The organism is Brevundimonas sp., from assembly GCF_044336875.1.
Lineage (GTDB): Bacteria > Pseudomonadota > Alphaproteobacteria > Caulobacterales > Caulobacteraceae > Brevundimonas.
The window spans coordinates 276700-331435 of record NZ_JBIIOP010000001.1 but is presented as its reverse complement, the minus strand read 5'-3'; the positions used below and the strand labels follow the sequence as shown (position 1 = coordinate 331435).

Annotated in this window: 53 protein-coding genes, 1 tRNA gene and 1 riboswitch (1 of these 55 cut by a window edge); of the genes, 30 read left to right on the top strand and 24 right to left on the bottom strand. The window is 68.2% G+C overall.

Features of this window, described 5'->3' with window-relative positions; all coding sequences use genetic code 11:
- A protein-coding gene (gene gltB / locus ACIQ1T_RS01625; protein WP_395942743.1) for a glutamate synthase large subunit crosses the window boundary here: on the bottom strand, positions 1–3624 show its 5' portion. The gene continues 888 nt to the left of window position 1, outside the view; the window shows 3624 of its 4512 coding nt (coding positions 1–3624); its start codon is at positions 3622–3624; its stop codon lies off the left edge, out of view.
- A complete protein-coding gene (locus ACIQ1T_RS01620) occupies positions 3621–5048 on the bottom strand; it encodes an NAD(P)-dependent oxidoreductase (RefSeq protein WP_395942742.1) in 1428 nt (475 codons plus the stop codon). Before ACIQ1T_RS01620 ends, gltB begins: the two co-directional genes overlap by 4 nt.
- 228 nt (positions 5049–5276) lie before the next feature.
- Here ACIQ1T_RS01620 and ACIQ1T_RS01615 point away from each other — a divergent pair, with 228 nt between their 5' ends.
- On the top strand, positions 5277–7700 hold the full coding sequence (locus ACIQ1T_RS01615) for a membrane-bound PQQ-dependent dehydrogenase, glucose/quinate/shikimate family (protein WP_395942741.1): 2424 nt from the start codon (positions 5277–5279) through the stop codon (positions 7698–7700).
- Between the two features lie 186 nt (positions 7701–7886).
- Here ACIQ1T_RS01615 and ACIQ1T_RS01610 read toward each other — a convergent pair whose 3' ends face one another.
- Both ACIQ1T_RS01610 and proB read right to left on the bottom strand, forming a co-directional pair.
- On the bottom strand, positions 7887–9149 hold the full coding sequence (locus ACIQ1T_RS01610) for a glutamate-5-semialdehyde dehydrogenase (RefSeq protein ID WP_395942740.1): 1263 nt from the start codon (positions 9147–9149) through the stop codon (positions 7887–7889).
- On the bottom strand, positions 9146–10303 hold the full coding sequence (gene proB / locus ACIQ1T_RS01605; protein WP_395942739.1) for a glutamate 5-kinase: 1158 nt from the start codon (positions 10301–10303) through the stop codon (positions 9146–9148). Before proB ends, ACIQ1T_RS01610 begins: the two co-directional genes overlap by 4 nt.
- Before the next feature lie 64 nt (positions 10304–10367).
- Between proB and ACIQ1T_RS01600 the strand changes: the two genes are divergently transcribed.
- The 4 genes from ACIQ1T_RS01600 (at position 10368) to ACIQ1T_RS01585 (ending at position 15812) form a co-directional block, all read left to right on the top strand.
- Complete coding sequence (locus tag ACIQ1T_RS01600; protein WP_395942738.1) at positions 10368–11150, top strand: ZIP family metal transporter; 783 nt, start codon at positions 10368–10370, stop codon at positions 11148–11150.
- A 221-nt stretch (positions 11151–11371) separates the two neighbouring features.
- Complete coding sequence (gene bglX, locus ACIQ1T_RS01595) at positions 11372–13609, top strand: beta-glucosidase BglX (protein ID WP_395942737.1); 2238 nt, start codon at positions 11372–11374, stop codon at positions 13607–13609.
- A 93-nt stretch (positions 13610–13702) separates the two neighbouring features.
- Complete coding sequence (gene carA / locus ACIQ1T_RS01590) at positions 13703–14863, top strand: glutamine-hydrolyzing carbamoyl-phosphate synthase small subunit (RefSeq protein ID WP_395942736.1); 1161 nt, start codon at positions 13703–13705, stop codon at positions 14861–14863.
- A 4-nt stretch (positions 14864–14867) separates the two neighbouring features.
- On the top strand, positions 14868–15812 hold the full coding sequence (locus tag ACIQ1T_RS01585; RefSeq protein WP_395942735.1) for a hypothetical protein: 945 nt from the start codon (positions 14868–14870) through the stop codon (positions 15810–15812).
- Positions 15813–15821: 9 nt separating this feature from the next.
- Here ACIQ1T_RS01585 and ACIQ1T_RS01580 read toward each other — a convergent pair whose 3' ends face one another.
- The 4 genes from ACIQ1T_RS01580 to ACIQ1T_RS01565 all read right to left on the bottom strand — a co-directional run bounded on the left by ACIQ1T_RS01580 (position 15822) and on the right by ACIQ1T_RS01565 (position 18666).
- On the bottom strand, positions 15822–16088 hold the full coding sequence (locus ACIQ1T_RS01580) for a hypothetical protein (RefSeq protein WP_395942734.1): 267 nt from the start codon (positions 16086–16088) through the stop codon (positions 15822–15824).
- Positions 16089–16320: 232 nt separating this feature from the next.
- Positions 16321–16395, bottom strand: a tRNA-Glu gene (locus ACIQ1T_RS01575).
- A 49-nt stretch (positions 16396–16444) separates the two neighbouring features.
- Complete coding sequence (metB, locus tag ACIQ1T_RS01570) at positions 16445–17626, bottom strand: cystathionine gamma-synthase (RefSeq protein WP_395942733.1); 1182 nt, start codon at positions 17624–17626, stop codon at positions 16445–16447.
- Positions 17623–18666: a homoserine O-succinyltransferase gene (locus ACIQ1T_RS01565; RefSeq protein WP_395942732.1), complete on the bottom strand. Its 1044-nt coding sequence runs from the start codon at positions 18664–18666 to the stop codon at positions 17623–17625. Before ACIQ1T_RS01565 ends, metB begins: the two co-directional genes overlap by 4 nt.
- 79 nt (positions 18667–18745) lie before the next feature.
- Positions 18746–18862: riboswitch (SAM riboswitch) on the bottom strand.
- Between the two features lie 189 nt (positions 18863–19051).
- Here ACIQ1T_RS01565 and ACIQ1T_RS01560 point away from each other — a divergent pair.
- The 5 genes from ACIQ1T_RS01560 (at position 19052) to ACIQ1T_RS01540 (ending at position 23442) form a co-directional block, all read left to right on the top strand.
- Complete coding sequence (locus tag ACIQ1T_RS01560; protein WP_395942731.1) at positions 19052–19195, top strand: hypothetical protein; 144 nt, start codon at positions 19052–19054, stop codon at positions 19193–19195.
- 102 nt (positions 19196–19297) lie between these two features.
- Positions 19298–21037 carry a homoserine dehydrogenase gene (locus tag ACIQ1T_RS01555; protein ID WP_395942730.1) on the top strand — a complete coding sequence of 580 codons (1740 nt, stop codon included), beginning with the start codon at positions 19298–19300 and terminating at the stop codon, positions 21035–21037.
- A gap of 3 nt (positions 21038–21040) precedes the next feature.
- On the top strand, positions 21041–22012 hold the full coding sequence (thrB, locus tag ACIQ1T_RS01550; protein WP_395942729.1) for a homoserine kinase: 972 nt from the start codon (positions 21041–21043) through the stop codon (positions 22010–22012).
- Positions 22013–22686: 674 nt separating this feature from the next.
- Entirely contained in the window at positions 22687–22908 is a 222-nt protein-coding gene (locus ACIQ1T_RS01545) for a hypothetical protein (protein ID WP_395942728.1), read from the top strand.
- A gap of 216 nt (positions 22909–23124) precedes the next feature.
- The gene (locus ACIQ1T_RS01540) at positions 23125–23442 is read left to right on the top strand and encodes a CsbD family protein (protein WP_395942727.1); all 318 of its coding nucleotides are present in this window, start codon (positions 23125–23127) and stop codon (positions 23440–23442) included.
- A gap of 191 nt (positions 23443–23633) precedes the next feature.
- Here the strand turns inward: ACIQ1T_RS01540 and thrC are convergent, their stop codons facing one another.
- Both thrC and ACIQ1T_RS01530 read right to left on the bottom strand, forming a co-directional pair.
- Positions 23634–25016: a threonine synthase gene (gene thrC, locus ACIQ1T_RS01535; RefSeq protein WP_395942726.1), complete on the bottom strand. Its 1383-nt coding sequence runs from the start codon at positions 25014–25016 to the stop codon at positions 23634–23636.
- A 136-nt stretch (positions 25017–25152) separates the two neighbouring features.
- Positions 25153–25344, bottom strand: coding sequence for a hypothetical protein (locus ACIQ1T_RS01530; protein ID WP_395942725.1), 192 nt, complete (start codon positions 25342–25344; stop codon positions 25153–25155).
- 12 nt (positions 25345–25356) lie between these two features.
- On the opposite strand from ACIQ1T_RS01530, the gene ACIQ1T_RS01525 reads away from it, so the two are divergent.
- On the top strand, positions 25357–26304 hold the full coding sequence (locus ACIQ1T_RS01525) for an aspartyl protease family protein (protein ID WP_395942724.1): 948 nt from the start codon (positions 25357–25359) through the stop codon (positions 26302–26304).
- On the opposite strand, the gene ACIQ1T_RS01520 is transcribed toward ACIQ1T_RS01525, so the two are convergent.
- Positions 26288–27289 carry a bile acid:sodium symporter family protein gene (locus tag ACIQ1T_RS01520; RefSeq protein ID WP_395942723.1) on the bottom strand — a complete coding sequence of 334 codons (1002 nt, stop codon included), beginning with the start codon at positions 27287–27289 and terminating at the stop codon, positions 26288–26290. The two genes, ACIQ1T_RS01525 and ACIQ1T_RS01520, sit on opposite strands and share 17 nt — an antisense overlap.
- Positions 27290–27397: 108 nt before the next feature.
- On the opposite strand from ACIQ1T_RS01520, the gene ACIQ1T_RS01515 reads away from it, so the two are divergent.
- Positions 27398–28186, top strand: coding sequence for a TSUP family transporter (locus ACIQ1T_RS01515; RefSeq protein ID WP_395942722.1), 789 nt, complete (start codon positions 27398–27400; stop codon positions 28184–28186).
- Here ACIQ1T_RS01515 and ACIQ1T_RS01510 read toward each other — a convergent pair.
- The 5 genes from ACIQ1T_RS01510 to ACIQ1T_RS01490 all read right to left on the bottom strand — a co-directional run bounded on the left by ACIQ1T_RS01510 (position 28183) and on the right by ACIQ1T_RS01490 (position 32425).
- Positions 28183–28647, bottom strand: coding sequence for a hypothetical protein (locus ACIQ1T_RS01510; protein WP_395942721.1), 465 nt, complete (start codon positions 28645–28647; stop codon positions 28183–28185). The genes ACIQ1T_RS01515 and ACIQ1T_RS01510 overlap by 4 nt on opposite strands.
- Entirely contained in the window at positions 28644–30281 is a 1638-nt protein-coding gene (gene pgm / locus ACIQ1T_RS01505; RefSeq protein WP_395942720.1) for a phosphoglucomutase (alpha-D-glucose-1,6-bisphosphate-dependent), read from the bottom strand. Before pgm ends, ACIQ1T_RS01510 begins: the two co-directional genes overlap by 4 nt.
- 117 nt (positions 30282–30398) lie before the next feature.
- Positions 30399–31250 (bottom strand): neutral zinc metallopeptidase, encoded by an 852-nt coding sequence (locus ACIQ1T_RS01500; RefSeq protein ID WP_395942719.1) that lies wholly within the window; start codon positions 31248–31250, stop codon positions 30399–30401.
- Positions 31251–31314: 64 nt separating this feature from the next.
- Positions 31315–31710 (bottom strand): hypothetical protein, encoded by a 396-nt coding sequence (locus tag ACIQ1T_RS01495; RefSeq protein ID WP_395942718.1) that lies wholly within the window; start codon positions 31708–31710, stop codon positions 31315–31317.
- Positions 31711–31774: 64 nt separating this feature from the next.
- Positions 31775–32425, bottom strand: a complete 651-nt coding sequence (locus ACIQ1T_RS01490) for a class I SAM-dependent methyltransferase (RefSeq protein ID WP_395942717.1) — start codon at positions 32423–32425, stop codon at positions 31775–31777.
- Between the two features lie 285 nt (positions 32426–32710).
- Here ACIQ1T_RS01490 and ACIQ1T_RS01485 point away from each other — a divergent pair, with 285 nt between their 5' ends.
- A complete protein-coding gene (locus ACIQ1T_RS01485) occupies positions 32711–34102 on the top strand; it encodes a methyl-accepting chemotaxis protein (protein WP_395942716.1) in 1392 nt (463 codons plus the stop codon).
- A 56-nt stretch (positions 34103–34158) separates the two neighbouring features.
- Here ACIQ1T_RS01485 and ACIQ1T_RS01480 read toward each other — a convergent pair whose 3' ends face one another.
- Positions 34159–35163: a fatty acid desaturase family protein gene (locus ACIQ1T_RS01480; protein ID WP_395942715.1), complete on the bottom strand. Its 1005-nt coding sequence runs from the start codon at positions 35161–35163 to the stop codon at positions 34159–34161.
- Between the two features lie 128 nt (positions 35164–35291).
- Here ACIQ1T_RS01480 and ACIQ1T_RS01475 point away from each other — a divergent pair, with 128 nt between their 5' ends.
- Genes ACIQ1T_RS01475 through ACIQ1T_RS01465 form a run of 3 tightly spaced genes read left to right on the top strand, consistent with a single transcriptional unit; the run spans position 35292 to position 36877 of the window.
- The gene (locus tag ACIQ1T_RS01475) at positions 35292–35699 is read left to right on the top strand and encodes a hypothetical protein (RefSeq protein ID WP_395942714.1); all 408 of its coding nucleotides are present in this window, start codon (positions 35292–35294) and stop codon (positions 35697–35699) included.
- Positions 35696–35896: a helix-turn-helix transcriptional regulator gene (locus ACIQ1T_RS01470; protein ID WP_395942713.1), complete on the top strand. Its 201-nt coding sequence runs from the start codon at positions 35696–35698 to the stop codon at positions 35894–35896. The genes ACIQ1T_RS01475 and ACIQ1T_RS01470 overlap by 4 nt, the downstream gene beginning before the upstream one ends.
- 36 nt (positions 35897–35932) lie before the next feature.
- Positions 35933–36877: an alpha/beta fold hydrolase gene (locus ACIQ1T_RS01465; RefSeq protein ID WP_395942712.1), complete on the top strand. Its 945-nt coding sequence runs from the start codon at positions 35933–35935 to the stop codon at positions 36875–36877.
- A 26-nt stretch (positions 36878–36903) separates the two neighbouring features.
- On the opposite strand, the gene ACIQ1T_RS01460 is transcribed toward ACIQ1T_RS01465, so the two are convergent.
- From ACIQ1T_RS01460 to ACIQ1T_RS01440, 5 genes are all read right to left on the bottom strand, one after another.
- Positions 36904–37749: a DUF3298 domain-containing protein gene (locus ACIQ1T_RS01460; protein ID WP_395942711.1), complete on the bottom strand. Its 846-nt coding sequence runs from the start codon at positions 37747–37749 to the stop codon at positions 36904–36906.
- Positions 37750–37760: 11 nt separating this feature from the next.
- The gene (gene ubiA, locus ACIQ1T_RS01455; protein WP_395942710.1) at positions 37761–38699 is read right to left on the bottom strand and encodes a 4-hydroxybenzoate octaprenyltransferase; all 939 of its coding nucleotides are present in this window, start codon (positions 38697–38699) and stop codon (positions 37761–37763) included.
- Positions 38700–38980: 281 nt separating this feature from the next.
- Positions 38981–39763: a GIN domain-containing protein gene (locus ACIQ1T_RS01450; RefSeq protein ID WP_395942709.1), complete on the bottom strand. Its 783-nt coding sequence runs from the start codon at positions 39761–39763 to the stop codon at positions 38981–38983.
- The gene (locus ACIQ1T_RS01445) at positions 39760–40344 is read right to left on the bottom strand and encodes a DUF1700 domain-containing protein (RefSeq protein ID WP_395942708.1); all 585 of its coding nucleotides are present in this window, start codon (positions 40342–40344) and stop codon (positions 39760–39762) included. The genes ACIQ1T_RS01450 and ACIQ1T_RS01445 overlap by 4 nt, the downstream gene beginning before the upstream one ends.
- Positions 40341–40712 (bottom strand): PadR family transcriptional regulator, encoded by a 372-nt coding sequence (locus tag ACIQ1T_RS01440; protein ID WP_395942707.1) that lies wholly within the window; start codon positions 40710–40712, stop codon positions 40341–40343. The genes ACIQ1T_RS01445 and ACIQ1T_RS01440 overlap by 4 nt, the downstream gene beginning before the upstream one ends.
- Positions 40713–40983: 271 nt before the next feature.
- Between ACIQ1T_RS01440 and coxB the strand changes: the two genes are divergently transcribed.
- The 8 genes from coxB to ACIQ1T_RS01400 all read left to right on the top strand — a co-directional run bounded on the left by coxB (position 40984) and on the right by ACIQ1T_RS01400 (position 48028).
- Positions 40984–41988: a cytochrome c oxidase subunit II gene (gene coxB, locus ACIQ1T_RS01435; RefSeq protein WP_395942706.1), complete on the top strand. Its 1005-nt coding sequence runs from the start codon at positions 40984–40986 to the stop codon at positions 41986–41988.
- 15 nt (positions 41989–42003) lie between these two features.
- Entirely contained in the window at positions 42004–43683 is a 1680-nt protein-coding gene (gene ctaD / locus ACIQ1T_RS01430) for a cytochrome c oxidase subunit I (RefSeq protein ID WP_395942705.1), read from the top strand.
- A gap of 39 nt (positions 43684–43722) precedes the next feature.
- A complete protein-coding gene (locus ACIQ1T_RS01425; protein WP_395942704.1) occupies positions 43723–44829 on the top strand; it encodes a GSCFA domain-containing protein in 1107 nt (368 codons plus the stop codon).
- A 20-nt stretch (positions 44830–44849) separates the two neighbouring features.
- Positions 44850–45737 carry a WcbI family polysaccharide biosynthesis putative acetyltransferase gene (locus ACIQ1T_RS01420; protein ID WP_395942703.1) on the top strand — a complete coding sequence of 296 codons (888 nt, stop codon included), beginning with the start codon at positions 44850–44852 and terminating at the stop codon, positions 45735–45737.
- A 178-nt stretch (positions 45738–45915) separates the two neighbouring features.
- Positions 45916–46884 carry a heme o synthase gene (gene cyoE / locus ACIQ1T_RS01415; protein WP_395942702.1) on the top strand — a complete coding sequence of 323 codons (969 nt, stop codon included), beginning with the start codon at positions 45916–45918 and terminating at the stop codon, positions 46882–46884.
- Between the two features lie 6 nt (positions 46885–46890).
- Positions 46891–47064 (top strand): hypothetical protein, encoded by a 174-nt coding sequence (locus ACIQ1T_RS01410; protein ID WP_395942701.1) that lies wholly within the window; start codon positions 46891–46893, stop codon positions 47062–47064.
- Positions 47061–47609: a cytochrome c oxidase assembly protein gene (locus ACIQ1T_RS01405; protein ID WP_395942700.1), complete on the top strand. Its 549-nt coding sequence runs from the start codon at positions 47061–47063 to the stop codon at positions 47607–47609. The genes ACIQ1T_RS01410 and ACIQ1T_RS01405 overlap by 4 nt, the downstream gene beginning before the upstream one ends.
- A complete protein-coding gene (locus tag ACIQ1T_RS01400) occupies positions 47609–48028 on the top strand; it encodes an NUDIX domain-containing protein (RefSeq protein ID WP_395942699.1) in 420 nt (139 codons plus the stop codon). Before ACIQ1T_RS01405 ends, ACIQ1T_RS01400 begins: the two co-directional genes overlap by 1 nt.
- 205 nt (positions 48029–48233) lie before the next feature.
- Here ACIQ1T_RS01400 and ACIQ1T_RS01395 read toward each other — a convergent pair whose 3' ends face one another.
- Both ACIQ1T_RS01395 and ACIQ1T_RS01390 read right to left on the bottom strand, forming a co-directional pair.
- On the bottom strand, positions 48234–48509 hold the full coding sequence (locus tag ACIQ1T_RS01395) for a hypothetical protein (RefSeq protein WP_395942698.1): 276 nt from the start codon (positions 48507–48509) through the stop codon (positions 48234–48236).
- 283 nt (positions 48510–48792) lie between these two features.
- The gene (locus tag ACIQ1T_RS01390; protein ID WP_395942697.1) at positions 48793–49647 is read right to left on the bottom strand and encodes an aldo/keto reductase family oxidoreductase; all 855 of its coding nucleotides are present in this window, start codon (positions 49645–49647) and stop codon (positions 48793–48795) included.
- 96 nt (positions 49648–49743) lie between these two features.
- Here ACIQ1T_RS01390 and ACIQ1T_RS01385 point away from each other — a divergent pair, with 96 nt between their 5' ends.
- From ACIQ1T_RS01385 to ACIQ1T_RS01360, 6 genes are all read left to right on the top strand, one after another.
- Positions 49744–50664, top strand: a complete 921-nt coding sequence (locus ACIQ1T_RS01385; protein ID WP_395942696.1) for a LysR substrate-binding domain-containing protein — start codon at positions 49744–49746, stop codon at positions 50662–50664.
- Positions 50665–50781: 117 nt separating this feature from the next.
- Positions 50782–51690, top strand: a complete 909-nt coding sequence (locus tag ACIQ1T_RS01380; RefSeq protein WP_395942695.1) for a cytochrome c oxidase subunit 3 — start codon at positions 50782–50784, stop codon at positions 51688–51690.
- The gene (locus ACIQ1T_RS01375) at positions 51687–52088 is read left to right on the top strand and encodes a DUF983 domain-containing protein (RefSeq protein WP_395942694.1); all 402 of its coding nucleotides are present in this window, start codon (positions 51687–51689) and stop codon (positions 52086–52088) included. The genes ACIQ1T_RS01380 and ACIQ1T_RS01375 overlap by 4 nt, the downstream gene beginning before the upstream one ends.
- Positions 52085–52786: an SURF1 family protein gene (locus ACIQ1T_RS01370; protein WP_395942693.1), complete on the top strand. Its 702-nt coding sequence runs from the start codon at positions 52085–52087 to the stop codon at positions 52784–52786. Before ACIQ1T_RS01375 ends, ACIQ1T_RS01370 begins: the two co-directional genes overlap by 4 nt.
- Positions 52787–52836: 50 nt before the next feature.
- The gene (locus tag ACIQ1T_RS01365; protein ID WP_395942692.1) at positions 52837–54051 is read left to right on the top strand and encodes a M16 family metallopeptidase; all 1215 of its coding nucleotides are present in this window, start codon (positions 52837–52839) and stop codon (positions 54049–54051) included.
- A gap of 80 nt (positions 54052–54131) precedes the next feature.
- Positions 54132–54686, top strand: coding sequence for an NADPH-dependent FMN reductase (locus ACIQ1T_RS01360; protein ID WP_395942691.1), 555 nt, complete (start codon positions 54132–54134; stop codon positions 54684–54686).
- Positions 54687–54736: the final 50 nt, after the last annotated feature.

Below are 54736 nucleotides of genomic sequence, written 5' to 3'. Positions count from 1 at the left end.
GCGACGCACCTGACGCAGCAGGTCGGTGCGGCCGATGATCTCGTCCATGGTCCGGGCGCCGATCGAGGCCAAGATCTCGCGCGTCTCCTCGGCGATGAAGGTGAACAGATTGACCACCTTGTCCGGGGTGCCGGTGAACTTCTCGCGCAGACGGTCGTCTTGGGAACAGACGCCGACCGGGCAGGTGTTCGAATGGCACTGGCGCACCATCAGACAGCCCATGGCGATCAGGGCGGCGGTGCCGACGCCGTATTCCTCGGCGCCCAGCATGGCGGCGATGACCACGTCACGGCCGGTGCGGACCCCGCCGTCGGTGCGCAGCGTCACCGAGCCGCGCAGATTGTTCAGCGTCAGCACCTGATGGGCCTCGGCGAGACCGATCTCCCACGGCAGGCCGGCGTGCTTGATCGAGGTCTGGGGCGAGGCGCCGGTGCCGCCGTTATGGCCGGCGATCAGGATGGCGTCGGCATTGGCCTTGGCCACCCCCGAGGCGATGGCGCCGATGCCCGAGGCGGACACCAGTTTCACCGTCACCCGCGCGTCGGGGTTGATGGCCTTCAGGTCGTAGATGAGCTGGGCCAGGTCCTCGATCGAATAGATGTCGTGGTGCGGCGGCGGCGAGATCAGGGTGGTGCCGGGCACGGCGTGGCGCATCCGGGCGATGAACTCGGTCACCTTGAAGCCGGGCAGTTGCCCGCCCTCGCCGGGCTTGGCGCCCTGGGCCACCTTGATCTCGATCTCGCGGCACTGGTTCAGATATTCGGCGGTGACGCCGAACCGGCCCGAGGCCACCTGTTTGACCGCCGAGTTGGCGTCGTCGCCGTTCGGACGCGGGTGGTAGCGTTCCGGATCCTCGCCGCCCTCGCCGGACACCGACCGGGCGCCGATGCGGTTCATGGCGATGTTCAGGGTCTCGTGCGCCTCGGGGCCAAGCGCGCCCAGCGACATGGCTTGGGTCAGGAAGCGGCGGCGGATGTCCGACACGCTCTCGACCTGATCGATGGGGATGGCCACGCCTTCGCGGAAGTCCAGCAGGTCGCGCAGGGACAGGTCGGCCTGGGCGCGGACCACCTCGGAGAACTGCTTGAACCGGCGATAGTCGCCGCGATTGCAGGCGTCCTGCAGCAGATGGATGGTCCTGGCCTCGTGGGCGTGGGCCTCGCCCCCCGAGCGGATCTTGAAGAAGCCGCCGATGGCCGGGGAGGGCACAGCCTCGCCCCAGGCGACGCGGTGGCGCTTCATCGCCGCCTGTTCCAGACCGGCCAGGCCGATGCCGGAAATCCGCGAGGGTGCGCCGGGGAAGAATTCGGCGGTCAGGGCGCGGGACAGGCCCAGCACCTCGAACTCGCAGCCGCCGCGATAGGCCGAGATGACGCTGATCCCCTTTCGGGCCAGGGTCTTCAGCAGGCCCGCCTCGATGCCGGCCTTGTAGTTCAGGCAGGCGTCGCGCAGCGTCAGGCCCGGATACAGGCCCCGGTCCAGGCGCTCCTGGAACAGGTCCTGGGCCAGCCAGGCGTTGACGGTGGTGGCGCCCACCCCGACCAGGACGGCGAAGCCGTGCGGATCCAGGGTCTCGGCGGTGCGGACCACGATGGAGCAGTAGGAGCGCAGGCCCGCCTTGGTCAGGCGGCCGTGGACCCCGGCCGTGGCCAGGATCATCGGCGCGGCCAGACGATCCGCCGCGCCCGCCTGGTCGGTCAGCACGATCAGGGCGGCGCCGTCGCGGGCGGCGGTCTCGGCCTCGTCCATGATCCGGTCGAGCGCGGCGCGCAGGCCGGCGCCGGGGCGCGCGTCGTCCGGCGGCGTGTCGTAGCTGCAGTCGATGACCACGGTCGAACCGGCGCCGACGGTCTCGACCATCCGCTCGTACATGCCGTTAGTCAGGACCGGGCTGTCCAGAACGAAGACGTCGGTCTGGGCCTCTTCCTCGGCCAGGATATTGCCCAGGTTCTTGAACCGGGTCTTCAGGCTCATGGCCCCGGCTTCGCGCAGGGGGTCGATGGGCGGGTTGGTGACCTGGCTGAAGTTCTGGCGGAAATAGTGCGACAGCGGGCGGGGCAGGGCCGACAGCACGGCCGGCGGGGCGTCGTCGCCCATCGAGCCGACCGCCTCCTTGCCGTCGCGCACCAGGGCGTCCAGCAGCAGGTCCAGATCCTCGCGGCTGTATCCGGCGGCGATCTGGCGACGGGTCAGGTCCTCGCCGGTGACGGCGCGCGGTTCCGGTCCGGGGCCGATGATCGGCTCCAGATCGACCATATTGTCCAGCCACTCGGTATAGGGGTGGGCGGCGGACAGGGCGTCGATGGCCTCGTGCTCGTCGTACAGACGGCCGTGCTTCATGTCGACGGCGATCAGCTTGCCGGGACCGATGTGCAGGCGGCGCTTCACCCGGCTCTCGGGGATCGGCACCAGACCGGCTTCGGAGCCCGCCATCAGCAGGCCGTCGACCGTCTCTACCGCGCGCAGGGGGCGCAGGCCGTTGCGGTCCTTGCCCGCCACGATCCAGCGGCCGTCGGCGGCGCAGATGGCGGCCGGGCCGTCCCACGGCTCCATGACGGCGTTGCAATAGGCGTAGAAGGCCCGGTGTTCGGTGGGCATGACCACGTCGTCCTTGGCCCAGGCCTCGGGGATCAGCAGGGCCTTGGCCATCGGCGCGGGGCGACCGGCGTGGACCAGAACCTCCATGACATTGTCCAGGGCGGCGGAGTCCGATCCGCCCGGCTGGACCACCGGCTTCACCTCGCGGTCGCGGTCGCCGAAGGCCTGTGCGGCCATGCGGATCTCGTGCGACTTCATCCAGTTCAGATTGCCCTTCAGCGTGTTGATCTCGCCGTTGTGGGCCATCATGCGGAAGGGCTGGGCCAGCTTCCATTCGGGGAAGGTGTTGGTCGAATAGCGCTGGTGGAAGACGGCGTAGGCCGAGACGAAGCGCGGATCCTCCAGGTCGGGATACAGGTCGCCCAGCAGTTCGGCCCGGACCATACCCTTGTAGGCGATGGAGCGCGCCGACAGGGTGCAGATATAGACGGCGGCCAGGTTCTCGGTCTTGACCGTCTTCTCGATGCGGCGGCGGCACAGATATAGTTCGCGTTCCAGCGCCTCGCCGCTCAGGGGCTCGCCGGCGTCGTCCAGCGGCGGGGCCAGCATGATCTGTTCGATCTCGGGCCGGGTCGCCCCGGCCTTGGTCCCGACGACCGACAGGTCGATGGGGGTCTGGCGCCAGCCGTAGATCCAGAAACCGGCGCGCAGGGCCTCGGTCTCGACGATGGCGCGGGCGCGGTCCTGGGCGCCCAGGTCGGTGCGCGGCAGGAAGACCTGGCCGACGCAGATCGGGCCGGGACGCAGGGACTGGCCGATCGAGGCCACCTGTTCGGCGAAGAAGCCTTGCGGCAGTTCGGCCATGATGCCGGCGCCGTCGCCTGACAGGCCGTCGGGATCGACCGCGCCCCGGTGGGCCACGGCCTTCAGGCTGCGGATGGCGTATTCGACCACGTCGCGGCGGGGCGTGCCGTCGATGGAGCAGACCAGGCCCACGCCGCAGGCGTCGCGTTCCGAGCTGCGGTCATAGGCGTTGCCGGCTTCCAGCCGGTCGCGGGTCTCGTTGTACTTGTTCAGCCAGGTCATGCCGCGACCTCCTCGGTGCGGGTCTTGAAGTAACGGTCGATCTCGGCGGCGGCGTCCTGGCCTTCCCGGACGGCCCAGACGACCAGCGAGGCGCCGCGCACCGCGTCGCCGGCGGCGAAGACGCCGGGCAGGCTGGTGGCGAAGCTGACGGACCCGACCTTGATGGTCCCGTCGTCGCGCAGACGCAGGTCAGGCTCGTGTGCGGCGAAGGGCTCGGGCGAGAAGCCCAGGGCCTCGATGACGATGTCGGCCGGAATGTCGAAGTCGGCGCCGGGCAAGGGCACGATGTCGCGGCGCTGGCCGGGAAGGCCTTCCGTCAGCTGCATCCGCGCGGCGCGGACGCCGGTGACGACATCGCCCTGCGACAGCAGGGCCTTGGGCGCGCCCAGCCATTCGAAGACGACGCCTTCCTCCTCGGCGTTGGCGACCTCGCGGGCCGAGCCGGGCATGTTCTCGCGGTCGCGGCGATAGAGGCAGGTCACGCTGGCGGCGCCCTGGCGGATGGCGGTGCGGACGCAGTCCATGGCGGTGTCGCCGCCGCCGATCACGACCACCCGCTTGCCGCGCGCCTCGTGCCAGCCGTCCTGTTCCGCATCGCCCAGGTCGCGGCGGTTCTGATGGGTCAGATACGACAGGGCCTCGATGGTCGAGTCCGGACCCCGGCCCGGCGCCGACAGGATGCGCGGCTGATAGACGCCCATGGCCAGCAGCACGACGTCGTGGCGGTCGCGCAGTTCGGTCAGGGTCACGTCCTTGCCGATCTCGCAGCCCAGCACGAACTGGACGCCGCCTTCGGCCAGACGATCCACGCGCCGCTGGACGACGTGCTTCTCCAGCTTGAAGCCAGGGATGCCGTAGATCAGCAGGCCGCCGGCCCGGTCGTGCCGGTCATAGACGGTGACCTGATAACCTTCGGAGCGCAGCCGGTCGGCGGCGGCCAGGCCGGCCGGGCCGGCGCCGACGATGCCGATGGTCTCGCCGCGTTCGGCGGCCGGACGGATCGGTTCGACCCAGCCCTTTTCCCAGGCCTGATCGCCCAACCAGGCCTCGACCGAGCCGATGGTCACGGCGTCCCAGCCGGACTGGTTCAGGGTGCAGGCTCCCTCGCACAGACGGTCCTGCGGGCAGATGCGGCCGCAGATCTCGGGCATGGTCGAGGTCTGGGACGACACGCGCCAGGCTTCGCGCGCCTCGTTCTCGGCCGAGAGGCGCAGCCAGTCGGGAATATTGTTCTGAAGCGGGCAGGCGTTCTGGCAGAAGGGCACGCCGCAGTCGGTGCAGCGCGAGGCCTGTTTCTCGGCCGTCTCGGTGGACGGGGGAATCGTGATCTCGCCGTAACCGCGCGTGCGCAGTTCGGCTGTGGCCTTCGAGAGGCGGCGCGGTTCGACGACGAAAGTCCCGCCTTGCTTCAGGGTCTTATGCATAGGCCGCATATGCCGCAAACGGCCGGGCTTGCGCAATTACCGTTTGCGTGAACCGTCATTACGATGATTAAAATGCAAAAATAAACCCACACTGTGACCATTGATATAAAATTCGTGCGCGAGATTTGCCATTTCACACATCAAAGTTTAGTTCCCCAGTGCGACAATTAGGAACCGACGCTGTTTCGGAGCGTTGCTGTTCCCTCACAGCAGCCAAAGGGGGCTTTCATGCCACGATGGACATCACCAACCGGTCTGGGAGGGTGGCTGACGCTCCTCCTGGGCGCCCTGCTCGCCATAATCGGTCTCGTCCTGACCATCGGCGGCGTACAGCTCGCGACCCTCGGGGGCTCCTGGTATTATCTGGTCGCAGGCCTGGGATTGATCGCTTCGGGCTTCTTCCTCGTCTTCCGCGACATCAAGGGCGCCTGGATCTACGGCGCGGTCTTTATCTTCACCCTGCTCTGGTCGCTGTGGGAAAAGGGCCTGAACGGCTGGGCCCTGGTGCCGCGCCTGGTCGGCCCGCTGGTGCTGATGTTCCTGGTCCTCGCGACCCTGCCGGTGCTGAAGACGCGCGGCGGCGGCAAGCTGGCCGGCGGCGGCGCCCTGGGTCTGGCGGTCCTGACCGTCGTCTTCGGCCTGGTGGTCGCCCAGGCCAACAAGGCCCAGGTGCTCAACCCGGTTCCGGGCGTGCGCGGCGCCTATAACGACCCCGCCTTCCTGAAGACCGGCGCAGACTGGCCCGCCTGGGGCGGCACCGACAGCGCCCAGCACTATTCGCCCCTGACCCAGATCAACAAGGACAATGTCGGAAAGCTGGAACGGGCCTGGACCTTCCGCACCGGCGACCTGCCCGGCGAACGCTGGGGTGCGGAAACCACCCCGCTGAAGGTCGGCAACACCGTCTATCTCTGCTCCTCGCGCAACAAGCTGTTCGCGGTGGACGCCGCCACCGGCCAGCAGAAATGGACCTATGATCCCAAGGTCGCCGACGACCAGATCCCCTATACTGCGGCCTGCCGCGGTGTGACCTATCACGCCCGCGCCAACGCCAATCCGGCCGAGCCCTGCGCGACCAAGATCATCGAGGGCACGCTGGACGGCCGTATCGTCGCCGTCGACGCCCAGACGGGCCGTCCGTGCCCGGCCTTCGGCCAGAACGGCGCCGTCAGCATCAAGGAAGGCATGGGCGACCCGTACCCCGGCATGGTGTCGATCACCTCGGCTCCGGTCATCGTGCGCGGCGTCATCGTTACCGGCCACCAGGTGCTGGACGGCCAGAAACGCTGGAACGCCTCGGGCGTGATCCAGGGCTTCGACGTCGAGACCGGCGCGCTTCGGTTCGCCTGGGACATGATGCGTCCCGACCGCAACGGCCTGCCCCCGGCAGGCGAGACCTACACCCCCGGCACGCCGAACATGTGGACGACGGCCTCGGGCGACGAGAACCTGGGCCTGGTCTATCTGCCCATGGGCAACTCGGCCGCCGACTACTGGTCCAGCTCGCGCCGTCCGCTGGAGAAGCAGTATTCGACCTCGATCGTCGCCCTGGACGTGACCACCGGCAAGCCGCGCTGGCACTATCAGACCGTCCATAACGACGTCTGGGACTTCGACCACGGCTCGCAGGCGACCCTGATCGACTATCCGACCGCGGCGGGCGTGGTGCCGGCCCTGCTGGTGCCGACCAAGCAAGGCGACATGTATGTCTTCAACCGCGCCACCGGCCAGCTGCTGCACGGTGTGGAAGAGCGCAAGGTTCCGACCACGGGCGGCGCCGAACAGGGCCAGCGGTCGCCGACCCAGCCGTTCTCGCTGTTCGCCAGCCTGCGCAAGCCGAACCTGGTCGAGGCCGACATGTGGGGCATGTCCCCGATCGACCAGATGATGTGCCGCATCAACTTCAAGAAGGCGAACTACCAAGGCTATTACACCCCGCCCTCGACCAATTATTACATCAACTATCCGGGCTATAACGGCGGTTCGGACTGGGGCGGCGTCTCGGTCGATCCGGCCCGTGGCGTGATCGTCGCCAACTACAACGACATGCCCAACTACAACCGCTTGGTGCCCCGCGCCGAGGCGGACGCCAAGGGCTGGTTCCCGCGCGACGACCCCCGCTACATCGCCCAGCAGAAGGAAGCGGCCGAACGTGGCGGCAGCCTGTCCAAGGGCGAAGGCGCCGGCGACCCGCAGATCGGCGTGCCCTACGCCATCGACGTCAACGCCGGCTGGCGCGTGAAGTGGACGGGCCTGCTCTGCAAGGAGCCCCCGTACGGCGGCATCACCGCCATCGACATGCGCACCGGCCGCACCCTGTGGGACCGTCCGTTCGGCACGGCCCGCAAGAACGGCCCGTGGGGCATCGCCTCGCACCTGCCGCTGGAAATCGGCACGCCGAACAACGGCGGTTCGGTGGTCACGGCGGGCGGTCTGATCTTCATCGCTGCGGCGACCGACGATCTGATCCGCGCCATCGACATCGAGACGGGCAAGACCGTCTGGTCGGACGTGCTGCCGGCCGGCGGCCAGGCCAATCCGATGATCTACGAGCAGAACGGCCGTCAGTATCTCGTCATCATGGCGGGCGGCCACCACTTCATGGAGACGCCGGAAGGCGACTATGTGATCGCTTACGCTCTGCCGTCGTAAGGCGACAGCGCACTGAACTCTCCCTCCCCCTCGGGGGAGGGTGGTCGCGCCAGCGACCGGGTGGGGGCGGCTCGGAAACGAGCCGCCTCTTCGCGTTTGGGAGGTGTATCGCCTGGCCGCCCCCACCCGACCTCGCCTGCGGCTCGGCCACCCTCCCCGAACGGGGAGGGAGAGGGGCGTGCGACTTCAGGGCCGGGTCTGCCCCTGACCCCGCACCACATATTTGTAGGTCGTCAACTGTTCCGCCCCGACCGGGCCGCGCGCGTGCAGGCGGGCGGTCGATATGCCGATCTCGCCGCCGAAGCCGAACTCGCCGCCGTCGGCGAACTGGGTCGAGGCGTTGATCAGGACGATGGCGCTGTCGACCTTGGAGGCGAACTTTTCGGCGGCCTCGGCGTCGGTGGTGACGACGGCCTCGGTGTGGCCCGAGCCGTAGCGGGCGATGTGGTCGGTCGCGGCGTCCAGGTCCTCGACGATCCGCACCGCCAGGATCGGGGCTAGATATTCGGTGGTCCAGTCGGCCTCGGTCGCGGGCTTCATCTGCGGGACCAGGGCGCGGGCCGCGTCGTCGCCGCGCAGTTCGCAGCCGGCGGCGATCAGGTCGGCGGCGACGGCGGGCAGAAGGCGCTCGGCCCCGGCCCGGTCCACCAGCAGGGTCTCGGTCGCGCCGCACACCGAGACGCGGCGCATCTTGGCGTTCAGGACGATGGCGCGGGCGGCGTCCAGGTCGGCGGCTTCGTGCAGATAGGTGTGGTTCAGGCCTTCCAGATGGCTCAGCACCGCCGTCTTGGCCTCGGCCTGGACGCGGGCGACCAGGCTCTTGCCGCCGCGCGGGATGATGACGTCGATGGCGCCGTCCAGACCGGACAGCATCAGGCCCACGGCCGCCCGGTCGGGCGTGTCCACCAGTTGCACCGCGTCGGCGGGCAGGCCGGCTTCGGCCAGGGCCTCGGCGATCAGGGCGGCGATGGCCAGGGACGACTGCAGACAGTCCGAACCGCAGCGCAGGATGGCCGCATTGCCCGAGCGAATGCACAGGGCGGCGGCGTCGGCGGTGACATTGGGCCGGCTCTCGTAGATGACGCCCAGCACGCCGATGGGGGTGCGGACGCGGGCGATGTCCAGGCCGTTGGCCGGGGTCCAGCGTTCGGTCTCGACGCCCAGCGGATCGGGCACGGCGGCGATGATGGCCACCGCCTCGGCCATGCCGGAGACGCGGGCGTGCGTCAGGGACAGGCGGTCGATCAGGGCCTCGGTCATGCCGCCGGCGCGGCCGGCTTCGACGTCGCGGGCGTTGGCGGCCAGGATGTCGGCCTCGGCGGCCTTCAGTTTCTCGGCCAGCCGTTCCAGGGCGCGGGTGCGGGCGGCGGCCGGCGCTTCACGTAAGGCTGCGGCGGCGGCGCGGGCGCGGCGGCCCAGGTCGGTCATTCGGGTCGAAAGCTCGGTCATCGGTCGTCCAGCACCATGTCGTCGCGGTGGATCAGCACAGAGGCGCCGCGATAGCCCAGGATCGTCTCGATCTCGTCGCTGCGGCGGCCCCGGATGCGGGCGGCCTCGTCGGCCGGATAGGCGGCGAGACCCACGCCCACGGCCCGGCCCTCGGGATCGATCAGGCGCACGCAGTCGCCCTTCTCGAAGCCGCCGACCACGGCGGTGACGCCGGCGGGCAGCAGGCTCTTGCCCGCCTTCAGCGCCGTCACGGCGCCGGCGTCCAGCCTCAGCTCCCCGGCGGGCGACAGGCTGCCCGCGATCCACTGCTTGTAGGCGGCCATAGGCCCGTCGGGCGCGGCGATCAGGGTGGCGCGGGCGCCGTCGCGAATGGCCGACAAAGGCGACACGGTCTGGCCCGAGGCAATGATGGTGGCGCAGCCGGCCGAACGGGCGATCTGGGCCGCCGCCAGCTTGGTCGCCATGCCGCCGGTGCCGACGCCGGCCTCGGCGTTGGCGCCCCCGCCCATGGCCAGGATCTCGGGCGTCAGGCTTTCAATCAGCGGCAGGTGGGCGGCGGTCGGATCGCGGCGCGGATCGGCGGTGTAGAGGCCGTCCACGTCGGACAGCAGGACCAGCAGGTCGGCCCGCGCCAGCTGCGCCGTGCGCGCCGCCAGCCGGTCGTTGTCGCCGTAGCGGATCTCCTCGGTCGCCACCGTGTCGTTCTCGTTGACGATGGGGATGACGCCGTGAGCCAGCAGGGCCTCGACCGTGGCCCGGCCGTTCAGCCAGCGACGGCGGCGTTCGGTGTCGTCGCGGGTCAACAGGACCTGGCCGGCGATCAGGCCGTGCGGCTCCAGCGCCTCGGACCAGGCGGCCATGAGCAGGGACTGGCCGACCGAGGCCGCCGCCTGCTTGTCCTCCAGTCTCGCGCCCAGTCCGGGCAGACGACCGCGCCCCAGGGCGATGGAGCCGGACGAGACGACGATCACCTCGCGCCCGCCCGCCTTCAGCGCCGCCAGATCGCTGGCCATGGCCGCCAGCCAGTCGCGCGTCGGCCGCCGGGTTTCGGCGTCGATCAGCAGCGACGACCCGATCTTGACCACGACGCGACGCGCCGCCTCCAGGGCGGAGGCGGCGTCGAGGCGCGGGGCAGGGGAGGCGGCTTGGGACATGACGGTTTCTCTAACCCGCGCATTCCCGCTTGTCTCTTGCTGTATAGGTCGCCAGAGCAGGGGAATGATGGAATCCCTTTCCCCCATCGCCGCCGGCGCTCTGGGCAGTCTGGCGGCGGGTATGATGACGGCGGTCGGCGCCCTGCCGATGCTGTTCCTGAAACGGCCGGGCCAGCAGACCCAGAGCGTGCTGCTGGGTTTCGCCGCCGGGGTCATGCTGGCGGCCTCCTTCTTCTCCCTGATCATTCCCGGCGTGGACGTGCTGCAGGCGGGCGGGGCGTCCCAGGCGCGGGCGGCCGGAACCATGGCGGCGGCGGTGTTGATCGGGGCCACGGTGATCGGCCTGATGAACCGGTTCGCGCCGGTGGACATGCTGGCCATCGGCCCGGCCCAGTCGCGGCATCTGGCGCGGCGCATCTGGCTGTTCATCATCGCCATCACCCTGCACAACTTCCCCGAGGGGGCGGCGGTCGGCGTCAGTTTCGGCGGCGGCGACATGCAACAGGGCCTAGCCACCGCCCTGGGCATCGGCATTCAGAACATGCCCGAGGGCTTGGCCGTCTTCGCCGCCATGGCCTCGCTGGGCTACGGCCGCTGGGCCGCCTTCCTGGGGGCGCTGGCCTCGGGTCTGGTCGAGCCGGTCGGCGGTCTAATCGGGGCCAGCGTGGTCGGTCTGTTGCCCGGCGCCCTGCCGTGGGGCCTGGGCCTGGCGGCCGGCGCCATGATCTATGTCGTCACCGCCGAGATCATCCCCGAGACCCGCGAACAGTCCAAGGGCGACGGCTCGATGATCGGCCTGATGATAGGCCTGGTGGGTATGATGTTTCTCGACATCGCGCTCGGTTAAGGCGACGGACGCCCGTGCGGCCCTTCGTCAGTTACATCATTTACATCGCCCCCAGGGGTTGAACCGGGCGGGTGCGGAGGGTTAGGCCTCTCGCTTGCCTCGACCCTGAGACCTCCCGGAGCGCCATGACTCAGACGCGACCCCTCAAGACCGCGGCTTCTCGTAGAAATGTATTGTCTGGCCTGGGGCTTCTCGCCCTGATGGGCGCCGGAGTCTTCCCCATGCCTGCTAACGCCGAGATTTCCCGCACCGTTCAACGTCACCGCCAGCGGATCGAAGACCTGATCGCGGCCATGACCGTCGAGGAGAAGGCGGGTCAGCTGAACCTGCTGGCCGATCCCTTCCGCTGGATGCCGACGGCTGTGAACCCGCTGGACGGCACGGGCGATCCCGCCCGCGTCACGGCCATGATCCGCGAGGGCAAGGTCGGCTCCCTGTTCAACGGCATCGGCGCCGAGACCGGCCGCCGCATCCAGCAGGTGGCGATGGAAGAGACCCGGCTGAAAATCCCGCTGCTGTTCGCAGCCGACGTGATCCACGGCCTGTCGACCATCTTCCCCGTGCCTCTGGCCGAGGCGGCGGCCTTCGACACCGACCTGGCGCGCCGCACCGCCCGCGCCTCGGCGATCGAGACGGCGGCCTCGGCCGTGCACCAGACCTATGCGCCCATGGTGGACGTGGCCCGCGACCAGCGCTGGGGCCGCAATGTCGAGGGCGCCGGCGAGGACGTGCTGCTGAACAATCTGCTGGCCGCCGCCCGCGTGCGCGGCTTCCAGGGTGAAAAGGGTCTGGACGCCGAGGACGCGGTCCTGGCCACCGCCAAACACATGGCCGCCTATTCCGCCGCCGCCGGCGGGGTCGAGTACAACACCACCGACATGAGCGAGCAGACCTTGCGGGGCGTCTTCCTGCCGCCGTTCAAGTCGGCCGTGGACGCCGGCGCCCTGTCGATCATGAGCGCCTTCAACGATGTCAACGGCGTGCCGGCCTCGGGCAGCCGCAAGCTGCTGACCGACATCCTGCGCGGCGAATGGGGCTTCGAAGGCTTCGTCGTCTCGGACTACACTTCCGAACAGGAACTGGTCGCCCACGGCTTCGCCGAGGACGGCCGCGACGCCGCCCGCCTGGCCTTCAACGCCGGGGTCGACGTGTCGATGGTCTCGGGCCTGTATCTGGAACACCTGCCCGGCCTGGTCGCCAGCGGCGAGGTGTCGATGGCGCGTCTGGACGAGGCCGTGCGCCGCGTCCTGACCACCAAGGCGGCCCTGGGCCTGTTCGACAATCCCTACCGCGGCACCGACGTGGCGCGCGAGAAGGCCGTGGTCGGGTCGCGCGAACACGTCGAGCTGTCGCGCGAGGCGGGCCGCAAGTCGGTGGTCCTGCTGAAGAACGACAACGGGCTTCTGCCGCTGAACAAGAGCCAGAAGATCGCCCTGGTCGGCCCGTTCGCCGACGACGTGGACAATGTCTGGGGGCCGTGGACCATCTGGGGCGCGCCCGAGCGTCGGGTCTCGCTGGAGGCCGGTTTCCGCGCCGCCATGAGCGATCCGCAGAACCTGACCATCGCGCGCGGCTCCGACGTGGAGACGTCTCTGGACGGCGGTATCGCCGAGGCGATCCGCGCCGCCGAGAGCGCCGACGTCATCGTCCTGGCCATCGGCGAAAGCCTGAAGATGTCGGGCGAGGCCCAGTCGCGCACCGAGATCGTCGTGCCCGCGCCGCAGATGGCCCTGGTCGACGCCATGGCCGCCCTGGGCAAGCCGATGGTCGTGCTGCTGCGCAACGGCCGCGCCCTGGCGCTGGAGGGGAACGTCAAGAACGCCCAGGCCATCGTCGTGACCTGGTTCCTGGGCGAGCAGATGGGCGCCGCCGTCGCTGACGTGATCTTCGGCGACCACGGCCCGTCGGCGCGCCTGCCGGTCAGCTTCCCGCACAAGTCGGGCCAGCAACCCTATTCCTACGATCGCAAGACGACCGGCCGTCCGGCCAATCCCGATCTGGCGACCGAGGAATACAAGTCCCGCTATCGCGAGACGCCCAATACGGCCCTGTATCCGTTCGGCTATGGCCTGACCTATGGATCGATCACCTACGGGCCGATCGAGATGGAGACCGATCGGCTTCAGTGGGCCGGGACTCTGGATGTCGCCGTGACCGTCACCAATACGGGGGCGCGCACCGCCGAGGAGCTGGTTCAGCTCTATATCCACGACCGGGTCGCCAGCCTGACCCAGCCGGGACGGCTGCTGAAGGACTTCAAGAAGGTGACGTTGAAGCCGGGGCAGAGCGAGAAGGTCGGTTTCACCCTGAACGCCCGCCAGTTGGGCTTCATCGGGGCGGACGAGACCTATCGGATCGAGCCGGGCCTGTTCGACATCTGGCTGGCGCCCCACGCCCAGGGCGGCGTGACCTCCACATTCCAGCTGGTCGGACCCGCTTCGGTGTCGGACGGGCGTTGACGATCGGTTGACGGGGCGGGCGGCAGGGCCTAACGACCCCGCCGTTTGCGTCCCGCCCCGGTTTGGGCAGGATTCGGTTTTAGGAGCGCGCCCATGATGACCAAGATTCTTCCGGGCGCGACAGGCGTCCTCGCGCTCGCCGACGGCACCATCCTGCAGGGGATCGGCGTCGGCGCCGCCGGATCGGCCCTGGGCGAGGTGGTCTTCAACACCGCCATGACCGGCTATCAGGAAATCCTGACCGACCCGTCCTACATGAGCCAGATCCTGGCCTTCACCTTCCCGCACGTCGGCAACACCGGCACGAACGTGGAAGACATCGAACAGATCGGCGGCGGTTCGGACACCTCGGCGCGCGGCGCCATCTTCCGCGACGTGCCGACCGATCCGGCCAGCTATCGGTCGGACGCCAGCTTCGACGCCTGGATGAAACGTCGCGGCGTGGTCGGTCTGGCGGGCGTCGACACCCGCGCCCTGACCAAGATCATCCGCGACAAGGGCGCGCCCCATGCGGTCATCGCCCATGATCCGAACGGCGAGTTCGACCTGGACGCCCTGGTCGCCCAGGCCCAGGCCTGGACCGGTCTGGTCGGTCTGGACCTGGCCAAGCCCGCCTCGACGCTTCAGGCGTTCGAATGGGACGAGGGCCTGTGGGCCTGGCCGGAAGGTCACCCCAAGACCCAGGGTCGCAAGGATGTGGTCGTCATCGACTATGGGGTGAAGCGCAACATCCTGCGCGCCCTGGCCTCGACCGGCGCCAAGATCACCGTGGTCCCTGCGACGACGACGGCCGAAGAGGTCCTGGCCCGCAATCCTGACGGCGTGGTCCTGTCCAACGGTCCGGGCGATCCGGCCGCGACCGGCGCCTATGCCGTGCCCGAGATCCAGAAGCTGGTGGCCAGCGGCAAGCCCCTGATGGGCATCTGCCTGGGGCACCAGATGCTGGCCCTGGCCCTGGGCGCCAGGACGGTGAAGATGGAACAGGGCCACCACGGCGCCAACCATCCGGTCAAGGACCTGACCACGGGCAAGGTCGAGATCGTCTCGATGAATCACGGCTTCACCGTCGACCGCGACAGCCTGCCGGAAGCGGTGACCGAGACCCACGTCAGTCTGTTCGACGGCACCAACTGCGGCATCGCCGTCAAGGACAAGCCGATCTTCAGCGTCCAGCACCACCCCGAAGCTTCGCCCGGACCGACCGACAGCCTGTATCTGTTCGACCGGTTCGCCGATCTGATGGGCGCGCGCTGACGCCATGAAGCAGGGGGCGGCGCGGTCGGACTATCTGGACTGGCTGGCCGAGGCGCTTCCCGCCGCCGGGCGGTTCCAGCCCTTGCCCGACGGGGATGCGGTGGTCGGCTACGCCACCGGCTACGACGCCGCCGACATCGCGCCCTTCGTCCTGTCGCTGCGGGCCGTGTTTGACGGGCCTGTGGCCCTGGTCGTCGACGCCGAGCCCGAACTGCGCGCCTTCCTGGCCGCGCATCAGGTGACCGCCGTGGACGCACCCGCGTGGCGCGGCTGGGCGCCTCATCCGGTGATGCAGAGGTTCGTCGCCTTCGCCGGCCTGCTGGGCGACCGGCCGGGCGCGGCCCTGGCCTGCGATGTGCGCGACGTCATCTTCCAGGCCCCGCCCTTCGCGCCTGCGCCCCAGGGGCTGGAAGCCTTCGTCGAGGCCGAGGCGCCGCTGGGCGACCACGCCTTCAACATGAAATATCTGCGCGCCCTGTTCGGCGAGGGGATTGCGGCGGATCTGGCGGACAAGACCTGCCTGTGCGTCGGCACCATCCTGGGCCCGCGCGCCGAGATTTCGCGCCTGTCGCGGTTGATCCTGTCCCTGGCCGCCACGCCCCGGTCCGAGATCGGCGGAGCCTTCGGCGCGGATCAGGCGGGGTTCAACATGGCGATCCATCAAGGACTGGTCGCGGCGACGATCCGGCCCAACTACGGTCGAGTGGCGACGCTGGGCCTGACGCCGGGCGAGACCTTGCGGTTCGAGGATGGGCGGGTGATCAATCCCGACGCCAGCTTCAGCCCCATCGTCCATCAGCACGACCGCCATCCGCATCTGGACGCGGCTGTCCACGCGCTGTGGGGCGGCGGGCTGGAGCATCGTGAGCGAGTGCGACCGAAATCGACTGGGCAACGGTTGCGCAAATGGAAGGCGTCGCTGCGGCGGCGCATGCCGGAACTGCGCTAGGCCCCGTTTCTAGGGCAGGCTGAGGAAGCTCTTGTCCTCACGCAGGGCGCTGGCCTTGCGGACGGCGATGGGGGCCGCATGGAGCCAGTAGTCGGCGTCGTCGAGCCGATGCTCGCGGCGGCGTTCCAGCCCCCGCATTCGTCTGAGGGCGGCGTTTTCGAGAAGGCGCGCGTGGAGGGCGCGAGGCGACAGTTCGACGATGGCGGGAGAGCCGGGGACGGCGACGGCGTCGGGGCCTTGGGGCTCCACCGCCGGACGGGCGATGGCGATGAACATGGATTCACTCGGGGGCAGGAGGGAAGGCGCTTCTGCACCGGGCTAACGACGGGTTAACCACAGCGCCTGTGGATAGTTCCCGACTGCGTCCGAAAAAAGTCCGTGAATCGAGAGGCTTACCTGCCGCGATCTGGTCAATATGGTTACGATTTGGTTAATCCGGGGGCGGAGCATTCGCTCGACGGCCGTTCCGATTGTCCCAGCCGGCGGGCCGGCCGACGCGAAGCGCCAGTGGCAGTCCCTAGGGGAGTCGAACCCCTCTTTTCAGGTTGAAAACCTGACGTCCTAACCGATAGACGAAGGGACCGGCTGGGGCGGCGCATTTGCCCCGGTTCGGCCCCTTCTGCAAGCGAAAATTACGCGGCCTCGGCCTTTTCCGGCGCCAGGGCGTCCAGGGCCGGGAACAGGTCGGCGATCAGGTCCTCGACATGCTCCAGTCCGACCGACAGGCGGACCAGGCCGTCGCCGATGCCGGCGGTGGCGCGCTGCTCCGGGGTCATGGCGGCGTGGGTCATGGTGGCCGGGTGGGCGATCAGGCTTTCGACCCCGCCCAGGGACTCGGCCAGGGTGAAGATCTCCAGGCCCTCGACCAGGTCGCGCACGGCGGCCGTGCCGCCTTCCAGCTCGAAGCTGAGCATGGCGCCGGGGCCGGCCTGCTGGCGGGCGACCAGGGCGTGGTTCGGGTGGGACTTCAGGCCGGGGTAGTGGACGACCTTGACCGCCGGGTGGGCGTCCAGTTGCTCGGCGATGCGGGCGGCGGTGGCCTGCTGGCGCTCGATGCGGGCGAACAGGGTGCGCACGCCGCGCAGGGTCAGATAGGCGTCGAACGGCGAGCCGGTCACGCCGGTGCAGTTGGCCCACCAGGCCAGGGTCTGGTGATCCTCGGCGTCGGCCGAGACCACGGCGCCCCCGACCACGTCGGAATGGCCGTTGATGAATTTGGTGGTCGAATGGACGACGAAGTCGGCGCCCAGCTTGATCGGGTTCTGCAGGGCGGGCGACAGGAAGGTGTTGTCGCAGACCACCTTGGCCCCGGCGGCGTGGGCGCGGGTGCAGATGTCGGCGACGTCGACCAGACGCAGCAGCGGGTTGGACGGGGTCTCGACCAGGACCAGTTTGGGCTTCAGCGCCAGGGCCTCCTCGAAGGCGACGGGATCGCCCTGGTCGACCAGCAGCAGCTTGAAGTGCCCCTTCTTCGCGCGGGCGGTCAGAAGGCGGCAGGTGCCGCCGTAACAGTCGTGCGGGGCGATCAGCAGATCGCCGGGCTCCAGCAGGGCCAGGGGCAGGTCAACCGCGGCCATGCCGGTGGCGGTGATGACGGCGCCGGCGCCGCCTTCCAGCTCGGTCAGGGTCTCGGCCAGAACGTCGCGGGTCGGATTGCCCGAGCGGCTGTAGTCGTACTTCCGCTTCTGGTCGAAGCCGGCGAAGGAATAGTTGGACGACAGATACAGGGGCGGCATGACCGCGCCGTGGGCCGTGTCCGAGTCCACGCCCGTGCGGGCGGCGATGGTGTGTGGATCAGCGGGGCGGCGGGTCATGCTTTGATATCCTTGAAGGCGGAGCGGAGGATGTCGCCGACGAAGGCGTCCTCCTTCAGAAAGGCGTCGTGGCCGTAGAGGGAGGGGGCTTCGACGAAGCGCCACAGGGTCGGCAGGCGCGCGGCCAGTTCGCGCATGTCGTCGATCGGCACCAGCCGGTCGGAGGTGAAGCCGATCAGGGTGACCGGGGTCTTGATCGCCTCGGGCGTCACGCTGTGGCGGTCGAGCGAATCCGACATCGACAGCCAGCGGGCCGGGGTGGTGTGGGTGCGGTAGGCCTGGCCCCGCGCCGTCAGATAGTCGCAGACCGGATAGGCGCCGCCGGCGGCCTGGGGGGCGGCGCCGTCGAAGCGGTCGTTGAACTCTTCCGCCGTGCGATAGGTGGTCATGGCCAGTTCGCGGGCCAGGGCGACGCCCTCTTCCGGACGGCCGGCGGCGACGGCGAACTGCAGGATGCGGCGCTGTATGCCGCGCCAGGCGGTGGCCTGGGGGTGGGCGCGGTGGGCGGCCGAGACGACGATCAGCTGTTCGGCCCGGTCGGGGAATAGCTCGGCGAAGGCCAGGCCGACCATGCCGCCGTAGGAGCAGCCGACGAAGGCGGCGATCCGCTCGACCTTCAGGTGGTTCAGCACCAGGGCCAGCAGCCGGGCCTGGTCATGGGTGGTGATGGTGACGGCCGTGTCCTGGAACTCGGCGCCCGGGGCGAAGTCGATGGCCAGGACCTGAAGGCGCGACAGGTCGATGGGGCCGCGCACCGACACGGCGCCCGACCACCAGCCCAGGCCGTTGGTCTCGGTGCGGTGGACGAAACGGCCGGCCGAGATGCCGCCGGCGACGACGACGACCGGCGCGCCGGCGCGGCCGTGGATGCGGCCCACGATATTGGGCTGGTTCAGCTTTTCGCCCGAGGCCAGGCGGAAGTCGGCGGGCAGGGGGACGATGACGTCACGGGCGCCGCCCCGCTCACGCGCAACGGGGGCGTCGATCGGCTGGGGCCGACAGAAGGGCTCTTCAAGCAGGGATGTTTCAGCCAGGGTCATCAATCGTCGTCCGCATCATTCTCGCCTCAGCAAGGCTCGATGCGGTGACAGATCGTGGAGCGTCGCCTCGTCGATGCTCCACTCATCTCTCGCGACCCCGAAGGACCCCGCAGGAGTTGGCACCGTTTCAGGCGGTAAGACCTGATGGTTGCCCCAGCGTCAAAGGGCCTAATCCCTCGGCTGGTCTTGATGAGTGCTTTTAGAACTGACGATTTGACGCTCTTCAGTCAAGTGAAAAATTCCGCCCCTAGGCCCGCCTCGTGTGGTCGGTAGCGGGTGGAAAACTGATCCTCGCGGCGCTGTCGTGAAAAAATCATGCGACCGGGCTTGACGGCGGCGGGGAAGCTGGATCACCCTAGGCTCAGATTTCAATCGGACCCGCCCTGTGCATCAGCGCTCGCTCATCGCCGAAGTTTCGACCGTCGCCGGCCTCGCCGCGACGCGTTTCGGCATGATTATCGGCGGCTCGATTATCGGCGGCGTCACCGGCACCACCACCACCATGCCCTCATGGGCGGGACGAGTTTAGCGCGCCGAACACCGGCAACCGCAGAACCCGAACCCCGCCCGGTCCGCCTGGCGGGGTTTTTCTATTTCACCCCACCCCATCCCGAATATCCGAGAACCCCCAATGTCCGCCTCCCTCGCCGTCGTAGAGAAATCCGAGAACCCCGACCCCAGTAAACAGCCAGCCCCCGAGGTGGTGGTGCTGAAGTTCGGCTCGTCCATCCTGCGCAGCCCGGCGGAGGCGCCGCTGGTGGCCTCGGCCGTCTATGGTCATGTGCGGGCGGGGCGGAAGGTGGTGGCTGTGGTCTCGGCCTTCGGCGGGGCGACCGACCGGATGCTGGGCGAGGCGCGGGCCCTGGGCCTGGCCCATTCCAACGACCTGCTGCCCGGCTATGTGGCCCTAGGCGAGGAAAAGTCGGCCGCCCTGACAGCCATCGCCTGCGACCGGATCGGCCTGGACGCCTGCGCCCTGTCGGTGCGGGAGCTGGGCATCGTCGCCGAGGGCGAGCCGGAGCATTCGCGGCCCTGCGGCCTGCGTCCCGATCACCTGAAACAGGCGCTGGACCGGCACGAGGTGGTGGTGGTTCCAGGCTTCGGCGCCGTGCGGCCGGACGGCAAGGTGGCCCTGCTGGGCCGGGGCGGGTCGGACCTGACGGCGGTCTTCCTGGCGGCCGAGCTGGGGCTGAAGAAGGTGCGGCTGGTGAAGGATGTGGACGGCCTGTACGACCATGATCCGAACGACAATACGGCCCCGGCCCTGCGTTACCGCCGCGCCTCCTGGGACGTGGCGCGCAAGCTGGGCGGCGCCCTGGTGCAGCATGACGCCATCGACCTGGGCGAGAGCCGGGGCGTGGAGATCGAGGTGGCGGCCCTGGACCGGGCCGACGGCACGGTCATCGGCGAGAAGTCGGCGCCCCCCGGACCGGCCCCGGCCCTGCCGCCGCTGAAGGTGGCGGTCGCGGGCTGCGGCGTGGTCGGCGGCGGGGTGCTGGGGAAACTGCTTCAGGATCCGCGCTATGACGTGGTCGGAGTGCTGGTGCGCAATCCGGCCAAGGTCCGCGACGTGGCCTGCCCGCAGGAATTGTTCACCGCCGACCCCGCCGATCTGTGGGCGAAGAAGCCCGACATCGTGCTGGAGGCCCTGTCGGAGGGCGAGGCCGGTCATGCGGTGATCCGCGCCGCCCTGGAGGCCGGCTGCGATGTGGCCAGCGCCAACAAACAGGCGGTCAGCCGCGATCCCGGCGGCCTGCAGGATCTGGCCAGGGCCCATGGACGCCGCGTCTTCTGGTCGGCCTCGGTCGGCGGCGGCGCACCCATGGTCGAGACGGTCCGCGCGGCCCGCGCCGCCGGCGAGGTGGTCGGGTTCGAGGCGGTGCTGAACGGGACGGTCAACTTCATGCTGGAGCGCCTGGGCGACGGCGCCGCCTTCGGCGAGGCCCTGGCCGACGCCCGGGCGGCCGGCTTCGCCGAGGAGGATCCGTCGTCGGATCTGGAGGGCCTGGACGCGGCGGCCAAGGTGCGGCTGCTGGCCTTCGAGGCGTTCGGCGTCTCGCCGGCCGTCGAAGACGTGCCGCGCGACCACCTGACCCAAGCCACCTCGGCCGAGGGAGGGGTGCGCCAGATCGGCGCCGCCCATCTGAAGGACGGGGTGATCACGCCCTCGGTGTCGCTGAACGCCGAGCATGGCGATCCGCTGTTCTCCAACCTGCGCGGCGAGGGCAATGCGCTGAAGGTTTACGGCGCCGACGGCCGGGTCTGGCGCTGCCGGGGCCGGGGCGCAGGCCGCTGGGCCACGACCGAGAGCATCATGGCCGATCTGGCCGAGATCGTGCGCGCCCGCCGCGCCGACGCGGGCCTGAACTAGGCCATGGCCGTCTTCACCCCCGTTTCCGTCGAGGAGGCGAAGGGCTTTCTCGCGGGCTACGATCTGGGCGAGATCGCCGAACTGACGGCCATCGCCGAGGGGGTGGAGAACACCAACTATCGGCTGGACACGGTGCGCAAGGGCCGGTCGCATCGGTTCGTCCTGACCCTGTTCGAGGCGCGGACGGACGAGGCGTCCCTGCCGTTCTGCCTGGGGCTGACGGCCCATCTGGCTGCGCGGGGCTTTCCGTGTCCGACGCCGATCGAGAACCGAGCGGGTCAGTGGCTGGGGCGGCTGAACGGCCGGGCGGCGGCGGTGATCGAATGGAAGACCGGCGCCTGGCTGAGGGCGCCGTCCGAGGCTGATCAGGCGGCGGCCGGGGCGGTGCTGGCCCGGCTGCATCTGGCGGCGGCCGACTTCGGCGTGCTGCGCGACAATCCGGTCGGACCGGCGATGTGGCGACGGCTGGCGGACCGGTGCGCGGCCGGGGCGTCCGGCGAGGACCGGGTGCTGCTGGACCAGGTCGAGGCGGCCCTGGCGCGGCTGGGGGATCCGTTCGGCTCCGATAGTTTCGGGGGCGACCTGCCGGGCGGGGCCATCCATGCCGATTATTTCCCGGACAATATCCTGTTCGAGAACGGGGCGGTTTCGGCGGTGATCGACTTCTATTTCGGCTGCACCGGGGCCTTCGCCTATGACCTGGCCATCGCGCTGTCGGCCTGGGGGTTCGACGCCGAGGGGCGGGCGAACCTCGCGGCCCTGGAGGCCTTCCAGCGCGGCTACGAGTCGGTGCGGCCGTTGAGCGAGGCCGAACGGGCGGCCCTGCCGCGCCTGGGCGAGGCGGCGGCGTTGCGGTTCACGGTGACGCGGCTGCATGACCGGATCTTCCATGATCCGTCCAAGCTGGTGACGCCGAAGGATCCGGCGGTGTTCCTGCGCCGGATGGACCACTGGCGGGCGGTGGAGCCGGTCTGAGGCGGGGAAGAAAAAACGGGGTGCAGTTCGTGCAGTCCGTGCCCTTTCCAGGGGTTAAGGGGCTGATAGTGCGTGGGTATGTCCTTCGGGGCTGAGTGCAGTCCGGCTGCTCCACAGTCTGGCTGTCGGGACGAAAACAGAGTCCGAATAGTCCGAAATGTCCGAAATCGGCGCTCTGGGGAGGCGCCCGTTTCTCCAGTCCGTCATCCTAGGCCTTGTGCCTAGGATACATAAGCTCGGTTTTTCCGCAGAGTGCGCCGTCGCCAGACACCGGGAGTCTGGATCCTAGGCACAAGGCCTAGGATGACGAGAGTGGTGTTGGAAAACAGAGTCCGAAACGTCCGAATAGTCCGAAATCGACGCCGGGAAATCGCACTTGCACAGGCGAAGACAGTGCAATGTGCAAATAGTGCAATCGCCGCCGTGGCGGGGTTCACGTTTTCAAAGACCGCGCGGGGATTATGGCGCGGTTCTGGAGGGTGACAGGTCGATTGCCGGTTCCGACAGCCAGGCGGCTGAAAATGCTGGGTTTCGCTTTCAGAATTGGGAGCGGAAGAAACGCCTCTCCGCCGTTTCAAGCGGATAGTCGGAAGTTCAGCTGGGGGTGGTTAGCTGACCTCGCAAACCGGCGCCATCTGGTCTATGTTTTGCGAAACGGAACTAGGCGTTGCGATATGAAAGTGGCTTTGATTGGCGTGGCGGCCTTTCTTCTCGCCATCATCGTCGCCGTATCGCTTGCAGGCGGCCCGAAGTTTGCTCCCTTCGGCGCCGCTTGGTTTAATCTAGCCCTCGGGGCGATGGTGGTCAGCGTGTTCTCAATGATCGCGGTCGCCGTAGTTGATGCAGCAGCTCGCTCTCACCGCAGGTCTCAGCCGAAAAGTTCTGACGAGCGGTAATCCATACGACAGGTAATCCAGACGACAGGTAATCCAGACGACAGGTAATGCGGCGTGCCTGCCAATGTCCGCAACGGGTCGATTTGCGACATCGCCGCCTGGGCCAGCGTCCGACATCAAACACCCCGCGCCCACACGCCGCTGGAACTGAACGGCGGTCCGGGGTTTGATGGTTTATGCGGCCAAGGTCGCGCTCCCCGAGAACGAGATTTCATCATGACCGACGAACAGATCAACGGCGCCGCCACCCAGCTGGAAGGCAAGGCGCAGAAGGGTTTCGGCAAGCTGGTCGGCGACCAGAAGCTGCAGGTCGAGGGCGCCTATAACGAGGCCAAGGGCAAGTCGCTGGAGCAGTTCGGCAAGGCGATGGACGCCATCGACCGCCTGGTCGAGAAGGCCCCCGAGGAATACCGGCCCAAGGCGCGCGAAGTCGCGGCTGCGGCGCGCAAGAAACCGCTGGTGACGACCCTGTCGGTGGCGGGCGTGGGTCTGCTGCTGGCCGGACTGGTCACGCGCGGCGGGCGTCGGCGGTAGGCCGAAGTCGCACCGAGTTCTCCCTCCCCGTTCGGGGAGGGTGGCCGAGCGAAGCGAGGTCGGGTGGGGGCGGCCGAACGAAACCCCACAAATCTGTCCTGTCTCTGGCAGTGCGGCCGTGCCGGCCGCCCCCACCCCGTCGCTGCGTGACGACCCTCCCCGGGACGGGGAGGGAGATGTGCTTGTGTGCGCTATTTGGCCGTGATCGCCGCCAGGCAGGCGTCCATCGTCGCGTCGACCACCGTCATCCGTTCCGCCTGATCGCCGAGGGCGGCGATGACCGGGGCGGGCTCGGGCTCGAAGCCCAGCACGGCCGAGACGAAGGCGCCGAACTTGGACGGGTGGGCGGTCGACAGGGCGACGACCGGGCCCTTGGAGCGGTCGACGCGGCGGGCGGCGGCGAGGGCCACCGCTGTGTGCGGGCAGACGACGCGGCCCCAGGCCTGATGGGCGTGGGCGATCTCGGCGCGGGTCTCGTCCTCGTCGATGGAGACGGCGGAGACTTCCGCGCGCAGGGCCGCCAGCAGCTCGGGCGAGAAGGCCACGGCGCCGTCGCGGGCGAAGGTCTCGAACACCGCGCGGGTCGCCTCGGCGTCGCGGCCGGTCGCCTCGAACACCAGACGCTCGAAGTTGGACGGGGCCTGGACGTCCATCGAGACGCTGCCGCTCTCGACCGCCGCGCGGCGCGCATAGAGGCCGTCGTTGATCGCTCGGGCCAGGGCGTCGTTCTGGTTGACGGCGGCGACGAAGCCGTTGGACGGCAGGCCCATTTTCGTGGCGGCGATGCCGGCGAAGGCGTCGCCGAAATTGCCGGTCGGGACGACGAAGGTCGCGGCCTCGCCCAGTTGGGCGGTGGCCGAGACATAATAGGGGATCTGGCCCGCCAGACGCGCCCAGTTGATCGAATTGACCGAGGACAGGCGGCCGGTCGCGCGCAGGGTCTCGTCGGCGAGCAGGCCCTTCACCAGGCGCTGGCAGTCATCGAAATCACCGCGCACGGCCAGGTTCAGGACGTTGTCGGCCTGGACCGTGGTCATCTGTTTGCGCTGCACCGGCGAGACCCGGTCCAGAGGGTGGAGGACGACCAGATCGACGGCCTTGGCGCCGGCGAAGGCGCGGACGGCGGCGGCGCCGGTGTCGCCCGAGGTGGCGGTCAGGATGGTCAGGCGCTCGCCGGAGGCGGCTAAAGCCTCGTCGGTCAGGGCCGCGACCAGCTGCATGGCCAGGTCCTTGAAGGCGGCGGTGGGGCCGTGGAACAGCTCCAGCACGAACAGGCCGGGCTCCAGCTCGACCAGGGGCGTCACCGCCGGATGGGCGAAGCCGGCGGTCAGTCGGTCCAGCGCGCGGTCGAGGGCGCCGGCCGGCAGGGCGTCGCCGATGAAGGGGGAAATGGCGGCCAGCGCGATCGCCTTGTAGTCGGATTTTCCGGTCCAGGCCTCGGGCGACAGGGTCGGCCAGGCGGTCGGCATATAGAGGCCGCCGTCGGGCGCGATGCCGCGCAGCAGGGCGTCGGAGAAGTCGGTCTCGGGGGACTGGCCCCGGGTGGAGACATAGCGGGCGCTGGAAGTCGTCATAATGGTCTGGTCGTAACCAGACGGGGCTGGCGCGTCATCCGGTTTGTGGACGAAAATGGCGGCGCGGCGACGATTTTCGACGGCCGGGGCGGCGAAGGCGCGGGCGAGGGCGCGTCGCCCGCAACAAACTTGCCGTTCAGTCGGACAGGCTGCGCGACGGATCCAGGCCGTCGAGCTCCAGCATGGTCCTTTGCCAGGCGGCGTCGACCAGGGTCACATAGGGCGGTTTCGACGCATATTCGGCGTTCGGGATCCGCACGCCGGCGCCGGGACGCTGTGACCAATTGGCGCTGGCGCAGGCTGGGGCGACGGTCCATGTCAGGGACATGAGATTTGGGGCATGAGACGACGCGATCTTCTGATCCGGCTGGGTCTGGTCGCCGGCGGCGTGGCCGGGGCCTGGTGGCTGCGCGACCATGTGCTGTGGAAGGCGCCGGGCGTGGGCTTTCCGGCCGACGGATCCTCGGGCTGGCTGGCCTATGCCGAGCCGCGCGCCGTCACCCCGACGGTCGAGGTCATGGTCAATGGAACCCCGGTGCGGGCCCTGGTCGATTCCGGGGCCCAGTATTCGGTGATCGACCGGTCGCTGGTCGAGCGGCTGGGCCTGACCCATGTCTTCAACATTCCGATGGTGGCCTATGGCGTCGGCGGCGAGGCCCAGGTCGGGCGCGGGGTGACGCTGGACGTCACCGTCGGCCGGATGCGGCTGGACGCGCTGAGGGCGGCGATCCTGAGCCTGGGGCCGCTGGCGAGCGAACAGGGGCTGGGCGCGCCGTTGATCCTCGGTCAGGACGTGCTGCGCGAACTGGTGCTGGAGCTGGATACGGGCGGGCGGCGGATGCGGTTCGTCAGGCGCGAGGGCTGGACGCCGGAGCCGGATCTGGCGCCGATCGCAGTGATGCGGGCGGGCAAGGCGCTGCAGGCGGCGATCACGGTCGAGGGGGCGACGGTGGACGCGGTGGTCGACACCGGCGCCTCGGCCCTGCTGGCGGTCACGCGCGAGACGGCCCAGGCCGCCGGCCTGCTGGACGGGCGCGAGCGGACGCCGGGCCAGAGCATCGTCCTGGGCGGAGTGGTGGGGGCTGAAACGACGACTGTCCGTACTCTGACGATCGGCGACGAGCTGTACCGCCAGGCGACGGTGGCCATCTATGGCGACGTGCCCGTGCCCGGCTTTCCCCGGGCCCTGATCGGCATGGGGGCGTTCGAGGACCGGCGGGTGGTGCTGGACCTGGGCGGGCCGCGCCTGTTCGTGACGCGGCCGATGGAGATCACGGTCGAGCGGTGAGGGGTTCGGCCGGCTCGGGATCCTGGGACGCCTGGGCGTAGCGCCGGGCCAGAACGGCGCAGACGAACAACTGAACCTGATGGAACAGCATCAGCGGCAGGACGATCAGGCTGACGCTGTGGGCGGCGAACAGGATGGTGGCCATGGGCACGCCGCTGGCCATGCTCTTCTTGGAGCCGCAGAAGACGATGGCGATCTCGTCCGCGCGGGAGAAGCCCAGGCGGCGGCTGGCGACGGTGGTCACGGCGATGGCGGCGGCCAGGATGACGCCGTTCAGGATCAGGACCGCGGCCAGATCGCCGGCCGAGACCCGGCTCCAGACGCCCGAGACCACGCCCGCGCTGAAGGCCGCATAGACGACCAGCAGGATCGAGCCGCGATCGACCATCGAGGTCAGGCGGCCGTGACGCGTCAGCCAGGCCCCGATCAGCGGGCGGGCCAGCTGACCCGCCAGGAAGGGCGCCAGAATCTGTAGCGCGATCCCCTCGATGGAGGAGAGGGAGACGCCGGCGCCGTCGCCGACGGGCAGCAGCAGCATGACCAGCAGCGGGGTGATCACCACGCCGAGCAGATTGGAGATCGAGGCGGCGCACAGGGCCGCCGGCACATTGCCGCGGGCGATGGCGGTGAAGGCGATCGACGACTGGACCGTCGACGGCAGCAGGCAGAGATAGAGCAGGCCAAGGGCCAGATCGGGCGCCAGCCAGCCGCGCGTGGCCCAGAAGACGGCGAGGCCCAGGATCGGGAAAAGCAGGAAGGTGCTGGCCAGGACCATGCCCTGCAGCCGCCAGTGGGACAGGCCCGCCCAGATGGCCTGGGGCGACAGCCGCGCGCCGTAGAGGAAGAACAGCAGGGCCACGGCCGCCGTGGCGACGCCCTCGGCGATCCCGGCGGCCGCGCCGCGCGCGGGCAGCACCGCCGCCAGGACGACCGTGGCCAGAAGCATCAGCAGATAGGGGTCGATCAGGCGGCGTAACGTGTTCATGCGGGAACTCCTCGACGGGGGATAAAGACCCGGCGGGCCGCTTCATCAAGCCTGAAGGCCGGCCCAACGCTGATTGTCGGCGTGGCGCGAACCCTCTAGGTCGGCGCCATGATCGAGTTCGCGCCGGAAATCCTCGCCCTGTTGTTCGCTGCGGCCGTGGCGGCGGGGTTCGTCGACGCCATCGCCGGGGGCGGCGGCCTGATCACCGTGCCGGTGCTGCTGGCGGTCGGGATCAATCCGGTGGCGGCCATAGCCACGAACAAGATCCAGGGCAGTTTCGGCACCGCCTCGGCGACCTGGACCTTCTGGCGCAAGGGGCGGATCGACTTCGCCCTGCTGAAATGGCCGCTGATCGCCACGGTGGTCGGCGCCGCCCTGGGGGCGGTCGTGGTCAGTTTCGTCGATGCGACCTGGCTGATGGTGCTGTTGCCCCTGCTGCTGGCGGGGATCGCGGTCTATTTCCTGGTCGGGCCCAAGGCCAGCGACGAGGATGTCCATGCACGGCTGACGCCCTTCGCCTTCGGGGCGGTGGCGGGCGGGATCGGCTTCTACGACGGCTTCTTCGGTCCCGGCGCGGGCTCCTTCTTCGCCCTGGCCCTGGTGACCCTGATGGGGATGGGGCTGACCCGGGCCACGGCCCATACCAAGGCGCTGAACTTCTCCAGCAATCTGGTGTCCGTCCTGGTCTTCGCCGTCGGCGGCCATGTGCTGTGGGCGGTCGGGCTGATCATGGCGGTGGGGCAGGTGCTGGGCGGCTGGCTGGGGTCGCACGCCGCCATGCGGTTCGGGCCGAAGCTGATACGGCCGCTGCTGGTCGTGATCTGCATCGGCATGGTGATCAAGCTGCTGTCCGACCCGGCCAATCCGTTGCGGGCCTGGATCGAGGGCCTGGTCTAGCCGAGCGGTTTGACCACCATCACCGGCCGCACGCCGCCGGGCCACAACTGGATGCGATAGCGGTCGTCGCCGTCCAGGCCGTCCTCGGACAGGGTGTCGAGGCCGGCGCAGGAGACCCGGGCGCCATAGTCGCCGGCCGGGACGGGGATCCGTTCCGCCTCGGCCGGTTCCTCGGTGCAGCCGAAGACGATCAGGGCGCCGCTGTGCAGGCTGAGCCCGCAGTCCAGCATGCCGTCCCAGTCGTCCGGGTCGGGCGACGGTTCGCGGTCAAGGACCTGCAGTTCGACGGGCACGAGCATGTTGCGCGCCGTGCCGACGCCCAGCAGATCCGGCCCGGTCGCCAGCATCCGGTCCACCGTTTCGGGAACCCAGAGGCTGGCCGTGTCGGTCGTATAGGCGGCGTCGCAGACGTAGAACTGGAAATAGTCCGCGAAGACGTCGAACCGGCGCGTCAGGCTCATCCGTTCAGGGCCGTGGCGACGACCTCGCGGGCCTCGGCCTGAACCTGGGCCAGGTGATCCGGGCCGAGGAAGGATTCCGCATAGATCTTGTAGACGTCCTCGGTGCCGGACGGGCGGGCGGCGAACCAGGCGTCGGCGGTGACCACCTTCAGCCCGCCGATGGCTTCGCCATTGCCGGGCGCCTTGGTCAGGATGTCGGTGATGGGCTGGCCCGCCAGGCTGGTCGCGGTCACGTCCGAGGGGCTGAGGGCCGCCAGACGGGCCTTCTGCGTCCGGTCGGCCGGGGCGTCGATCCGGGCGTAGGACGGGGCGGCGTATTGCTCGGTCAGGCCGGCGTAGAACTGGCTGGCGCTCTGGCCGGTGCGGGCCTGGATCTCGGCGGCCAGCAGACACAGGATCAGGCCGTCCTTGTCGGTGGACCAGACCGTGCCGTCGTGGCGCAGGAAGGAGGCCCCGGCCGATTCCTCGCCGCCGAAACCGACCGTGCCGTCCAGCAGGCCGGGCACGAAATGTTTGAAGCCGACCGGCACCTCGAGCAGGCGACGGCCCAGGCCGGCGACGACCCGGTCGATCATCGAGGACGAGACCAGGGTCTTGCCCACCGCCACCTCCGCGCCCCAGCCGGGCCGGTTGGCGAACAGATAGGCGATGCTGACGGCGAGGAAATGGTTGGGGTTCATCAGCCCGCCGTCGGGGGTGACGATGCCGTGGCGGTCGGCGTCGGCGTCATTGCCGAAGGCCACGTCATAGGCCGAGCCGCCCTGCATCATCTTGATCAGGCCCGCCATGGCCGAGGGGGAGGAGCAGTCCATGCGGATCTTGCCGTCGGCGTCCAGCGGCATGAAGGCCCAGCGCGGATCGACGGCGTCGTTGACCACGGTCAGGTTCAGCCGGTGCCGGTCGGCGATCTCGCCCCAGTAGCCGACGGCGGCGCCGCCCAGGGGATCGGCGCCGATGCGGACCCCGGCGTCGCGGATGGCGTCCAGGTCCAGAACGCTGGGCAGGTCGTCGACATAGGCGGACAGGAAGTCGAACCGGCCGGCCTTCGACAGGGCCTCGGCGAAGGGCAGGCGGCGCACCTGGGTCAGGCCGCCCTCGATCAACTGGTTGGCGCGGGCGGCGATGGCGCTGGTCGCATCTCCCCCGGCCGGGCCGCCCGAGGGGGGATTGTATTTGATGCCGCCGTCGCGGGGCGGATTGTGCGACGGGGTGATCAGGACGCCGTCGGCCTGGCGCGTGTTCGAGCGGTTGTGGGTCAGGATGGCGTGGGACACGGCCGGGGTCGGGGTGAAGCCGTCGCGGCTGTCGATCAGCACCTCGACGCCGTTGGCGACCAGAACCTCCAGCGTGGTGCGGAAGGCGGGCTCGGACAGGCCGTGGGTGTCGCGGCCGACGAACAGGGGGCCGGTGATCCCTTGCGCCGCGCGATATTCGGCGACCGACTGGGCGATGGCCAGGATGTGCGGTTCGTTGAAGGCGTTGTCGAGGCTGGAGCCGCGATGGCCCGAGGTGCCGAAGGCGACCCGCTGGGCCGGGTCGCTCATGTCCGGTCGGCCGCCTTCATAGGCGCCAAGCAGGGCGTCGAGATCGATCAGGTCTTCGGGGAGGGCCTGCTGGCCGGCGCGAGGATGCATTCGGACTCTATCCGTCTGAAGTTATTGTTCGATCACGGATGCCGGCGTTATGAGGAGGCGCGCGGCGTCTGTCATCATGACTGACATTTGCGACGTGGGATTGAAAGCCCGTACGGCTCAGGTTCCGCTGAAGGTGTCGCAGGAGGCCGGGTCGCCGGACTGGTAGCCGCGCTGCAGCCATTCGACCCGCTGGGCCGAAGAGCCGTGGGTGAAGCTTTCGGGCGAGACCCGGCCGCCGCCGCGCCGTTGCAGCGTATCGTCGCCGATGGCCTGGGCGGTCTTCATGCCTTCCTCGATGTCGCCGGGCTCCAGCGCCACCTGCCCGTTGGAGGCGGCCGAGGCGTTGGCGGCCCAGACGCCGGCGTAGCAGTCGGCCTGAAGCTCAAGCGCCACCGAATACTGATTGGCCTCGGCCTGGCCTTGCGCGCGCTGCTGGGCCTGGCGCACCTGGTCCGAGGTTCCGGTCAGGGTCTGGACGTGGTGGCCGAATTCGTGGGCGATGACATAGGCGCGGGCGAAGTCGGCTCCGGAGGCCCCGAGCTGGGTCTCCATCTCCTGCCAGAAGCCGAGGTCCAGATAGACGGTCTTGTCGGTCGGGCAGTAGAAAGGCCCCATGGCCGACTGGCCCAGGCCGCAGCCGGTCGGGGTGCCCTGTTCGTAGATGACGACGCGGGGCGGCTGGTAGCCGTTCAGCTTCTGGGTCCAGACGTCGTTGATATTGGCGCCGATGACATCGACGAACTTGCCGGCCTGATCCTGGGGCGTGCCGGTCTGGCCTTCCTGCTGCGCGGCGCCGACGCCGCCGAACTGGCTGGCCAACTGTGTCGTGGTCGCGGGATCTATGCCGAAGACCAGATAGCCGATGATGGCCAGAACCCCGACGCCGATGCCGCCGCCCGCAATGGCGCCGCCGCCCATCCCGCGCCGGTCCTCGACACCGCCGCCTGTCCGTCCGCCCTGCCAGCGCATGTCCGTTCCCTCCGCCTGATCGGAATAAGCTAGGCCGGAACGCAGGCGCGAGGGAAGGGATGCGTCAGTTCGGACGATCCAGCCAGTTGTCGATCTGGTTCACGTCCTGGCGAGTCTGTTCGCGGCGTGCGTCGGCCTGGGCCTGGGCGGCGCGGTTCTGCACAGGATCGACGAAGGGGCGGGCGGGGACGGAGGGCGAGCTCGTGTCGCGCGCCGACTGGAGCTCCAGCAGGCGTTGGCGGGTCTCGGCCTGCTGCTGGCGGGCCTGGGCGGCGTTGGTCTGGGTCTGAAGCCGCAGCCGCTCGTTCTCGTAGCGATGCTGGTCGGCGATGGCGGCCGGCGACCCGCCCGGATAGGCGGACCAGGGCCGGCCATAGGGCGCAGCCTGGCCTGGGCTTTGGGCCGTCGCGGCCGAGGCGATGGCGGCGATCAGGGCGGACAGGATCAGGGCGGACTTCATGCGGGCCTCCGGGCGTGGTCCCGAATACAACCGTCGAGACGGCGGAAGGATGCGGGGCGCGGCCTCAGGGCATGGCCCAGACCGAAGATCGCTTGATCTCCTGATCCTCCAGCTCGCGCGTGGTGGGCACCCGGTATTCGGCCAGGAAGTCCAGGCCCGAGCGTGGGAAATAGGTGCGGCCCGGGTCGCCGATCAGCACGCGGCATCCGTTGGTGCGGGCCTGGGCCAGCCAGGCCAGGACCGCCTCGGTCATCGGCCGTTCGTAGCAGATGTCGCCGGCGCAGATGACCTCGACCGCCGGCGGCGGAGCCTCCAGCAGATTGCGGTCGGTGAAGTCCAGAACCACCCCGTTCGAGGCGGCGTTGGCGGCGACCGCGGCGGCGCAGAAGGGATCGATGTCGGCGCACAGGACCGAGGCGGCGCCGGCCTTCATCGCCGCGACCCCGACCAGTCCGGACCCGGCGGCGAAGTCCAGCACCCGCTTGCCCGCCACTTCGTGCGGATGGTCCAGCAGATAGCGGCTCAGCGCCTGCCCTCCGGCCCAGGCGAAGGCCCAGAAGGGCGGCGGCAGGCCCAGTTGGCCCAGTTCCTCCTCCGTCAGCCGCCACAGGGGGGTGATCTCGTCCGCCAGCCACAGGGCGATCTCCGGCGCATGGGGCACGGTCTGGAGCCGCGTATTGGCGCGGATGAAGGCGGCGGGATCGGGAATGGTCATGCGCGGTCAAGACTAGGCGCGGCGCGCGTGGTCCGATAGTCGGCTCGCGCCTTCGCGGCCCCGGTGCAGAAGCGAAAGAGATTATGCGCGTATGTCGTATAGGTGGAGTTGGCCCAATCCAAGGTTACTTCACAGTCCTATGTATTTCCGCAGCAACGTCGGAGATCTTGCTGATTAGGTAGTCTTACCTAATCAAAAAGGACAATTGAGTCTTTTTGGAATGCAGGGTCGCAGGGTCTTGTTCATAATTCGGCGGCACGATTAATCACCATCATGAGGGCCGCGATGTTTAATCGGAAGACCAAGGACACTTCGCGTCAGGACGTCGCGAGCTTCGTGTTCGACAATTCGCCGGACGGCTATTACGTCATCGAGGACGGCGTCATCGTCGACTGCAATCCGGCGATGGAATCCCTGATGGGCTGTTCGCGCGACGAACTGCTGGGGGTGTCGCCCACCAAGCTGTCGCCCGAGTTTCAGCCCTGCGGCGGCCGGTCCGCCGATCTGGTCGGCGCCCGCATCGGCGAAGCCTTCGAGAAGGGCTTCATCCGTTTCGAATGGCTGCACCAACGGCTGGACGGCATGCCCCTGCCGGTCTTCGCCACCGTGATGCCGGCCAAGGTCGGCGCCCGCGACCTGCTGATCGTCTTCTGGCAGGATTTCCGCGAGACCGTGGCCCTGCGCGAGGCGCAGGCCAAGGCCCACGCCGCCGAACAGGCGGCTGCAGCGGCCCAGGCCGAGGTGGTCGACCGTCTTGCCGAGGGCTTGCGCGGTCTGGCCCAGGGCGACCTGCGGGCCCACGTCGACACCGTCTTCCCCCAAGGCTACGAGGCCCTGCGCAACGATTTCAACTCGGCCGCCTCGGCCCTGGAGAGCGCCGTCGCCTCCATCTCGGACGGGGTCAAGACCATCACCAGCGGCGCCGGTGAAATCTCGGCCGCCGCCCACGACATGTCGCGTCGGATCGAACAGCAGGCCGCCAGCCTGGAAGAGACCGCCGCCGCCCTGGACCAGATCACCGTCACCGTCCAGAAGACCGCCGACACCGCGCGGGGCGCTACCTCGGCCACCGAATCCGCACGCAACGCCGCCGAGACCGGCGGCGCCGTGGTGCGCCAGGCCACCACCGCCATGTCCGGGATCGAGACCTCGTCCAACGAGATCGGCCAGATCATCGGAGTCATCGACGAGATCGCCTTCCAGACCAATCTTCTGGCCCTGAACGCGGGCGTCGAGGCGGCGCGCGCCGGCGAGGCCGGTCGCGGCTTCGCCGTGGTGGCCTCCGAGGTGCGGGCCCTGGCCCAGCGCTCGGCCGATGCGGCCAAGGAGATCAAGGCCCTGATCACCAAGTCCAGCCAGGAGGTGTCCCAGGGCGTGGCCCTGGTCGGCGAGACCGGCTCGGCCCTGGAGCGGATCATCCAGGAGGTCGCCACCGTCAACGGCATGATCGCCGACATCGCCGCCTCGTCGCGCGAACAGGCCACGGCCCTGGGCGAGGTCAATGCGGCGGTCAACCACATGGACCAGGCGACCCAGCAGAACGCCGCGATGATCGAACAGTCGACCGCCGCCAGCCAGTCCCTGGCCCGAGAGGCCGCCGACATCGCCGAACAGACCCGTCAGTTCACCCTTCTGGACGCCAAGGCGGGCCGGACAGACTGGCGCGCCGCCGCCTGACCGGCCGCGAGGCGTTCGGCGCCTTCGGGCGCGACGTCTCGACAGGGGCCGGCCGCTCAATCGACCCCGGCGGAATCCGGTTCGCGGGTCGCGGTTCTCAGCACCGCCAGATAGCCGGGCGCCACCTCCATCCGGGCTGCGGCGGCCTTGTCGCCCAGGGCCCGGTGCAGCCGGGGCAGGCGGTGGCAGGGGACGTGCATGAACAGGTGGTGTTCGGCGTGGAAATTGACCCAGTAGGGGGCGATGAAGGCCCGCTCCCACCCGCGGGCGCGGGTGGTGCGGGCGGCGCGGAAGGCGTCGGTCGCGGAGCCCTCGACGCAGGCGTGTTCGGCGATGTTGCGCAGTCGCGTCACCAGCGGGAACCAGGTCGCCATCGGCAGCAGCCACAGGACGAAGAAGGCCCACCCGACGCCGGCGGCGACGAAGGCGGCCAGCAGGCCCGCGTTGAACAGCAGGAAGGGCAGGACCGACCGGCCGGTGACCACGGCCTCGTATTCATTCTGTGTGGCGCTATCGCCCTTCGGGCTGCTTGAGCGCGGCGCCGCGCCGTCGCCTTGAAGGCGGCTTGAGCGCCTTTGGGCCAGGGGCAGCAAGATCCGCTGTTTGAAGAAGGTCTGGCCGGTCAGGTCGCGGATCATCTTGCGGCGCAGGGAGGCGGGGCTGACGGGGAAGGGCGCCGACAGCATCAGGTCCGGATCCTCCGGCTGCTGGGCGAACCGGTGGTGGGTCAGGTGATAGGGGCGATAGGTTCTCAGGTCCGCCCCGACCGGGACGGCGCACAGCCAGTGGCCGAGAAAGTCGTTCAGTTTCAGGTTCTTCGACAGGCCGCCGTGGGCCGCCTCGTGCATCAGAATGGCCAGGCCCAGCTGGCGCGCGCCGACGACCATCACGCACAGGGGGATCAGCCAGGGGATCAGGACGCCGACGACCACGGCTGCGGCGATGACGCCCCAGCAGTGCAGGACCAGCAGCGGCCCGATCCAGGGCGAACGCGTCTGGAAGGGCGCCCATTCCTCGGGCGTGAACAGGGCCGACGGTGCGAGGCGAGGCGCGGCGGGCATGGGGTCAGTCTAACGCGGAAGGCGGGTCTCGAAAAGCAACGCGAATATGTGCGGGCTGCCTTACAAAAAGTAAGGTTGACATTACATATCGGCGATGTCAGGTTGGCCTTACACAAGGGAGGTCGATCATGTTAGCTGCCTGGAACAAGGGGACGCCGGAGCATCGGCGATATTTTATTCGGATCATGGCCTTCACCCTGCCCTATGCGGCGATCTGCGTGGCCATGATGACGACCGACGCCTTCGACGAGCTGATGGGCAAGCCGGCGGCCTGGGTGCTGGCGGCGGTGGTGTCGGCGCCGGTCATCGGCCAGATCTGGGCCATCCTGTCGCTGATGCGCGAGAGCGACGAGTTCGTGCGCGGGGTAATGGCCAAACAGTTCATCGTCGCGGCAGGCCTGACCCTGGCGGTCGCCACCTTCTGGGGTTTCGGCGAGAGTTTTGCGGGCGCGCCCCATATCCAGACCTGGCTGGTCCTGCCGCTGTTCTGGGGGATGCTGGGGCTGGTGTCGCCCTTCATCAGGACCAGCCGATGAAGAACCGGCTGAAACTGCTGCGCGTCGAGCGCGGCTGGACCCAGGAACAGCTGGGCCAGGCGCTGGGCGTGTCGCGACAGGCGGTGATCGCCCTGGAGACCGAACGGCACGATCCGTCGCTGGACCTGGCCTATCGCATCGCCGCCGTCTTCGACCGACCGGTCGAGGACATCTTCGAGAACCCGCACGCCGCCTGACCGAAAAGTCAGAATAACCTTACATTGGAGACTGATATGTTCACTCACCTTTGCCGGGGCGTGCGCGCCCCCGTGCGCTTCGCCGTCATCGTCGGCGTCCTGACCGCCTGCTGGGTCGCCACAGATCAGGCCCGGGCCGAAAGCCCGGCCCTCGTCGCGGCTCACGCCGCAGCGCCCTTCGTGTCGGACCGTCTGTCGGTCGAGGTGGTCGGGGCCGGTCCCGACGTGATCCTGATCCCCGGCCTGGGGTCGTCCCGCGAGGTGTGGCGGGCGACGGCGGATCGGTTGAAGGCGACGCACCGGGTGCATCTGGTGCAGTTGGCCGGGTTCGCGGGCGAAGCCTGGACACACGGCGACGGCGCCTTCGTGGATCCCGAGGTCGAGGAACTGGCCCGCTATGTCCGCGAAGCCGGTCTGGAGGCGCCGGCGGTGATCGGCCATTCGCTAGGCGGCCTGAGCGGTCTCTTGCTGGCGCAGCGGCGCCCGGAACTGGTCGGGCGGCTGATGTCGGTGGACTCCCTGCCGTTCTACAGCGCCATGTTCGGGCCTCAGGCCACGGTCGAGACGGCGCGGCCCTTCGCCGATCAGGCGGCGGCGATGATCCTGGGGGCCGACGAGGCGACGTTCGGCGCCCAGCAGGCGGCGACGGCGCGGGCCCTGTCGAAGACGCCCAGCGAGCAGGCGCGGATCCTGGCTTGGTCGATGGCCAGCGACCGCCGGGCTTTGGCGGCGGCGATGCGAGACGTGATCGTCACCGACGCCCGGCCCGGTCTGGCGGCGATGACGACGCCGACGATCGCCCTCTACGCCGCCGATGCGGACGGCGGGGCGCCGGCGGCCCTGGCCGAGGCGACCTGGACGCGGGAATGGGCGGGTCTGCCGGGTGTGAAACTGATCCGGGTGGACGGCAGCCGGCATTTCATCATGGCCGACCAGCCGGAACGGTTCGCGGAACTGGTGGATCAGTTCCTGGCGGACTGACCTGATCCTCCCCCGCAGGGGGAGGATCAGGTCTTCGGCGTCACGTCCCCGGCCTTGACCGGCGCGCCGGCGAATTCGTCGGCGTAGGCCGGGTTCAGCAGGGGGCGGAACACCGACTGGGGCAGGGCGATCTGGTAGGGGCCGTCCGAATAGGGGCCGATCTGATAGGCGCCGATCAGGAAGGTGATCCCGCCCGCCTTGCCCGGCGTCGTGCCCGGCGTCAGGACGAAGGGGGTCGAGACGGCCTTGGGGCAGGACCACATCTTGCCGCCCAGGGTCGCGGTCTCGGATCCCGGCGAGCGGGCCTGTTTGGCGGCGTTGGCCGCGTCGCACAGGGCCTTGTCCAGCGAGGCCAGGTCCGAGCCGGGGCGGAACAGGTCGGCGAAGCCCAGTTGTTTCTTCAACGCCTTGTCCCACAGCACGGCCGAAAACAGTGTGTTGGGGTGGGCGCCGCCGGAGAATTCGGAATCGGTGCGCGACAGGCTGAACAGCTTGCCCGTCTCGGCGCCCGGGTCGAAGGCGATGGTCTTTTCGTAAGGGTTGGAGCCGCCGCCCGCCTCGGACAGGTCGGCCTGGGCGCCTTCGGAGAACTGGCGCAGGTCGCGCACGGCGGCGGCGTAGAGGGGGGCGTGCAGGTCGGGTTTGGACTTGATCGCGTCCGGCAGGGTCAGTTTGACCGTGGCGTACCGGGTCTTGGAGTCGAAGCTCATCGGCGCACCGGCCGCGGCGTTGGTGACGGCGGCGGGGGCGGCCGGGGCCGGGGCGGCGGGCGCGGCGGCCTTGTCCTCCTTGCGCTGGCAGGCGGCCAAGGACGCGGAAAGCGTGGCGGCGACGGCGGCGGTCAGCAGCAGGATACGGGCGGTGCGGGGCATGGGAGATTCCTTCACAGGCCGAGGGATCCGAGGGCGATGGCGGCGAGCAGGATGAAGCCCGCCTCGCGGTTCGACTTGAACAGTTTCAGGGCCAGGGCGCCGTCCTCGCGCTGGAGACGGACGACCTGGAAGGCCAGATGGGCGGCGTAGGCGGCGAGGCCGACCCAGAACAACGGGCCGAGGCCGGCGACGATCCCGGTCAGGGCGGCGAAGACCACAGCCATGACGTAGAAGGTGGCGACTCCGGGCCGGACGGCCGAGGCCAGGCGGCGGGCGGACGACTTCACCCCGACCATGGCGTCGTCCTCGATGTCCTGCAGGGCGTAGATGGTGTCATAGCCCAGGGTCCAGAAGACGCCGCCCAGCCAGAGGAGCAGGGCGGGCAGGAAGGCGGGCCAACCGAAGACGGCCGAGGCCGCCGCGAATCCCATCAGGGCGCCCCAGTTGAAGGTCATGCCCAGCCAGGCCTGGGGCCACCAGGTGATCCGCTTCATGAAGGGATAGGCGGCGACCAGGGCCAGGGAGCCGACGCCCAGGCCAATGGCGACCGGGCCGAGGGTCAAGAGGATCAGCAGGCTGATCAGGCTGCAGCCGACGACGAAGGCCCAGGCCTGTTTGACGCTGATCTTGCCGGAGGGGATCGGGCGCAGGGCGGTGCGGGCGACCTGGGCGTCGAAGTCGCGGTCGACGATGTCGTTGAAGGCGCAGCCGGCGGCCCGCATCAGACAGGCGCCGATCCCGAAGCCGACGACCAGCCACAGGTCGTAGAGGCCGGGCGTGGCGCGGTACTGGCTCAGGGCCAGGGCGATCCCCTGCCAGCCGGGCAGCAGCAGCAGCCAGATGCCGATGGGGCGGTCGAACCGGCCCAGTTTCAGCCAGGGCTTCAGCCCCTCCGGCGCATGGCGGTCCACCCAGTTGGCGCCGGCGTCGGGAAGGGGGGCGGAGGTCATGGGCATGGCTTAGCGGGAATGGGCGACGGGGTGAAGGCGTGAGGCGATGTTCCCGGACCTTCTCCCGCTTGCGGGGGAAGTGTCAGGTCGTGGCGCGTAGCGACACGCCTGACGATGGGGGGAGTTCATCTGCCTTCAGCAAGAAGACTTCCCCCTCCGACCCTGGTTCGCTGCGCGAACGCCGGGCCGCCTCCCCCGCAACCGGGAGAGGGTCTGTGACGGCGCAGAAAAAAGCCCCCCTCCCGTCGCCGGGAGAGGGGCCTTTCCGAAGCTCGCGGTCCTCAGTCCTGATAGACGTCGCCCGAGCCCGAGACTTCGCTGGTCAGTTTGGCCGGGTGGGTGGCCAGGCCGACGTCGCCGGAGCCGGAGATGCGGACCAGGGCGTCGCCGGTGGGGGCGACGACGGCGTCGCCCGAGCCGGAGATGTCGACCGTGGCGTCGCGGGCGGCCAGGGTGCGCAGGTCGGCGTCGCCGGAGCCGTTGATATCGACGTCCAAGGCTTGGGTGCGGCCGGTGGCGAAGACGTCGGCCGAGCCCGAGACGGTCAGGGACAGGGACGGCTGATCATAGGCGCCGATGTTCAGATCGCCCGAGCCGTTGGCGACGAAGCGGCGCACGTTCGGGGCGGTGACCACCACCTTCAGTTCGTCGCGCTCGGAGCGGGCGGAGAAGTTGCCGTGGCTCCAGCCGAAGACGACCCGTTCGTCGCCGTCGCCCATCGACAGCCGGCCGTCGGTCAGTCGAACCCGGTCGGCCAGGGCCTTGGGTCCGGTGATGACGACCGTATTGGCGCCGCCCTGAACATAGTCGACGTGGATGCTGGAATCGACGGTCAGGGTTTCGCCGCCGGCCCAGGCCAGGGTGCGGGTGGTGAAGGGGCCGAGGTCGTCGGTCCCGTCCCCCTTGATCCGTTCGAAGCGGACGCTCTCGTCGTTGTCGCCCTTGATGGTCCAGGCCCAGCCCTCGCGCTGCAGGTCGTGGCCGCCCAGGGCCACGGCGCCGCCGAGGGCCGCGATGCACAGCACCAGGGCGGCGCCGGCGATGATGAATAGTGTGCGGATCATGCCGAGACTCCCGAGGCTTGAGTGGGTTCCAGGGCCGGCTTCAGCAGCCGGTAGTGCAGGCGGGCGAACCAGACGGTGGCGTTGACCAGCCAGATGGTGACGATGCTGAGCAGGGCGCCGATGAAGATCGATCCGGCCATCAGGCCCAGACCCATCAGGATCGCCGCCAGCGGACCGCCGGGGAAGCCGGCGAAGGGACCGGCGACCATGATCGCGCCGCCCGCGAAGAACAGGGCGATGGCGGCGATGAAGAAGCCGAAGATGGTCCCGACCACGCCCATGGCGATGGGCAGCAGGATCAGGATGTCGACGGCCCCCAGGCCCAGGACGGCGAAGACGGCGGCGGCGGCGGAGGAGGGGTTCTTCTCCTGATGCCAGCGCTGGATGCCGGCCTCGGCCTTCAGCTCGCGGGCCAGGCGGTCGGGGTCGCCCAGGGCGGCGGCCACCTCGGCCTCGGTGCGGCCTGCGGCGAGGCCGTCGGCGAAATGGGTCTCGTAGTCGGCGATGATGTCGTTCGCCGCGGCGGTCGGCAGGCCGACCAGACCGTTCTTGAGACGGGCGATGAAGTCCGCGCGCGTCATTGTTCCGCTCCCTCCGGTTGAGCCTGGGGCTCTTGTGTCTCTTGCGCGTCGTTCGCCACTATGGCGTCGACGGCTTTGGTGAAGGCCGACCATTCGGCGGTCTGGGCGGCGAGGGCCGCACGACCGGCGTCGGTCAGCCGATAGTATTTGCGCGACGGGCCGGACGAGGACTCGACCAGATAGGTCTCGACCTGTCCGTCCGACTGCATCCGTCGCATCAGGGGGTAGATGGTTCCTTCCCCCATATCGATCGCGTCCGACAGGCGGCTGGCGATCTCGTAGGCGTAGCTGTCCGCCCGGTTCAGAAGCGCCAGGACACACAGTCCCAGAACCCCTTTCTTCAGCTGTATCTCGATGGTCTCAGGCACCTCGATCTCTCCTCTGATGGAGGTTGAGTACCGCAAGGTATCTTGTGACGCAAGGTACCTGTCTAAACATGACAAAGGTTTAATCCGACGGCGTTCGGTCTGGAATTGAGGCGAGGTCGTGGCGGTGTGCCCGCGGATCGCTTGGCAAGCGAAGGGCGATCCGATAGGGACTCGAAGGAGTGCCGGGTGGGATAACATGCCCGCGCGAAGACTTGCGAACCAATCGCAAGTCTCTGCTGCAAAAAGACATTTATGGGGACTTCGTATGGGAATGGGGACGCGAGCCCTGGGAAGGGCGAAGACGGCGGCGACATCGACGGCACTGGCTGCCGGATGCGCCCTGTTCTTCGCCGCGCCGACCTGGGCGCAGGATCTGATGGGCCAGCCGACGCCGGGGGGGATCGACCTCCAGCCCGCCGCCGCGCCGCTGAAGCATGACGCCATCTGGTTCCACAATATCGTGCTGATGCCGATCATCGTGGCCATCACCCTGCTGGTCCTGGGTCTGCTGGCCTGGATCGTGTTCCGCTACAACAGGAAGTCCAATCCGACGCCTGCGCGCTGGAGCCACAACACCACGGTCGAGATCATCTGGACGGTCCTGCCGGTGCTGATCCTGGTGGGAATCTCGCTGTTCTCCTTCCGCCTGCTGTTCGCCTATCACGACATGCCGACGCCGGACGTGACGGTGAAGGTCACGGGCAACCAGTGGAACTGGGCCTATGAATATCCGGACCAGGGCGTGCCGGAATATATCTCCAACATGGTGCAGGAAGACGAGCTGGCCGAGCGCGGCCTGCCGCACTCCCTCTACCGCCTCGCCGCGACCGAGCCGATGGTGGTGCCGGTCGGCAAGACGGTGCAGCTGGTCATCACCGCCTCGGACGTGATCCACGCCGTGGCCCTGCCGGCCTTCGGCCTGAAGACCGACGCCGTGCCCGGCCGGATCAACACCACCTGGTTCAAGGCCGAACGCACCGGGATCTTCTACGGCCAGTGCTCGGAACTGTGCGGCGTCGACCACGCCTTCATGCCGATCGAGATCCATGTGGTGACCCAGGCCGAGTTCGAACGCTGGGTCGTGTCCAAGGGCGGGTCGATGACGCCCAAGGCGCCCGAGGCGGCGGCCGCCGCTGCCCCGGCCGCCGCGCCCGCCGCCGAGGCGGCGACGCCTGCAACTGATCCGACCGCAGCCCAAAGCCCGGCCCAGACGCCGGCCGCCGCGACCGCTCAACCCGCTCCCGCCGCGGCTCCCGCCGCGCCGGCCGCCCAGTAAGAGGCGAGCAGATCCATGGCTGACGCTACTGTTTCGACCCGTGACGCCGATCACGCGCACGACCATTCTCACCACGACGAGCACAAGCTGGGCTTCTTCACCCGCTGGTTCCTGTCGACCAACCACAAGGACATCGGCACCCTGTATCTGATGTTCGCCATCATGGCGGGCATCGTCGGGGGCGCCCTGTCGGGCCTGATCCGCTGGGAACTGGCCGAGCCGGGCATCCAGATCTTCAAGGAGGGCTCGTCGATCCAGCTGCTGGGTCTCGTGGAGCAGTCCAAGCACGGCTACAACGCCGTGGTCACGGCCCACGCCCTGATCATGATCTTCTTCATGGTCATGCCCGCCATGATCGGCGGCTTCGGCAACTGGTTCGTGCCGATCATGATCGGGGCGCCGGACATGGCCTTCCCGCGCATGAACAACATCTCCTTCTGGCTGCTGGTGGCGGCCTGGGTGCTGCTGGTGCTGTCGATGTTCGTCGACGGCGGGCCGGGCAAGGGCTTCGGCGGCGGCTGGACCGCCTATCCGCCCCTGTCGACCATGGGGCACACAGGCCCGGCCTTCGACCTGGCCATCTTCGCCCTCCACGTGGCGGGCGCCAGCTCGATCCTGGGGGCGATCAACTTCATCACCACGATCCTGAACATGCGCGCGCCGGGCATGACCCTGCACCGGATGCCGCTGTTCGCCTGGTCGGTGCTGATCACCGCCTTCCTGCTGCTGCTGTCGCTGCCGGTCCTGGCGGGGGCGATCACCATGTTGCTGACCGACCGCAACTTCAACACCCACTTCTTCGATCCGGCGGGCGGCGGCGACCCGATCATGTACCAGCACCTGTTCTGGTTCTTCGGCCACCCGGAAGTCTACATCCTGATCCTGCCGGGCTTCGGCATCATCAGCCACATCGTCTCGACCTTCTCGAAGAAGCCGGTGTTCGGCTATCTGGCCATGGCCTACGCCATGGTGGCCATCGGCTTCGTCGGCTTCGTCGTCTGGGCGCACCACATGTACACGGTCGGCATGAGCGTGAACCTGCGCGCCTATTTCATCGCTGCGACCATGATCATCGCCGTGCCGACGGGGGTGAAGATCTTCAGCTGGATCGCCACCATGTGGGGCGGGTCGATCAGCTTCAAGACGCCCATGCTGTGGGCCATCGGCTTCATCTTCCTGTTCACCGTCGGCGGGGTGACGGGCGTGGTCCTGTCCAACGCCGGCATCGATTACAGCCTGCACGACACCTATTACGTCGTGGCCCACTTCCACTACGTCCTGTCGCTGGGCGCCGTCTTCGCCATCTTCGCCGGCTTCTACTACTGGTTCGAGAAGATGTTCGGGGTGAAGTACAACGAGTTCCTCGGCGCGACCCATTTCTGGATCATGTTCGTCGGGGTGAACCTGGTCTTCTTCCCGCAGCACTTCCTGGGCCTGCAGGGTATGCCGCGCCGTTATATCGACTATCCGGACGCCTTCTGGCTGTGGAACCACGTCTCCTCCGTGGGGTATGCGATCACGGCCTTCGGGGTGCTGGTCTTCCTGGTCATGCTGGCCGAGGCGGCGATCCGTCGTCGTCCGGGCGTGGCCAATCCGTGGGGCGAGGGCGCCACGACCCTGGAGTGGACCCTGTCCTCTCCGCCCCCGGCGCACCAGTTCAACGAACTGCCGGTGGTCAAGGAAGAAGACCACTGACCGCTTGAGGCTGGCGACTAAGCAGAAGAAGATAGGGATATGGACAATCCCTATCTCTCTTTGCCGGATTATCAATTCTGGCGTCGGTCGATCTCAAGTCTGACGCCGGAGGAGATCGATCCCGTCGTTCATTCGTCGCTGCGGATCAATCGGCAGGACAAGGTCGCCACGGTCGGCAGTTGTTTCGCTCAGCACATTTCCTCGACGCTCGTGCGCGAGGGGTTCAATTATCTCGTGACCGAGCGGACGCCTTTGACGTCCGGGGCCGTCGACGAAGGCTATGGCGTATTTCCAGCCCGCTTCGCCAACATCTACACGGTTCGGCAATTCCTGCAGCTGTTTGAACGTGCGTATGGCCTGTTCTCGCCGGCTGACGTCGCGTGGGAAAGGTCTGATGGAGCCTTTGTCGATCCGTTCAGGCCCAGAATACAGGAAGCAGGGTTCTCGTCTCCAGAGGCTTTGATCGACGATCGTCGAGCGCACCTCGCCAGTGTCCGTCAGATGTTCGAGCAGTGCGATATTCTAGTCTTCACACTGGGTCTTACGGAGTCCTGGGTTTGCAAGACGGACGGCGCTGTCGTGCCTCTGGCGCCGGGAGTCGTTGCGCCAGGGCATGATGGACACGAGTACGAATTCCACAACTGCACCGTGATGGAGATGTTGGCGGATTTTGATCGGGCGGTGTCGTTCATTCGTGATGTCAATCCCGGCGTTAAAATCATAATTACGGTTTCTCCGGTGCCTTTGATTGCGACTTATGAGGACAGGCATGTTTTGGTTTCGACGACTTACAGTAAATCTGCCCTTAGGGTGGTGGCCGAGTCTGTAACAAACTCTTTCGATAATGTTTTCTATTTCCCGTCGTATGAAGTAATAACGGGATCGTATTCTGGAGCGCGGTATTTCGAATCCGACTTGCGAGAGGTGAAGTTGGAGGGCGTTTCACGCGTGATGGGGTTGTTCAAAAAGCATTATCTGTCTAGCGTCGACGATCGCTCCACTGCCGAAGATTTGGTCACTCGCAGAGTGCGATTGCCTGAATCGCCCGAGCACGGGCATGGTGAGGGGCGTGCGCTTCGATCTGCGGGCGAATTCGACGCATTGCGATCAATCATCTGCGACGAAGAAGCAATAGATCAGTCATAGCTGCGGTTAGGTGTACTAAAGTGAGAATTGCACTTGTTGGTCTTTGCCAAGTTGTCGGCATGGGGGATGCGTTAAAGTCTCTCTTTCCGGAAGCCGTTATCAAGCATCGCCATATAAAGCGCAATTCTGAGATGCAGCAGGCTATAGCCGATAGCCTGCCTTCATATGACCTGGTGATAACTCAGTTCCAGGATCATCATGACATGCCTCTGTTCACGGAGGGGCGTCTTCTCGAGGCGGGCGTGCCGCGCGTGGAAGTGGTTCCGCCCTTCATATTCCGCGGGTTCCATCCCGACTCATGTCTCATATCGGGCGTTCCTCAAACGCCCATTGAAGCCTTTCATTCCAAGATATTGAGTGCGGCCTTTTCATTAGGTCTGCCTCTTGATCGAGCAATCATGCTCTTCAACAAGCTTGTCTATAAGCGTTTGGGATATTTCGAGGAGTTCTCTTCCAGTCGATCCAGTTTGATGGCCTCTTACGAGCCTTACGGCTACGATGTCATTGTCGAGCGAGATTGGGATTTATGGTTGAAAGGCGGAGCGTTTATGCATACGCCGCTCCATCCTAACGTCCGTGTTCTGTCTTCTCTTGCAACGTTTGCTGTCGAGCGTTCAGGAATCGCTCCATATGAAATAACGCCGCCATCCGACGTGGTTGATGTATTTGACCAACAGCATGCGTGGCCATTCTATACGGAACTTGCTGAAGAGATTGGTATGTCTGGCGATTATACTTTTAGAAATTATGCCAGAAATGTAGCTGAGGATGGAGATAGATTTATCCAGTTGGTGGAATTTTCCAAAAAATCGTACGAAATTTTCGAAAGATCCAGTCGATCTGCAATCGACAACGACCCCGGCGTAATCGAGGGGCGTGATGTGCTGCGTGACATCATTGTAAACTAGGATATATTTTCAGCTGTTATGGGCGGGATATGAATCGGCGTCTTCGATTGCGTGGAATCGTGGCGACGGAAGTGCATTCGTCCTGATTGTTTCGTTTCAAGCGTCATGGCCTGAATTGGATCTCGTCCATCGGAAGGGGCGGCCTTCTGGTTTCGGGTGTGCTATGCGGCCCGCACCGATGACCCAAGACGTCCAGACACAACACTCGATCTCGACCGCCCAGCCGGAAGACTTCTTCCAGCTGCTCAAGCCCCGCGTCATGTCCGTGGTGGTCTTCACCGCTGCGACCGGACTGGTGATGGCGCCCGGGTCGATGAACCCGCTGGCGGCCGCCATCGCCATCCTGTGCATCGCCGTGGGGGCCGGGGCGGCGGGGGCGCTGAACATGGCGCTGGAAGGCGAGACCGACGCCCTGATGCGGCGCACGCGCGGTCGCCCGGTGGCGGCGGGGCGCGTTCGGAAAAATGATGCGATGGCGTTCGGCGTCATCCTGAGCCTGTTCTCGGTCATGCTGCTGGGCATGAACACCAACTGGTTCGCGGCCGGTCTGCTGGCCCTGACCATCGTCTATTACGCCGGCTTCTATACCCTGCTGCTGAAGCGGCGGACGCCCCAGAACATCGTCATCGGCGGGGCGGCGGGCGCCTTTCCGCCGGTGATCGGCTGGGCGGCGGCGACCGGTCATGCGCCGTGGCAGGCCTGGCTTCTGTTCCTGATCATCTTCCTGTGGACCCCGCCGCATAGCTGGGCCCTGGCCCTGTATTCGGCCGGCGACTACGCCAAGGCGGGGATCCCGATGATGCCGGTGGCGCGTGGGGCCAAGTCCACGCGGCTGCAGATCCTGGTCTATTCCGTCTTCTTCGTCGCCTCGGCCGTCGCGCCGGCCCTGCTGGGCATGGGCGGGCTGATCTATGCTGCGGTGTCGGTCGCGGGCGGCCTGGGCTTCATGGGCCTGGCCTGGCGTCTGTTCCGCTCGCGCGCGGGCGACGAGCCGGACAAGGCCGACACGGTGGGACGCGAGGCCGCATTGTACGAGGTCAAGGTCCAGGCCAAACCGGCCCGTGACCTGTTCGCCTTCTCGATCCTGTATCTGGTCGCCCTGTTCTCGGCCCTGCTGGTCGAGGCCGTGTCGGGCCTGGGAGTGTAACGAGCCATGCGTCTGAGCCCCGAGGAACTGCGCGCCCGCAAGCGGCGCAACGTCTGGATCGCCCTGGCTCTGGTCGCCTTCATCATCCTGGTCTTCGCCACGACCGTCCTGCGCCTGCAGCAGAACCAGGCCAATGAGCGCGCCCTGCTGGAAGGGTCTGCTGCGGCGGCGTCGCGATGAACAATCCCGGCCGCAAGAACCTGATCGCCATCATCTGCGTCCTGGGCGTGATGGGGATGACGGGCGCGGCCTTTGCGGCGGTGCCGCTGTACCGGATGTTCTGTCAGGTGACCGGCTTCGACGGCACGGTGCGCAAGGCGGACAAGGCGCCGGACACGGTGCTGGACCAGACGGTGCTGGTGCGGTTCGACACCAATGTGCGCGGCGTGCCGATGAAGTTCCGCTCGGAACAGGCGACCCAGAGGGTGCGGATCGGCGAGACGGGGCTGGCCTATTTCGATGTGACCAACACCTCGGACAAGCCGATCCAGGTGCGGGCCGGATACAATGTCGTGCCGGAATACACCGGACCCTATTTCCAGAAGCTGCAGTGTTTCTGTTTTGAGGATCAGACGCTGCAGGCGGGCGAGACGCGTCAGTTCCCGGTCCAGTATTTCATCGCTCCCGAACTGGCCACCGACCGCGAGGCCAAGGGGGCGCGCGAGATCACCCTCAGCTACACCTTCTATCCCTCGGTCGACGCCCCGACCCGTCCGAACGCCTGATGGGCAAACCGGGTGTCGACTTCCCCGGCGTCGGCTGCGGACTGGTGATCCAGCGCGCCGACGGGCGGGTGCTGCTGTGCAAGCGGCTGAAGGCGCCCGAGGCGGGCCATTGGAACATCGTCGGCGGCAAGGTCGATCACGGCGAACTGTCCGCCGAAGCCGCGCGTCGCGAGGCCGAGGAGGAGAGCGGGCTGAAGATCGGCGCCGTCGACTTCCTGTGCCTGAGCGAGGAGATCATTCCCGCCGACGCCCAGCACTGGGTCTCGCTGATCTATGTGACGCGGGACTTCACTGGCGAGCCCTGGCTGACCGAGCCTGACAAGCTGTCGGAGATCGGCTGGTTCGATCCGGCGGACCCGCCGCAGCCGCTGTCGGCGTTCTCGGTGAAGGCGTTCGCGGCCCTGGCGTCGCGCGGCTGAGGCTCTGCCCCGCAGGTGACGGCCCGTCTCGTAGCCAGGGTTCGGTTCGGCGCCCCCGGGGGTGTCGGAGCCGGCGAGGTTCGGAACGGACCGCCTGATCGGAGGAGGATGTCCGACCGATCGAGCGCGTCAGTCGCATATCCGCCGCTCGAGAAAAGCGGTCTCGCCCGAGGCGGGAAAAATCCCTGAAATTACAGTCTGGGCGTCAGGCGATTGCGACCTTGGCGGGAGTGGCGACGGTCGCTGCGACCGGTTCCGGCGGGAGGACCGACAGGGCCTGGAGCGCTTCGTAGGACATTCGTTTGCCTTCCATCCTCTGGGCGATCTCGGCCAGCAGATTGGCGGCGAAGGCCTCCGCCATCAGCGGGTCGGCGACGTCGATCCGGACGCTGGTGGTCACTTCGGCGCCGGCGCCGGCGAAACTGAAGACGAAGACGTGGCCCGTCTCCGTGGCGTCGGTCATCGTGGAAATCAGATCCATGGATACTATCCGGTAACGCCGCCCCGGAGGCGGAAACTGTCGAGGTCGCCGGTCGTTCCCGGACGACCGCCGTTATTCTGCGATGGCGTCAACGACCGCGCCGCCCCCAGCCGCTGCGCATATAGTCGTTGAGGATTTCCAGAAGCATCAGCGAGACGTTCCGTCGGATCCAGGCCATCGCACGCTCCCCCCGTCCTGTGGCGATCGGGTCCGGTATCATGGACGGGGACGCGTCGCCGTCCCAATCTTGGGACGATTTCGCGGGCGGCGCGTCCCTGCGGCCTCAGGCCCCGGCGATCCCGTCCAGTGTCGCCAGGGCGGCGTCGGACAGCATCAGTTCACCGGCGGCGAGGTTCTCGCGCAGATGGCCCACGGACGAGGTGCCGGGGATCAGCAGGATATTGGGCGACCGGCGCAGCAGCCAGGCCAGGGCGACCTGCATCGGCGTGGCGTCCAGTCCGGCGGCGACCTCCGACAGGGCGGTCGACTGCAGCGGGCTGAATCCGCCCAGGGGGAAGAAGGGCACATAGGCGATCCCGTCGGCGGCCAGGGCGTCGATCAGGGCGTCGTCGTCGCGATGGGCCAGGTTGTACTGGTTCTGGACGCAGACGATGGGGCAGATGGCGCGGCCCTCGGCGACCTGGGCGGCGGTGACGTTGCTGAGGCCCACGTGTCGGACCAGGCCCTGGCGCTGCAGGTCCGCCAGCGGCTCCAGCAGGGCGGCGATGGAGCCCTCGGCCGGGCCGTGGGTGTCGAACATGACGCGCAGATTGACGACGTCGATCGTGTCGCGGCCCAGGTTGCGCAGATTGTCGTGCACGGCCGCGACCAGTTCGTCAGGCGAGAAGGCCGGCAGCCAGGCGCCGTCCGGACCGCGCCGGGCGCCGATCTTGGTCACCAGGGTCAGGTCGTCGGGATAGGGGGACAGGGCCTCGCGGATCAGCCGGTTGGTGACGTGGGGGCCGTAGAAGTCGCTGGTGTCGATGTGGTCGACGCCCAGGGCCACGGCCTCGCGCAGGACGGCGAGGGCGGCCTCATGGTCTTTCGGCGGCCCGAAGACGCCGGGGCCGGCCAGCTGCATGGCGCCATAGCCGAGGCGGTTCACCGTACGGTCGCCGAGGCGGAAGGTGTTGGACATGATCGCTCGCCGTTGAAGGAACGACGCCGATCTAGGGGCTGGGCCGCTGAACGATAATCGGGCAAGGTTCGGACGGGCTGTGCGGAAAGGCGAACAATGAAGCCGGATCTCAGCGATCTGAACGCCTTCGTCGCCGTGGCGCGTGCGGGCGGGTTCCGCGAGGCGGCGCGGCTGGGCGGCGCCGGGGCCGGGGGCGGCGCCTCCAGCCTGAGCGAGGCGGTGCGGCGGCTGGAGGAACGGCTGGGCGTGCGGCTGCTGCACCGGACGACCCGCAGCGTGGCCCCGACCGAGGCGGGCCAGAGGCTGATGGAGCGGCTGGCGCCGGCCCTGGGCGAGGTGGAGGCGGCGCTGGAAGGGATCGGCGATCTGCGCGACCGGCCGGCGGGGACGCTGCGGCTGAACGTGCCGGCCAGCGCGGCGCGGCTGGTCCTGCCGCAGATCGTGCCGGGGTTTCTGGCGGCCTATCCCGATATCCGGCTGGACCTGACCGTCGAGGAAAGCCTGGTCGACGTGCTGGCGGCCGGGTGCGACGCGGGGATCCGCTACGAGGAGCGGCTGGAGCAGGACATGATCGCCGTGCCCATCGGACCGCGCCAACAGAGGTTCGCCTGCGCCGCTGCGCCCGCCTATTGGGACCGGCGCGGACGACCCGAACATCCGCGCGATCTGCTGGCCCACGACTGTCTGCGCGGACGGTTTCCCAGCGGCGCGGTCCCGCCGTGGGAGTTCGAACGCGACGGCGAGGTGGTGATGGTCGATCCGACAGGGCCGATGGTGTTCGGCGTCAACGGCGCGGCGGATCTGGCGGTCGATACGGCGGTGGCGGGCGTGGGCGTGATCTTCCTGTTCGAGGACTGGATCCGACCGCATCTGGACAGCGGGGCGCTGGAGCCGGTGCTGACGGACTGGCATCAGCCGTTTTCAGGACCGTTCCTCTATTATTCGGGGCGGCGGCTGACCCCGCCGCCGCTGCGGGCGTTCGTGGATTATGTGCGATCCCGCAACGCGCGGATTTGAGGGCCGTTCGCGATCAAGGCGGAAAGGCGGCGGCCACTGGCGTCCTGCGCGGACGGCGGTTATAGCTGGAGCAAATAAGGCGAGTTCATCGCCAGCCCCAATATAGAGATGAAACGCATGGCCGACGCGCACGCCGCTCCGCACCACGACTATCACCTCGTACCGCCCAGCCCGTGGCCGCTGGTGTCGTCGATCGCCGCGACCATCATGTTCATCGGCGCGGTGGTGTGGATGAAGGGGCTGGCGCCCGCCGACGCCGGTCCGGTCGCCGCCAACTTCCTGGCCGAAGGCAAGCCGGGCCTGTTCTTCGCCGGCCTGGCCGGGGTGCTGGTGTCGATGTTCGGCTGGTGGTCGGACGTGATCAAGGAATCCAAGGCGGGCGATCATACGCCGGTCGTGTCCCTGGGCCTGCGCTACGGCATGATCCTGTTCATCGCGTCCGAGGTGATGTTCTTCGTCGCCTTCTTCTGGATGTTCTTCGACATGGCCCTGTTCCATGAATCGCGGGCCCTGACGCCCGAGGTCGGAACCTGGGCCGATACGGCCAAGGCCTGGTCGACCTGGCCGCCCAAGGGGATCGAGGTGCTGAGCCCGTGGCAGCTGCCGCTGCTGAACACCGTGACCCTGCTGCTGAGCGGCTGCACCGTCACCTGGGCCCACCACGCCATCCAGACCGGCGACCGCAAGGGGGCCAAGATCGCCCTGGCCATCACCGTGGCCCTGGGCGTGCTGTTCACCTGCGTCCAGGCCTATGAATATCACCACATCCTGCACGAACACCTGTTCTTCAACGAGGAGGCGGTCAACTCGGGCCTGTATGGGTCGATCTTCTTCATGGCGACGGGCTTCCACGGCTTCCACGTCCTGATCGGCACCATCTTCCTGACGGTCTGCCTGGTCCGTCTGCTGGCCGGCGACTTCACGCCGGAGAAGCATTTCGGCTTCGAGGCTGCGGCCTGGTACTGGCATTTCGTCGACGTGGTCTGGCTGTTCCTGTTCGCCTTCGTCTACGTCGTCTTCGGTTGATCCAAGACGAGTCTGACACGGTCGAGGCGGCGGGGGGCGAGGGATCGTCTCCCGCCGTCGCCGTTTCCGACCATCCGGCGCAATGGGGGCTGAAGGGGCGATGCCCGCGCTGTGGGCAGGGGCGCCTGTTCGACGGCTTCCTGAAGGTGCGACCGGGGTGCGAGGCCTGCGGCCTCGACTTCTCGACCATCCAGACGGGGGACGGACCGGCGAGCTTCATCATGCAGATCGCCGGTTTCGTGGTCGGGTTCTCGGCCCTGATCGTCGAGATCAAATTCCACCCGCCCATGTGGCTGCACCTGATCGTCTGGCTGCCGCTGGCGGCGGTGTTGTCGCTGGCCCTGATGCGGCCGGGGAGGGGACTGATGATCGGACTACAGTACAGGAACCAGAGATGAGGCGTTTCCCCTGGATCCTGACCCTGCTGACGGCGGCGGCCCTGGTGCTGCTGGTCGGGCTGGGCGTGTGGCAGGTCGAGCGGCTGAAGTGGAAGGAAGGCCTGATCGCGGCGGCCGATGCGGCCGCGGCTGAACCGCCCGTTCCGCTGGACCAGCTACGGGGTGAAGGCGACCTGGAGTTCCGCAAGGCGTTGATCGTCTGTCCCGGCCTGGCCACCGCCGCCTATGTCGAACTGCAGTCGATCCATGACGGCGAGGCCGGGGTGAGGCTGATCTCGGCCTGCCGGCCGGTGGATGCGGATTTCAGCCTGCTGATCGACCGGGGCTTCATCGCCGACGGGGTGACGGCGCGGCCGCGCGTGGTCGAGTCGACCCTGCCGCTGGTGCTGGTCGGCGAGTTCCGCAGCTTCGACCCGCCAGGCTCGATGAGCCCGCCGCCGATGAACGGCCGCTTCTATGCGCGCGACACGGCGGCCATGGCCAAGGCCCTGAAGGTGACGGGGACGGTGCGGCCCGAGGCGGTGTTCGCGATCACCGCGATCAATCCGGAACTGCCGCAACTGAGGGCGTCCGCGCCGCCGGCGGCCTTTTCCAACAATCATTTCGGATACGCCCTGACGTGGTTCGGGCTGGCGATTGCGCTGGCGGGCTTCTATGTGGCCCTGCTGCGACGACGCCTGAAGAAAGACACCCCCTGACCGCATCCCTGCACATCCTGTCCAACGGCGTCCGCGTCATCTGCGACCCCATGCCCGGGCTGAAGACCCTGGCCGTCGTCGTCACCGTCAAGGGCGGGGCGCGGTGGGAGCCGGAGGACCGCTCCGGCTGGTCGCACCTGCTGGAGCATCTGGTGTTCAAGGGCGCGGGCGACATGGCCGCGCGCGAGATCGTCGAACGGGTCGAGGCCGAGGGCGGCACGATCAACGCCGCCACCGGCTATGAGCGGACCAGTTTCGAGGTGCGCGGGCTGGAAGGCACCCTGGCGCTGAACATGCAGGTGCTGTCCGACCTGGTGTTCCGCCCCACGCTGGATCCCGCAGAGATCGAGCGCGAGAAGGATGTCGTGGCCCAGGAGATCGCCGAGGCCTTCGACACGCCCGACGATCATGTGTTCGAGATGGTCCAGACCCGCGCCTTCGCCGGACAGCCGCTGGGCCGGCCGATCCTGGGCTCGATCGACAGTCTGAAACCGGCCGACAAGGCCAGCGTCGAGGCCTGGCGCGCGCGGCTCTATTCGCCCGACCGGATGGTGGTGGCGGCCTCGGGCGCGGTGGACGAGACGGAACTGCTGGCCCTGGCCGAGCGGTGGTTCGGCGACGCCGTGGCGACCCCGGTCGAGGAGCCGGCGCCGGCCCTCTTCGTCGGCGGTCACGCCAAGCTGACGCGCAAGATCGAACAGGCCAATCTGGTGTTCCAACTGCCGGCCCTGTCGGCGACCGATCCGGCCCTGTCGGCCATGCGGCTGTTCGGCGAGATCCTGGGCGGGGGCATGGCCTCGCGTCTGTTCCAGAGCGCGCGCGAGGAGCGGGGCCTGGCCTACGCCATCGACGCCTATCAGGAACCCTACGCCGACACGGGGGTGCTGGGCATCTACGCCGGCGCGGCCGCGGATCGGGCCAGGGAACTGGCCGAGGTGTCCGCCGCCGAGGTGCGTGGTCTGGCCGAGAGCGGACCGACGGCGGCCGAGCTGTCGCGGGCCAAGGCGGTGATGAAGGCCGGTCTGTGGATGTCGGACGAGAACCCCATGAGCCGGGCGGGGCGCAACGCGGCCCAGACCCTGATCTTCGGCGCGCCCCTGTCCAGCCTGTCGATGACCGAGACGCTGGAAGCCCAGACCATCGCCGACGTGCGGGCGGTCGGCGAACGGGTGCTGGCGTCCGGTCAGTCGGCCAGCGCCGTGCTGGGGCCGAAGTCGGCGGCGCCGGCGGGCGAGGCCTTCGCGACGGCCCTGTTCGGGGGATAGGGGGAACCGCACTCGACGCGGATCGGTTATGCTGGAGCTTGCGCCGTCCCGGCCAGCCATCCAGCCACCGGAGAAGCCCCATGTCCGTCCGCGTCGCCCTGATCGTCGGCAGCCTGCGCGAGGGCTCCTATTCGCGCGCCATCGGTCTGGAGCTCAAGGCCCTGGCCGCGCCCGGCCTGGATCTGGACCTGATCGAGATCGGCGACCTGCCGCTCTATAATCCCGACCTGGAGACCGACGACGCGCCCCAGGCCTGGACCCGGTTCCGGGCCGAGGTGGCCGCCACCCAAGCGGTGCTGTTCGTGACGCCGGAATACAATCGCTCGATCCCAGGCGCGCTGAAGAACGCCCTGGACGTCGGCTCGCGCCCCTATGGCCACAGCATCTGGCAGGCCAAGCCCGCCGCCATCGTCAGTGTGTCGCCGGGCGCCATCGGGGCCTTCGGCGCCAATCATCATCTGCGCCAGCCCCTGGTCTTCCTGAACATGCCGACGATGCAGCAGCCCGAAGCCTATGTGGGCAATGTCGCAACCCTGCTGGACGACAGCGGCAAGCTGACCAGTGACGGGACGCGGGACTTCCTGAAGAGCTTCACCGATGCTTTCGCCGCCTGGATCGAGAAGACGAAGGGCTGAAGCCGCGATGTTCCAACGCCCTATCGCCCAACGCGTGAACCAGGGAGGAC

Excerpts from the sequence above, each read along its gene's own strand:
- ACIQ1T_RS01620 (WP_395942742.1), bottom strand. The coding sequence starts at position 5,048 with ATGCATAAGACCCTGAAGCAAGGCGGGACTTTCGTCGTCGAACCGCGC.
- ACIQ1T_RS01615 (WP_395942741.1), top strand. The coding sequence starts at position 5,277 with ATGCCACGATGGACATCACCAACCGGTCTGGGAGGGTGGCTGACGCTC.
- ACIQ1T_RS01610 (WP_395942740.1), bottom strand. The coding sequence starts at position 9,149 with ATGACCGAGCTTTCGACCCGAATGACCGACCTGGGCCGCCGCGCCCGC.
- proB (WP_395942739.1), bottom strand. The coding sequence starts at position 10,303 with ATGTCCCAAGCCGCCTCCCCTGCCCCGCGCCTCGACGCCGCCTCCGCC.
- ACIQ1T_RS01600 (WP_395942738.1), top strand. The coding sequence starts at position 10,368 with ATGATGGAATCCCTTTCCCCCATCGCCGCCGGCGCTCTGGGCAGTCTG.
- bglX (WP_395942737.1), top strand. The coding sequence starts at position 11,372 with ATGCCTGCTAACGCCGAGATTTCCCGCACCGTTCAACGTCACCGCCAG.
- carA (WP_395942736.1), top strand. The coding sequence starts at position 13,703 with ATGATGACCAAGATTCTTCCGGGCGCGACAGGCGTCCTCGCGCTCGCC.
- ACIQ1T_RS01585 (WP_395942735.1), top strand. The coding sequence starts at position 14,868 with ATGAAGCAGGGGGCGGCGCGGTCGGACTATCTGGACTGGCTGGCCGAG.
- ACIQ1T_RS01580 (WP_395942734.1), bottom strand. The coding sequence starts at position 16,088 with ATGTTCATCGCCATCGCCCGTCCGGCGGTGGAGCCCCAAGGCCCCGAC.
- metB (WP_395942733.1), bottom strand. The coding sequence starts at position 17,626 with ATGACCCGCCGCCCCGCTGATCCACACACCATCGCCGCCCGCACGGGC.
- ACIQ1T_RS01565 (WP_395942732.1), bottom strand. The coding sequence starts at position 18,666 with ATGACCCTGGCTGAAACATCCCTGCTTGAAGAGCCCTTCTGTCGGCCC.
- ACIQ1T_RS01555 (WP_395942730.1), top strand. The coding sequence starts at position 19,298 with ATGTCCGCCTCCCTCGCCGTCGTAGAGAAATCCGAGAACCCCGACCCC.
- thrB (WP_395942729.1), top strand. The coding sequence starts at position 21,041 with ATGGCCGTCTTCACCCCCGTTTCCGTCGAGGAGGCGAAGGGCTTTCTC.
- ACIQ1T_RS01545 (WP_395942728.1), top strand. The coding sequence starts at position 22,687 with ATGAAAGTGGCTTTGATTGGCGTGGCGGCCTTTCTTCTCGCCATCATC.
- ACIQ1T_RS01540 (WP_395942727.1), top strand. The coding sequence starts at position 23,125 with ATGACCGACGAACAGATCAACGGCGCCGCCACCCAGCTGGAAGGCAAG.
- thrC (WP_395942726.1), bottom strand. The coding sequence starts at position 25,016 with ATGACGACTTCCAGCGCCCGCTATGTCTCCACCCGGGGCCAGTCCCCC.
- ACIQ1T_RS01530 (WP_395942725.1), bottom strand. The coding sequence starts at position 25,344 with ATGTCCCTGACATGGACCGTCGCCCCAGCCTGCGCCAGCGCCAATTGG.
- ACIQ1T_RS01525 (WP_395942724.1), top strand. The coding sequence starts at position 25,357 with ATGAGACGACGCGATCTTCTGATCCGGCTGGGTCTGGTCGCCGGCGGC.
- ACIQ1T_RS01520 (WP_395942723.1), bottom strand. The coding sequence starts at position 27,289 with ATGAACACGTTACGCCGCCTGATCGACCCCTATCTGCTGATGCTTCTG.
- ACIQ1T_RS01515 (WP_395942722.1), top strand. The coding sequence starts at position 27,398 with ATGATCGAGTTCGCGCCGGAAATCCTCGCCCTGTTGTTCGCTGCGGCC.
- ACIQ1T_RS01510 (WP_395942721.1), bottom strand. The coding sequence starts at position 28,647 with ATGAGCCTGACGCGCCGGTTCGACGTCTTCGCGGACTATTTCCAGTTC.
- pgm (WP_395942720.1), bottom strand. The coding sequence starts at position 30,281 with ATGCATCCTCGCGCCGGCCAGCAGGCCCTCCCCGAAGACCTGATCGAT.
- ACIQ1T_RS01500 (WP_395942719.1), bottom strand. The coding sequence starts at position 31,250 with ATGCGCTGGCAGGGCGGACGGACAGGCGGCGGTGTCGAGGACCGGCGC.
- ACIQ1T_RS01495 (WP_395942718.1), bottom strand. The coding sequence starts at position 31,710 with ATGAAGTCCGCCCTGATCCTGTCCGCCCTGATCGCCGCCATCGCCTCG.
- ACIQ1T_RS01490 (WP_395942717.1), bottom strand. The coding sequence starts at position 32,425 with ATGACCATTCCCGATCCCGCCGCCTTCATCCGCGCCAATACGCGGCTC.
- ACIQ1T_RS01485 (WP_395942716.1), top strand. The coding sequence starts at position 32,711 with ATGTTTAATCGGAAGACCAAGGACACTTCGCGTCAGGACGTCGCGAGC.
- ACIQ1T_RS01480 (WP_395942715.1), bottom strand. The coding sequence starts at position 35,163 with ATGCCCGCCGCGCCTCGCCTCGCACCGTCGGCCCTGTTCACGCCCGAG.
- ACIQ1T_RS01475 (WP_395942714.1), top strand. The coding sequence starts at position 35,292 with ATGTTAGCTGCCTGGAACAAGGGGACGCCGGAGCATCGGCGATATTTT.
- ACIQ1T_RS01470 (WP_395942713.1), top strand. The coding sequence starts at position 35,696 with ATGAAGAACCGGCTGAAACTGCTGCGCGTCGAGCGCGGCTGGACCCAG.
- ACIQ1T_RS01465 (WP_395942712.1), top strand. The coding sequence starts at position 35,933 with ATGTTCACTCACCTTTGCCGGGGCGTGCGCGCCCCCGTGCGCTTCGCC.
- ACIQ1T_RS01460 (WP_395942711.1), bottom strand. The coding sequence starts at position 37,749 with ATGCCCCGCACCGCCCGTATCCTGCTGCTGACCGCCGCCGTCGCCGCC.
- ubiA (WP_395942710.1), bottom strand. The coding sequence starts at position 38,699 with ATGACCTCCGCCCCCCTTCCCGACGCCGGCGCCAACTGGGTGGACCGC.
- ACIQ1T_RS01450 (WP_395942709.1), bottom strand. The coding sequence starts at position 39,763 with ATGATCCGCACACTATTCATCATCGCCGGCGCCGCCCTGGTGCTGTGC.
- ACIQ1T_RS01445 (WP_395942708.1), bottom strand. The coding sequence starts at position 40,344 with ATGACGCGCGCGGACTTCATCGCCCGTCTCAAGAACGGTCTGGTCGGC.
- coxB (WP_395942706.1), top strand. The coding sequence starts at position 40,984 with ATGGGGACGCGAGCCCTGGGAAGGGCGAAGACGGCGGCGACATCGACG.
- ctaD (WP_395942705.1), top strand. The coding sequence starts at position 42,004 with ATGGCTGACGCTACTGTTTCGACCCGTGACGCCGATCACGCGCACGAC.
- ACIQ1T_RS01425 (WP_395942704.1), top strand. The coding sequence starts at position 43,723 with ATGGACAATCCCTATCTCTCTTTGCCGGATTATCAATTCTGGCGTCGG.
- cyoE (WP_395942702.1), top strand. The coding sequence starts at position 45,916 with ATGACCCAAGACGTCCAGACACAACACTCGATCTCGACCGCCCAGCCG.
- ACIQ1T_RS01410 (WP_395942701.1), top strand. The coding sequence starts at position 46,891 with ATGCGTCTGAGCCCCGAGGAACTGCGCGCCCGCAAGCGGCGCAACGTC.
- ACIQ1T_RS01405 (WP_395942700.1), top strand. The coding sequence starts at position 47,061 with ATGAACAATCCCGGCCGCAAGAACCTGATCGCCATCATCTGCGTCCTG.
- ACIQ1T_RS01400 (WP_395942699.1), top strand. The coding sequence starts at position 47,609 with ATGGGCAAACCGGGTGTCGACTTCCCCGGCGTCGGCTGCGGACTGGTG.
- ACIQ1T_RS01395 (WP_395942698.1), bottom strand. The coding sequence starts at position 48,509 with ATGGATCTGATTTCCACGATGACCGACGCCACGGAGACGGGCCACGTC.
- ACIQ1T_RS01390 (WP_395942697.1), bottom strand. The coding sequence starts at position 49,647 with ATGTCCAACACCTTCCGCCTCGGCGACCGTACGGTGAACCGCCTCGGC.
- ACIQ1T_RS01385 (WP_395942696.1), top strand. The coding sequence starts at position 49,744 with ATGAAGCCGGATCTCAGCGATCTGAACGCCTTCGTCGCCGTGGCGCGT.
- ACIQ1T_RS01380 (WP_395942695.1), top strand. The coding sequence starts at position 50,782 with ATGGCCGACGCGCACGCCGCTCCGCACCACGACTATCACCTCGTACCG.
- ACIQ1T_RS01370 (WP_395942693.1), top strand. The coding sequence starts at position 52,085 with ATGAGGCGTTTCCCCTGGATCCTGACCCTGCTGACGGCGGCGGCCCTG.
- ACIQ1T_RS01365 (WP_395942692.1), top strand. The coding sequence starts at position 52,837 with ATGCCCGGGCTGAAGACCCTGGCCGTCGTCGTCACCGTCAAGGGCGGG.
- ACIQ1T_RS01360 (WP_395942691.1), top strand. The coding sequence starts at position 54,132 with ATGTCCGTCCGCGTCGCCCTGATCGTCGGCAGCCTGCGCGAGGGCTCC.